Genomic DNA, 49,275 nt, shown 5'->3' on the forward strand with positions numbered 1-49,275 from the left:
TGGTCTCCGAGGCCGATCTGCTGTGCAAGGAGGAGTTCAAGGACCAGTTCCACCGGGAGGGCTACCGGCAGCCGCTGCGCACCCGCCTGCGTCACCGCCTCAGCCAGGACAGGGGCACCGTACGGGACAAGGCCCGCGGTGAGACGGCCGCCGGGCTGATGACCGCCCCGGCCGTCACCATCCGCCCGCAGTCGGCGGTGGTGTACGCGATGCGGCTGATGGACGAGCACGGCGTCAAGCGTCTGCCGGTGGTCGACGAGGACGGCAGGCTGGAGGGCATCGTCAGCCGCCATGACCTGCTCAAGATCTTCCTGCGGTCCGACGCGGCGATCGCCGAGGAGATCGAGAAAGACGTCCTGGACCGTTCGCTGTGGGTGGACACCTCCCAGGTGAAGGTCGAGGTGCACCGGGGCGTGGCGACGCTGAGCGGCCGCATCGAGCGGCACAGCGAGGCGCAGATCGCCGCGCGCATGGCGCTGCGGGTCAACGGCGTGATCGACGTCGCCGACGAGATCCGGTGGAACGTGGACGACGTCCCGTCCCAGGTGGGCCGGTGAGGACGATGCGAGCCGTACGACTGACCACCTGGCAGCACGAACCGGAGATCCTCGACATCCCGGTGCCCGAGCCCGGGCCCGGGCAGGTACTGGTCAAGGTGGCGGGGGCCGGGGTCTGCCACTCCGACCTGCACGTCATGGACTGGCCGGAGGGTGCTCTGCCGTACGAGCTGCCCTTCACGCTCGGCCACGAGACCGCCGGATGGATCGAGCAGACCGGTCCGGGCGTGGAGGGCTGGAGCGCCGGTGAGGCGGTGGCCGTGTACGGGCCCTGGGGCTGCGGGCGGTGCCACCGCTGCGCCCAGGGCATGGAGAACTACTGCGAGCGGGCGCCGGAGATCAGGGCCGCCGGAGGCGGGCTCGGCCGGGACGGCGGGATGGCCGAGTACATGCTCCTCCCCTCACCCCGGTTCCTCGTCCCGCTGGGCGATCTCGATCCGCGTACCGCCGCTCCGCTCACCGACGCCGGTCTGACCTCCTATCACGCGATCAAGCGTTCCCTGCACCGGCTGACCCCCGGCAGCACGGCGCTGGTCACCGGGATCGGCGGCCTCGGGCACGTCGCGGTGGAGCTGCTCAAGGCGCTCAGCCCGGCCACCGTGGTCGCGGTCGACACCGCTCCCGGCAAGCTCGACCTCGCCAAGCGACTCGGCGCCGACCACGCGCTGCCCGGCGACCAGGACACCGCCTCCCAGGTCCGCGACCTGACCTCCGGCCGCGGTGCGGAGCTCGTGCTGGACTTCGTGGGCGGCCGGCAGACCCTCGCCCTGGCCGCCGCCTGCGCCTCCGTCCTCGGCGAGGTGGCCATCGTGGGCCTGGCCGGCGGCGAACTCCCGGTGGGCATGGGCCGGCTGCCCTTCGAATGCTCCGTCAGCGTGCCGTACTGGGGGTCACGCCCCGAGCTGATGGAGGTCATCGCCCTGGCCCGGCAGCGCCGCATCACCCCGCACGTCGAGACCTTCCCCTTGGAGCAGGCCCTGGAGGTCTACCGGAGACTGCGCGAGGGAGAGCTCACCGGCCGGGCCGTGCTCCTGCCGCACGCCGCCTGAGCGGGGCGGCGCGCGCCGTGACGGCGAGGTAGACCGGGATCCCGGCGAGGAGCAGGGCGGTCCCCTGGTAGACGGCGCCGTATCCGGAGCCGAGGACCATCCAGAAGGAGAAGGCGAAAGCGGTGGCCGCGACCGAGGCCGACTCCACGCCGAGGTGGCTGAACAGCAGCAGCGCGGCCGCCGCGCTAGCTCCCGTCGGTCGCGTTGAACGGGCCGAAGTTCTCGGCTTCCAGGAAGAACAGCCCGAAGACCGCGACCAGCAGCAGGGGCACGAACTTCAAGATCGTGGTCACCAGCGCCGCGGCCCCGGTGCTGCGCACGCCGGCCAGATTGATCACCGCCGCGGCGGCCATGGCCGCCACCCCCACCGCGAGGGTGAGCGCCGCGTCGTGCCTGATCGGGACGAGCACGTCGACGTAGCCGAGCCAGCCGACCACGAGCGCGGCGTTGCCGGCCCAGGCGGTGATCCAGTACGCCCAGGCGTTGAGGAATCCGGGCAGCTCGCCGAAGGCGGCACGGGCGTAGACGTACGGCCCGCCGGTCTGCGGCTCCCGTACCGCCAGCCGCCCGAAGACCACGGCCAGCGCCAGCGCTCCCGCGCTCACCAGGATGAACGCCACGATGCTGACCGTGCCGTACCGCGCCGCCTGCGCGGGCAGCACGAACACCCCGACCCCGATCACGTTCCCCATGACCAGCGCCGTCGCCTGCGTCAGACCCAGTCGTCCCGCCACGCCACCCCCCGATGACCTTCACCGGAAGGCTGTCACAGAGTGTGACGACATGCGGGGAACACGACCGGAGGCGTTCACCGTCGGAAGTCTTCGTCGTCGCCGGTCGGCCGGCTTCAGGATGTCGCCGACCACACGAAGGAGTCGCGGATCACGCGCAGTTCCCGTTGCAGCTGGTCCACGGTTTCGCCGGTGCCGCGGACCCACTCGGCGACGTCACCGGGTCCGGTGCCCCCGCCCTCCTGGACGGGCGACGCCGAGAGCCGGGCCACCGCGCGCTGCAGCGTCTCGACGATCCGGACGAGCCGCCTGTGGTCCTTCTGCTGCTGGGCGAAGCTCGCGAGCCTGGCCGCGATCGCTGACATCTCACTGGCCGGCGCGCTCGCGCTGGCGTCCCCGAGGGTGCGCACCTCGGCCGTGACGCGGCGGAGTTCCTTGCGGAGCTTGCCGACGTCGCGGTAGCCCTCGGTCAGCGCGGAGTTGTAGTTGCGCGTCGCGTGCAGGCTGTAGATGTACTCGTCGAGGTTGGGCTGCCGGGTGAGCGGCTCGGCGGCCGGGGATCTGAGGTAGAGGATCAGGTCACTGGGCAACAGGCCGAGCTGGGGCCAGAGGTTCTCGAAGGCGCTGTCGTCCCCGGTCCGATAGTGGCCCAGGGCGTCGATGAAGACGTCGGATTCGGCGAGGACGACGTCGTACATCTCCTCCCATTCTCTGCGGAACTCCAGAGTCTGCAACGCCAGCACGGTGTCCTGGTCCAGCTTGGGGCGGATCATGGTCTGCAGCGTGTAGGCGTTGATGAAGCGCTTCACCTCGCGCGGGTTGATGCGGCCCTCCACCGCGATGTATCCCAGATAGCGTCTGACGCGGTTCTTCAGGTCGCCGAGCTGGGCCTCGCCCAGGTCGGCGGTCGCGTAGATCGACCTCATCAGGTCGTCGAGCTGGACGGCCGTCATGGGCGGCAGGGCGTAGGGCACCTGGAATATCTTCTTGACGTACTCGAGCTCGGTACGGTCGACCGCGCCCGGCCCGTTCGCGCCCGGCCGGGTGTGGGCGGGGAACTTCTCCTGAACGGCCCGCTCGACGACGTCCTGGTCCACCCCCACGACGAAGACGAACCCCGGCAGGTCGAAGAAGAGCTTCATCGACTCGATCAGATCGAGCGCGTTGGCGGGAAGACAGCGGTCGAGATCGTCGACGAAGACGACGATCCGGGCGAACTCCGCGGCCTGCACCTCGTCGAAGGCGGCCGACAACTGGCTGAAGGCGGCGAAGTACATCGACTGCGGGCTGTCGGCGGGATCGGACTCGGCGGCTCCCATCGCCTGCAGGGCCTTGTCGACGTCGAAGGTCACCTTGGCCACCGAGCCCAATCCGACCTGGGCGCTGAGGCCGGTGGCGAACGCCCGAACCACCGTACCGATCTTCCGGGCGATGCCGCGTGCGCGTTCGGCCGCCTCCGGCCGGCGCTGCGCCGCCCTGGCCCAGGTGATCAGCGCGCTTCTGACCGTGTCCAGCAGGGGCACGATCAGATGGGGCTCCTTCTCATAACGCCAGGCGTTGAACTGGACGATCACCAGCTGGTCGGATGCCAGTTCGTCGGCGATCGCGTTCATCAGTGTGGTCTTGCCGCTGCCCCAGCTGCCGAAGATGCCGATGGCGAAACGGGGCTCGCTCGTCCGGATGATCGTGGCCAGGGCCGCGGCGATGGCGGGAAACCCGAGTTCGGGCTGCTTGGCGGGCGTGTCGAGCAGGATGCGGGGCGCGGTCCGGTCTGCTGTGGTCGTCATGGCATGATCCCCTTGTCCTCACGTTGCCCTCCCCGCCGCAGGGTTCGCACCGGTGGAAACGGATCGCGACGACGCGGCGCAGGGCACCCTCCGGCTCGATCCCATGAGGGTAGCCAGCCGGGATGCCGCCCGCCTCGGGAGACGACCCGGGGGCATCCCCAGGTCGATGCCGCATGAGCACGTGTGGCTCACGTGTCCACTGACATCGGCCGTGAACGAGGGCGTAGTTGGACGTGTTTCCCGTGCGCCGGGCGCGATGTACTTCCTCGGGGACCAGGGGGCCCACGACATATGAGGAGACACGTGAATCTCAGCATTACCCGCAGGACCAGCGTCCGTTCTCTCGTCACGGGGGCGCTGCTGGCCATCTCGGCGGCGGCGATCGCCACCCCGCCCGCGCAGGCGCAGATGCTCACCAACGTGACGGCGATCGGCGGGAAGCTGTCGGTCAACTCCGGCAACGTCGGCGACCGCATCACCATCAACGTGGAGGGCGGCGCCCTGGTGGTGCGGAACTTCACCGACACCATCAAGGCGGGGAGCTTCACCTGCACCAACGTGGATGTCAGGACCGTCCGGTGCAACAGCTCGGGGATCACCAACATCCTGGTGAACTCGCAGGGCGGCGCCGACACGGTGACCAACAACACCGCGCTGACGTCCAGGGTGTTCCTCGGCCCCGGCGGCGACATCTTCGAAGGCGGTTCGGCCCGGGACTTCGTCAACGGCGACGGGGACAACGACCTGATCGACGGCAACGGCGGCAGCGACATCCTCATCGGTGACGAGGGTGGCTTCGACCAGGTCTTCGGCGGTGCGGGCACCGACTTCTGCAACGCCGAGGCGGAGAACTCCTGCGAGAGCGACGCGTAGGAGACCTGAGGAGGTCTCACCGGCCCGGTGCCCGCGGCGTGCTGCCGTGGGCACCGGGCACAGGGCTCATCGCCGAGAGGCGGGGAAGACGGCGATCAGCACCTCCCCGGCCGCCTCAGCCCGGACCAGGTCCGGGGCATGCCCGGGCCCTCGGCCGGCTGGCCGCCTGCTCACCTGTCGGCGCCGGTTCCCACGGGCCGCTCCCCCGTCCCGGGCGCGGCGGCGCGAGCGCCGGCCCGCTCGGTGAGCATGGCGGCCAGGCGCTCGCGCTGCCGGGGTGTGAGCCGTCCGAGCCGCTGACGCAGTCCCGGGCGGGTCAGGACCTCGTCGGCGCCGATGAGGCTCTCCACCCGGTCGGCCGCGGTGCGCACGGCGACGTCGGAGGCCGTCTCGGCGGCCAGCGGCGCGGCCCGCTCGCGGTAGCCGGTGTCCTGCAACGCCTCGGTCAGCAGGTCGGCGGCCCGCTTGTCGTCCCAGCGCGAGACGGGCAACCAGCGGCACAGGCCGGCGCGCTCCATGCGTTCGGCGTTGTCCGGGCGGTCGACCCCGTGCGCCAGCATCACCTGCGGGGTCGCCGACGCCAGCGCCCGCCCGAGCGTGCCCATGCCACCGTGGTGCACGACCGCGCTCACGTACGGCATGAGCGCGGCGAACGGCGCCGAGGGCAGCCACCGGACCCCCTCGGGCAGCGGGTCGGGGACCAGCGACCGGTGCCGGGTGACCAGCAGGGCGGGCCGGCCGGCCCGGTGGCAGGCGCGGGCCGCCACTTCGTAGAAGGGCCGGTGGAGCACCAGGCCGGTGCCGCCGGTGATCAGCACGGGCGGCTCGGGCCAGTCCGGCGGCACCGTGTCCCGCACGGCGTCCCCCACGGCGTCCCGCGCTGTGTCGCCCGCTGTGTCGCCCGCTGTGTCACCGAGGATGAACCCGCACTTGACGACGTCGTCCGGCGTCGGATCCCCGGCCGCGTCGAACCAGCCGGGCCATCCGCCGAGCTGCACCCGGGCGTTGTTCAGGTACGCCGTCCAGTCGCGGACGGGCTCCAGGCCGAATCCGCGGAAGAGGTCGTCGAACCCGGCCCCCAGGACGTGCCGGTAGACCTGGTGGGTGACCGGCAGGGTGACGTACTGGCAGGGCGCCATCGCCTGCGTGGCGACCGGCACGCCGTACAGTTCGGCGGCGATCAGCGCGGCGATGCCCGAGGTGTGCCGGGCGAGCACCACGGTCTCCCCCGGACGGTACCGCTGCCTGATCATCTCCACCTCGTCGCGGAGCTGGTCGAACAGTTTGTTGCGCCGGTAGAGCTCCAGCACCCCCTCGGGATCGCGGAGCGGGTCGAGCATGAACCGCCCGGTGTCGTCCAGATGCCGGTCGTAGGCCTCGTCGGTGTCGATGGGCACGTGCCGCAGGCCAGCGGCGGCGACGCGGTCGGCGAACCACGCGTGGGTCATCACGCTGACGTCGTGGCCCCGCCCCGCCAGCTCCCGGCCGACCCGGATGAGCGGCAGCACGTCACCGTTGGTGCCGTGGGTGCTCACCAGAACGGTCGCCACGGCGGATCAGCTCTCCCCGCGCACGAGCAGGGCCTCGATCTCCTCGTCGGAGAGCCCCTCCAGTTCCTCGAGCAGTTCCTCCAGCTCCGCGTTCCCGGCCTGGGCCACCTGCTGCTCCTCGATGACGCGCGCGATCTCGGCCACGGTGAACGTGGTGGTGTAGAGGGTTTCGAAGGGCAGCTCGACGCCGTACTCGGCCCTGACCCGGGCCATGAACTGCACGAGCCGCAGCGAGTGCCCGCCGAGCTCGAAGAAGCCGTCGTCGACGGACGCGGGCGGGATGTCGAGGATCTCCGCCCACCAGCGCATGACGGCCGCCTCCACGGCCGTCGCCGCGACGGCGACCGCGGCGGAGACCGGAGCGGGAGCCGCCGTCCGCAGGGCCCGCAGGACGGCGTCCACGTCGGTCAGCCGGGTGGCGATCCCCTCGACCCGCTCCCAGTCCGCCCGGGGAGCGGCTTCGGAGGCGGGCGCGGCGGCCCGGGTCCCGGAACCGGGCGCGGCGGTCTCGGCGGGAACGTGCACGACGGCCGCCGCCGCGTCCGCGTCCAGGACGTGCCAGCGGAGGTCGCCGTCGGCCGGGGCCGCGGCGCCGGGCAACCCGGCGAGGAAGTCACGGGCCGGCTGGTTCCTGGCGGTGACCCGGTGAGCCAGGGCGACCCGTGCCAGCCCGCGCTCGCCTGCCAGCGCGCCCAGGTGCGCCAGCATGCGGTGCTCCACCCCGCGCCCGAGCGCCCGGCAGCTGAGGAGGAAGGCGTCGGCCCGCAGGGTGTCGCCGTCGGTGCGCGCGGCCGTCAGGCCGACCAGTCCGTAGTCGCCGAACCGGTCGCGTACCTCGACGACGTGCAGTTCCCCGGCGGGGTGCCGTTCCGCCGAGAGGTTGAACTGGTTGGTGCGCCGGGCCAGCTGGGAGACGCGCTCGGCGTGCTCGGGGCCCGCCGGGGTGATGGTGACGCTCAGGTCGAGCGTGGCGAAGAAGTCGGTCAGCGACATCTCACGCATGGCCTGGTCACGCCGGTACTGCTCCCGGTAGTACCGGCCGCGCGCGCGGTCGGCGTCCGTCACCGCGGTGTGGTCCAGCGGCCAGCAGTGGCGCAGGAAGCGGGCCGCCTCGGCCGGGTCGGCGGGCAGCCTCAGCGTCAGCGCCTCCGGGCAGCCGGCGCGGACCTCCGCGCACTCCACCGGGCTGTCGTCCAGGAAGACGAACGAGTCCAGGCCGAGGTTCAGCTCGGCGGCGAGCGAGCGCAGGGCCCGCGACTTGGCGTCCCATCCGATCCGGGTCGCGGTGATCTGGTCCGGGCCGATCGGGAGTCCGGGGTGCCGGGCGAAGACCTCGCGCACGTCCTTCTCGTCGTTCTTGCTGGCCAGGCAGAGCAGCCGGCCGGCGGCGACCTGGCGGGAGAGCTCGTGCCACACCCGCAACCGGTCGGGACCGATCGTCACACCGTCCGGGCCGTCCTCGCCGACGACGCCGTCCCAGAGGGTGCCGTCGCAGTCGGCCACGATCACCTTGGGGCGCGCGGCGATCATCGCGTGCAGGCGCCGGGCGAGCGCGGTCGCCAGCGCGGCGAAGTACGGCTCGGTGTAGGGGACGTTGCCGATCCGGTCGGCGAACGCGTCGTGGACCTCCTCCACCTCGTACGGCTCCGCCGAGGTGAGGACCTGCACACCGGGGTCGCCCACGCACGCCTCCTGGAGCACGGCGGCCAGCCGGGCGTGCGCGTCGCTCCCGGCCTCCGGGGACGGCGGGCAGATCATCAGCAGGTGCGGGGTGCCCGAGGCCTTCGCCGAGGTCCGCACCGCCGCGGCGAGGTCGGCCGCGACCGCGTCCACCCGGTCGAGCCCTCCGTCGTCCACCCCGTCGGACCTGCTGCCGGACCCGCTGCCGGCGGTCAGATCCTGCGCGCGGACCAGTACGGCGACGGCGTCGGCCCGGCCGAGCACGCCGCCCGGGTCCAGCAGCGAGGGGAAGACCTGGCCGTAGGGGGCGAAGTCGACGTCGCCGCCGATGCCGAGCTCGGCCAGCCAGAAGCGCAGGACGCCGGCGAGGGGTTCGGCCGTGAAGGTGGCCGCGACCCCCAGGCGGAAAGCGCGGAAAGCGTTGTCGTTCACGACGGTATCCCTTGGATCAGTCGGATACGGCGGATCAGTCGGACATCGCGACGAGGACACGCCGGGAACCGGTGTACGGCCGGCGCCCGTGGCCGACCAGCACGTTGTCGATGAGCAGCAGGTCGCCCTCCCGCCACTCGACGTCCACCGCGTTCTCCAGACCGCGGTCGCGGGCCTGGATGACGTACGCGTCGGGAATCGGGCTGCCGTCGGGGAAGGTCACCGACTGCGGCAGCTCCTCCGGGGGCATGAGCTCGGCGAGTTCGGCCGCGGCCTCGTCGCCCAGCGAGGCGGGGTGCCACTGGTCGGCCTGGTTGAACCACACCTCGGCCCCGGTGACCGGGTGCCGGGTGGTGGCCGGCCTGGTCTGGGAGATCCGGATCCCGCCGCCGGGACGCCACTGCCAGTCAGCGCCGGAGCGGTCGAGGAAGTCCGCCACCCGGTCGCGGTCGCCGGTCTCGAACGTCTCCTGCCAGCTCTTGCCGAGTCCCCGGCCGCCGTGCAGGTTCTGGGTGTAGCGCACTCCCTTGGAGAACGCCTCCCGGACCTCGGGGTCGAGCGAGTGGAGCCAGCGCACGCCGTCGACGACCGGCGTGGCCCCTCCGGACTCGGCCGCCTTCTGGCAGAAGAACAGCAGGCGCGAGGGCCACGAAGTGGAGTAGGACAGCTCGTTGTGCATCGAGATGGTGTACTCGGCCGGGTACTCCGTCGAGGTGTAGACGTTGCCGGCGAGCTTGGTGCGCGGCGAGTTGCCGTGGACGTAGGCCAGGCGGTTGGGCAGCAGCAGGTCCATCACGCGGTCGAGGCCGTCCTCGGTGACGCGGAACCCCCTGATGACGAGGGCCTTGTTCCGGATGAGCAGCGCGCCCACGTCGGGAATCGCTTTCAGCCGCTCCACCAGGGCGTCGACGGTCGCGTCCGCGCTCTCGGGGGTTATCTCAAAGGGCTCCCACACGTCTTCCATCAGTTTCCTCACTTCTCCGTGGCGATCAGAAGCCGCATGGAAAAGGCAATGCAGCGGTTACCGCAGAGAATGGAAACACGGGAACGGCTTATGCGCAACGGCACCCTTCTCGAAATCTATTTCAAGTCTCACCGATCTAGTCCGAGTCAATTTGCCTGACTTTCCCGGTAGACGTGTGCGATCGCCTGCGCTGCCGTTACTCTCCCGAGAGATCGGCCTAGAGCAGCCCCTTTCCGAGGTGGCCGGTACCGACGCGGGAGACCCTTGAACTAGCGAGGCCAGAAGTGTACTGTGGTAAAGGAATTTGCTGTGGGAGCGCTCCCACGGCAGCGTCGCCGGAGACTGGGACATCATTCCCAGCAATTCATCCCGGGCTCGGAGAAAGCATTTTCACGCGCTCGCTCGACTGTGCCGTAAATCAAGTCGAGGGAGATAAAACGCCATGACGATCACGCCCGCGACCAATCACGACAATCGGATAGCGTCGCTTTCCCCTCGCCGCCGTGAGGCGCTGCGCCGGCTTCTCGCCGACCGGCGGCCCGTCCCCGAACCGATCACCAGGACTCCCCGCGGCGCCGGGCCGGTGGCGTGCTCCGCCGAGCAGCGGCAGATGTGGCTCGGCGCCAAGTTCGGCGAAGGCGCGCCCGCGCCCAACGCCACCATCGGGCTGCGGCTGGCCGGTGACCTCGACGTGGGCGCGCTGACCGCCGCCCTGGACGCCCTGGCCGGACGCCACGAGATCCTGCGCACCGTCTACGCGGGCGACGACGAGCCCCGCCAGATCGTCCTGCCCCCGGGACCGGCCCCGCTCACCGTGGCCGACCTGACGGACCAGCCCGCCGCCGAGCGGGAGCAGCGCGCCCGGGAGCTCACCGCGGCCGCCGCGGTGGAGCGGTTCGACCTCGCCGGCGGCCCGGTCTGGCGTGCGACGCTCGTCCGCCTCGCCGACGACCTGCACGTCCTGCTGATCGCCTTCCACCACATCGCGTGCGACGGCTGGTCCGTCGGCGTCCTCCTCGAGGAGCTGACCACCGCCTACACCGCCGCCCGCCAGGGCCGGCCCGTCGAGTTCGCCCCGCTGCCGATCCAGTACGCCGACTACGCCGCCTGGTCCGGCCGGGAGCTCACCCCGGAGGTGCGGGCCTCGCGGCTGGCCTACTGGCGCGAGCGGCTCGACGGCGCGGCCGGGGCCGAACTGCCCGTGGCCAGGGAGCCCGGCCCCCTGTCCACGACCGAGGAGCCGGGCCCCGTCCGGCCGGGCAAGCGCAGCGGTTCGCATCTGTTCACCCTGCCCGGTGCGGTGGTCGACGCCCTCAAGGAGGCCGGCGGGCCGGGCACCACGCCGTTCGTGGCCCTGCTCACGGTCTTCTCGATGCTGCTGTCCCGCTACACCGGCCAGTCCGACCTGACCGTCGCCTCCGTCAACGGAGGACGCCGCCGCGTCGAACTGGAACCCGTCGTCGGCTGTTTCGTCACCCCTGTCCCGCTCCGCACGGACCTGTCCGGCGACCCGGCCTTCCGCGAGGCCGCCCAGAGGGTACGGCGCGGCCTCGGCGAGGCCCTGGCCCACCAGCTGCCCTTCGCCGAGCTCATGGAGGCGCTCAGCGACCGCGACGCGCGCCGCTTCTCGCTGTCGTCCGTGGGCTTCTCGCTGCGGGCCTTCCGCGACCAGCGCGGCAGGTGGCCGGGGCTGGAGGCGTCGGTCTGGGAGCACGAGGTCGACGACTTCACCTACGACCTGGCGTTGATGGTCCACCTCGGCGAGACCGAGGAGCCCAAACTCTATCTGACCTACCAGAAGGACCGCTTCGACGAGGAGACGGCGGCCCTGCTGGCCGGGCACTACCGGACCCTCGCCGAGCAGATCGCGGCCGCCCCGGACACGCCGCCGGCCGACCTGGAGCTGCTCACCCCCCGGGAGCGGGAGCTGGCCCTGGGCGCGTGGAACGACTCCGCCCGCCCCTACCCCTCGCAGGCCCTGCCGGAGCTGCTGGAGCGGCACGCCGGCAGTGACGCGACAGCGGTCGTCTCCGAGGGGCGCCGGACGACCTTCGCCGAGCTGCATGCCCGCGCCAACCAGGTCGCCCACCTGCTGCGGGACCGCGGCATCGGCCCCGAGGACACCGTGGGCGTGCTGCTCGATCGCGGCCCCGAGCTCATCGCGTGCCTGCTGGGCGTGTGGAAGGCCGGGGCGGCCTACCTGCCGATGGATCCGAAGTTCCCGGCCCGGCGGATCGCCGACATGTTGTCGATCGCCACGGCGCCGATGGTGCTGACCTCGGCCGAGCACGCCCACCTGTTCGAGACCGCCCCCGGCGGCCCCGAGATCGTCGACGTCCGCGGCGGCGAGATCGACGCACGCCCCGGCACCCCGGTGGCGGTGCCGTACGACCTGGAGCGGCTGGCATACGTGATCTTCACCTCGGGTTCGACCGGCCGCCCCAAGGGCGTGCAGGTCACCCACCGAGGGCTGGTCAACCACGTGTGGTGGGCGGTGGAGGAGCTGGCCGGCGCGGGAGAGGGCGGCGCCCCCCTGTTCGGCTCGGTCGCCTTCGACCTGGTGGTGCCCAACCTGTGGGCCCCGCTCGTGGTGGGCCGGCCGGTCACCGTACTGCCGCAGGACTTCGACATGGGCAGTCTCGGAACGCTGCTGGCGGAGGGCGGGCCGTACGCCTTCATCAAGCTCACCCCCGGCCATCTGGAGATCCTGGGGCACCAGATCGACGCCCGGCAGGCCGAGACGCTCGCCGGGAAGATCGTGGTCGCCGGCGAGGCGCTGCCCGGGCCGATGGCCAACCGGTGGCTGGAGATCCTCGGCCCCGGCAGGCTGATCAACGAGTACGGCCCGACCGAGGCCTCCGTCGGCACATGCGTCTACCCGGTCCGGGACCGCCAGCTCGTGGAGGTCGTGCCCATCGGCCGGCCGCTGCCCAACATGCGGATGTACGTCCTGGACGCCAACCGCCGGTTGCAGCCGGCGGGCGTGCCCGGCGAGCTGTACGTCGGCGGCGTCGGCGTCACCCGCGGCTACATCAACCGGCCGGACCTGACCGGGGAGCGCTTCCTCGATGATCCGTTCTGCGAGGGCGGCCGGATGTACCGCACCGGTGACCGGGTCGCCTGGCTGCGCGACGGGAACGTGGCCTTCCTGGGCCGTTTCGACGACCAGGTCAAGATCCGCGGCTACCGGATCGAGCTGGACGAGGTCAGGGCGGCCGTCGCCGACCACCCCGGGGTGCGGGACGCGGTCGTGACGGTGCACGCCTTCACCGCCGAGGACAGGCGGCTGGTCGCCTACTACGTCCCGGCGGGCCCGGTCGACGACCTGTCCGCGCACTGCGAGGCGCGGCTGCCCGAGTACATGGTCCCCTCGGTCTTCGTCCCGCTGGAGGGCATCCCGCTCAACCAGAACGGCAAGGTGGACCGCGAGGCGCTGCCCGAGCCGGCGGTGGTCGTCGGCGACGACCTGGCCGAACCGGTCACCGGGACCGAGATCCTGGTGGCGGGGGTCTGGAAGGAGGTCCTCGGCGTCGAGAACCTCTCGATCGACCACGACTTCAACGCGCTGGGCGGCCACTCGCTGCTGCTCATCCGCATGGTCGCCAGGCTGCGCAAGGTCATGCCCGCCGACGGCTACCAGGTGACCGTCCTGGACGCGATCGAGCACCGCACCGTGCGCGAGCTGGCGGCCTTCCTCGACGGCGCGGGCGCCGAGCAGGGGGCCGGGGCCGGCGGCGGCCCGCGGGCCCTGCTCCTGGAGCTCACCAAACCCGTCAGGACGCCCCGGCTCTCCCTGGTCTGCATCCCCTACGGCGGGGCCAGCGCGATGGTCTACCAGCCGCTGGCGGACGCGCTACCGGCCGGCCACTCGCTCTTCGCCGCCTCCCTGCCGGGCCACGAACTCGGCGTCGAGGAGGACGTGCTGCCCTTCCACGAGGCGGCCCGGCGCCTGGCCGAGGAGATCATGGCCAGGGTCGGGGGGCCGGTGGCGCTGTACGGCCACTGCGTGGGCAGCGCGCTGACGGCCGAGACCGCCCGGCGGCTGGAGGCGGCCGGGCGCCGCGTCGAGGCCGTCTACATGGGCGGCAGCTTCCCCTTCGCCACCCCCCGCAAGGGCGTCAACGGCCTGATCGGCCGGGTGCTGCGCAGCGAGCGGCTGGACAACAACACCTCGCACGCCAACTGGCTGCGCGCGATGGGCGCCGACCTGCAGGACCTCGAACCCGAGCAGGTCGACCACATCATCACCACCATGCGCGTGGACGCCCGCGCCGGTGAGGAGTACTTCAGCGACCTGGTCGAGGACGACGCCCCGTCGCTGCGCGCGCCCGTGGTGTCCGTCGTCGGGGACCGCGACGCGCTGACCGAGTACTACCAGGAGCGCTACCGCGACTGGCACGCGGTCTCCGCGACCACCGGATTGGTCGTCATGGCCGAGGCGGGCCACTACTTCCTGCGCTACCGCGCCCGGGAGCTGGCGCAGATCCTCACCACCACGCACACCGCCTTCGACCGGCCCGAGGAGTGGCATCCGGCCGACACCGCGGGCACGGCCGACACCGCCGGCGCAGACACAGGCACCGTCGGCGCAGACGCAGGCACCGCCGACGGCACGGACGGCACGGTCACCTGGTGGCGCCAGGCGCTGTCCACCGACCGGCTCGCGCCGGCCGACGGGCCGCAGCCGAGCCTGGGCCGGTTCTTCACCGTGGCCACCGGCCAGATCGTCTCGATGGTCGGCGCGGTGATGACGGAGTTCGCCGTCCCCATCTGGGTCTACCGGGAGACCGGCTCCCTGATGCAGTTCGGCCTGTTCGCCATCATCGCCCTGGTGCCCGGCCTGATCTTCGCCCCGCTGATCGGCGCCCTCGTCGACCGCCACGACCGGCGCCGGGCCCTGCTCGCCGGCGACGGCGTCTCCCTCGCCGTGCAGGCCGCGATGCTGGCGCTGGTGCTCACCGGCGGACTGACCGTCCCCGTGCTCTGCGGCCTGCTGGTCGTCCTGTCGGTCTCGGTCACCCTGCAACGGGTGGCCTGGCAGTCGGCGGGACCGCAGCTGGCGCCCAAGCACTATCTGCACCACGTCGGCGGCGTCGTCCAGCTGGGCAACTCCGTCGCCCAGCTGATGGTCCCGCTCTTCTCGGTCGCCCTGCTCTCCCTCATCGGCCTGACCGGGATCCTGACCGCCAACGTGATCTGCTACGTGATCGCCCTCGGCGTGACCCTGCTGGTGCGCTTCCCCGCCACGATGGCCTGGCGGCGCAGGGAGACGGTGGGCGCCGAGATCCGCAACGGGTTCCGCTATCTGCTGCGCCGCCGCGGCCTGCGGGCGATGGCGCTGACCATGTTCGTGGTGAACTTCTTCCTGCTCACCGCCTTCGCCATGTTCGCGCCGCTGGCCCTGTCGGTGGGCGGGCTGGCCGACACCGGGCGGGTGGCGCTGGTGGCCGGCGTCGGCGCGGTCGCCGGCGGCCTGGTGATCGCGGTGTGGGGCGGGCCGCGCCGGCGGCGGATGTTCGGGATGCTCTCGGCCGCGGGCGTGCTCGGCCTGTTCTGCGCCCTGGCCGGGCTGCGCCCCTCGCTCGTGCTGATCATGGCCGGAGCCTTCGGCATGTCGTTCATGATGTCGATCAGCGACGGCATCTGGCTGACGATCATCCACTCGAAGGTCCCGCAGCGCTACCACGCCCGGGTGATCTCGATCAACCGGATGCTCGCCATGTCCACCCAGCCGCTCGGCATCGTGGTGAACTCCTGGCTGGTGGCGTCGGTCTTCGAGCCGCTGATGCGGGAGGGCGGCCCGCTCGCCGGGACGCTCGGCCCGATCATCGGGACCGGCGAGGAGCGCGGCATCGGCCTGCTCTACCTGGTGTGCGGCCTGGCCATCGCGCTCACGATCACGATCGCGCTGCGCCACCCGGCCCTGGCGAGGTTCGACCGGGAGACCCCGGACGCCGAGGCCGACGACCTCATCGGCCTGGAGGTCCTCCGCGAACGCCGGCGGCCGGTCACCGGCGCCGGGCGCCGGCAGTCGCCGGAACGGGTGTGACGATGCGCGGTGTCCCGGCCCGCGGAGTCCTACCGCCGTCCGGAACGGCCGGGCCGGGCCACCGCGGGCTGGGCCACCGCGGGCGGGCGCCGCTCCGGGCGCAGGCCGAACAGGAAGCGGGTCGGGGCGGTACGGCGGACCAGGAGGTCGTACGCCGCGAAGATCAGCACCAGGGAGACCGTGCCGATCACCGAGAACTTCACGGCGATCGAGGCCTCCCAGGCGATCACGACGAACGCGACCGCGACGACGACCGGCTGGTGCAGGACGTACAGCGGCAGCACGGCCTCGGACAGGTAGGCGTACCAGCGGCGGGGCCCGCGCCCCCGCGGGGTGGCCGCCGACCGGCCGCGGCGGTCCAGGAAGCCGAGTATCGCGATCAGCCAGCACCATCCGGTCACCCCGAACAGGGCGCGGCCGGCGACGGCCTGCGGGGTCAGGTCGGTGAAGGGGTCGCCGCCCGCGGTCATCAGCAGCGGCCCGCCGACCAGGAAGAGCACCACGCCGGAAATCGCGATCAGGCGCAGGTCCCGGCGCAGCGCGGCCCTGAACCGCTCGTCACCGGCGAAGGCGAACCCGGACAGGAAGAACAACAGGTACGCCGCCCGGTGCCAGCCCGCGAACTGCTCCTCCAGCCCGGCCAGCGCGCACACCGCCGCCAGCGGCACGGCCGGCAGCAGGATGGCGCCCGGCCGGCGCTCGGCTAAGGCGGCGGCGCGGTCGCCGAGCCGCGGCCCCCAGGAGCCGCCCCAGCGCACCAGCGGGGTCAGGATGAGGGAGAAGGTCAGCAGCAACAGCAGGAACCACAGGTGGCCGAACTCGAAGTGCCGCCCCTCGAAGATGAACGGGAAGTCGCGCCATTTGAACCCGTCCAGGTCGAAGAAGCGCGGCAGGAACTCCAGGTAGGACTCGTGGAAGGCGGGGTCGGAGCGCTGCCGCAACCACTCCGGCACGGGCACCAGCACGACGGTCCCGAACGCCAGCGGCACCCCGAGGCGGCGCAGGCGCTCGGCGGCGTACTCCCCGGCGCCCCGCCTGCGCAGCGAGTGCCGGGCTCCCAGGCCCGCCAGGAAGAACAGCAGCGGCATCGCCCACAACACGCCGAGGGCCGAGACGACCAGCGTGACCGGGGTGGTCTCGGCGTTCTTCACGTAGAAGTCGTCCCGGGCGTCGAAGACCAGCGCCGTGTGGAAGAACACCAGCCCGACGACCACCAGGACCCGAATGGAGTCCAGCTCTGTGCGCCGCTCGGACGTCACCACGGGTGAGGGCGGCATGGTTCGTGGCATGGATCAGGGTCCTTCCCCGCTCGCGTCCCGTCTTCTCCGGATGGCGCCCGCCGTGACGACCGCCAGGATGAGCGCGGGCGGGAGCATGCCCTTCGGCCAGAAGTCCGCAGGGCACGCCTGGGCCACGCTCACCGCCACCCAGACCGCGACGTTGACCGCGAAGACGACCGCCCAGCCGGTCCACACGAGCTTCAGCCAGCGCGGGAGTCCGGCCGGGGACGGGCTCTGCGGGCTCCGCCGGCGATTCTCGGGCAGGTCGGCGACCAGGTCGGCCAGCTCGCCCTGGGTCACCGAGCGGTAGGCCAGGCCCACGCGCTCGTCGAACTCCCCGAGGTTGAGGCAGCCCTCCTCCACGGCCAGTTGCAGGCGCTCGGCGGCGGCGTCGCGGTCTCGGTCGGATGCGCGTACGTCGCGGTTGTGCATGTCGGCCTCCCTGGCGACGGAGGGGTCAGGGCTGGGTGTGCTCGGCGAGGAAGGCCGCGATGTCGGCCTTCTCCGCGTCGGTGGTGCTCCGGGCCGCGCACCGCCGCTCGGCCATGGCCCGCAGGTACGGCCGCGCCGCCGCCACGTCGATGTCCTGCAGGAACGCCGCCAGCGTGGCGGCCTTGCACTCCTCCAGAGACGGCCCGGCCGGGGCGGTGGCCAGGATCAGCCAGGTGGAGGCGACGTCGGCGCCCGCCGCGCCGCGGGCCGCGTCGGCCCAGTCGACGACCCTCGGGCCGTCCGCGGTCAGAAGCACGTTGCCCGGGTGGAGGTCCAGGTGGAGCAGGCGGTTGCCGGGGCAGCCGGGGGCGGCCTGGAGCCAGCCGGGGGCGCGTACCTCGGCGAGGTCGCGCAGCAGGGTCACCAGGAGGCGGATCCGGCGGGGCGCGTCCCCGGGCGCGCGGGCCATCTCCGCCATGAGGCTCGGCCCCTCCACCCGCTCCATGAGGATGTCGGGACCCTCGACGTCGAAGACCTCGGGGGCGGGGAACCCGTGGCGGCGGGCGTGGCGCATCGCGGCGGCCTCGCGTTCGAGGTTGCGGCCGTCGCGGGAGCGCCGGACGACCCGGCCGGGCCCGGCCTCGAGGATCTCGCAGTCGCGCCCGGCGGCTATCAACGAACCAGCGTGCATGCCGGTCAGATTAGGAAGTAAAGCCCCGGGCGGAAATGCCGCGCCACTGGCGGGTTTTTACGGCAACTACCTGCCATCGGGCGCCCCGTCAATTCCCGCTGTCATCCGTCCAAGATGGCTTCAACCGCACTAGCCCGCTTACTCCACAACATCGGGGAGGTGACACGTTGCTGGTGGCAACCGATCTCGTCAAGCGGTACGGCGATGTCCGGGCCCTTGACGGATTCACTCTGAGCGTGGCGGCCGGTGAGATCGTCGGACTCCTGGGACACAACGGCGCGGGGAAGACGACCTTCGTCGAGATCGTGTCCCACCTGACCCGCCCCGACAGCGGGCAGGTGACCATCGACGGCAGAACCCCGTCCGCCGCCCGCGGCGAGGTCGGCGTGGCGCCCCAGCATCTGGCGCTGTACCCCTCCATCACCGTACGGGAGCACCTGGAGCTGTACGGCAGGCTCGCCGGGCTGCGGCGGGCGGCGCTGCGCGAGGCCATCGAGGAGCTGTCCGTCGTCCTGCGGCTCACCGAGATCATGGACAGGAGGGCGGGCAAGCTCTCCGGCGGCCAGCAGCGGCGCACGCAGGCCGCCAGCGCCCTCGTCCACCGCCCCCGCCTCCTGCTGCTCGACGAGCCCACGGCCGGCGCCGACCTGGAGACCCGCCAGGCCATGCTGGATGTGGTCAAGCAGCGCGCGGGAGAGGGCGCGGCCGTCGTCTACACCACCCACTACCTGCCCGAGCTGACCGAGCTCCGGGCCACGATCGCGGTCGCGCGCAGCGGCCGGGTGATCGTCAGGGGGGCCTGCGACGAGCTGCTGCGTGACCTGCCGGGCGAGGTACGCGTGACGCTGGACGACGAGGAGGAGATCGCGGTCTCCACCTCCGACCCGGCGGCGGCCCTGATCGACCTGCTGGGCCGGGTGAACCGCCCGGTCACCTCGGTCGACGTGCGCAACCCGTCCCTGGACGACCTCTACCGATCCCTGGCGGTCACCCATGCTTCTTGACACCGCCCCGCGCCGCCCCGGCGTGTTCGACGCGCTGCACCGCATCGGCGCGCTGGCCCGGCACAACCTGATCATCCGGTTGCGTGACCCCGGTCAGATGATCAGCTACGTCGCCATGCCCATGGTGCTCATGCTGGTGCTCAAGCCCCTGTACGTACGGGCCCTCGACCAGGGCGCCACCCAGATCGCCACCGGGCTGATGGTGATGTTCTCGGTGTTCGCGATCTCCATGGCGGGCAACGCGATCCTGTCGGAGCGCACCTGGCGCACCTGGGACCGGCTCCGCGTGAGCCGGGCCCCGGCGTTCGAGCTGCTGATCGGCAAGACGCTGCCGCTGTTCGGGGTGATGATCGCGCAGCAGGTGATCCTGATCGTCTACGGCTGCCTGGCCATCGGCCTGCCGGTGCCGCCGTCGCCCGCGCTGGTGCTGCTGGCCATCGTGATCTGGGCGTTCACGCTGCTGTCGCTCGGCGCGGCGCTGGCCACGCTGGTGCGCAGCCACGGCGAGCTCAGCGTGATCACCGACGTGGGCGCGCTCACCCTCAGCTCGCTGGGCGGGGCCCTGGTGCCGCTGAGCATCATGCCCGGCTGGGCGCAGACGGCCGCGCACGCCTCCCCCGGCTACTACGCACTGGACATGATGCAGGCCGCGGTGCGCGGGGACGTGGCCGGCATCCTGCCGTCCGCCGCCGTACTGCTGGCGCTGGGCCTGGCGGCGGGCGCCTTCGCCGCCCGCAGGCTGGCGCGCGGCTGGAGCCGTGGCGGGCTGCTGTGACAGCAACCTCAGTGAAGAAGGGCATGTTGATGGATCAGCACCATTCACCCGGCGACGCCGATATCGCGATCATCGGCATGGCCGGTCGGTTCCCGGGTGCGACCGACATCGAGACGTTCTGGCGCAACATCAGCACCGGCGTGGAGTCGTTCACTGAGTTCTCCGACGACGACCTGCTGGCCGCGGGAGTGTCGCCGGCGACCTTCCAGCAGCCGAACTACGTGCGGATGCGGCCGATCCTGGACGACATCCGCGGCTTCGACGCCGCGTTCTTCGGCTACAACCCGCGCGAGGCCACACTCGCCGACCCGCAGCAGCGCATCTTCCTGGAGTGCGTGTGGGAGGTCCTGGAGTCCTCCGGGTACGCCGTCCCCGAGGGCCGGGGCAGCGTGGGCGTGTTCGCCGGGATGAACATCAGCGGCTACCTGCTGACCCGGCTCATGGCCTTCCAGATGGGCATCGACACCAGCGCCCTCATGATCGGCAACGACAAGGACGCGCTGGCCACGAACGTCGCCTTCCGCTTCGACCTGGACGGCCCCGCGCTGTCGGTGCAGACGTTCTGCTCGACCTCGCTGGTGGCGGTTCACCTGGCCGGTGAGAGCCTGCGGCGCGGCGAGTGCCGGATGGCGCTGGCCGGCGGCGTGTCGGTGCGCATCCCCGACCGCACCGGCTACCTGTGGGAGGAGGGCGGCCAGGAGTCGCCCGACGGCCACGTGCGCACGTTCGACGCCGAGGGCCGGGGCAGCATGTTCGGCGACGGCGCGGCGGTGGTGCTGCTCAAGCGGCTCAAGGACGCCGTGGCCGACCGGGACACCGTGCACGCCGTGATCCGCGCCTCGGCCGTCAACAACGACGGCGCGATGAAGTTCAGCTATCTGGCGCCGAGCATCGACGGGCAGCGCCGCTGCGTGTCGGCGGCCCTGGCCCGGGCCGGCGTGAGCCCCGACGACGTCTCCTACGTCGAGGCGCACGGCACCGCCACCGAGGTCGGCGACCCGATGGAGGTGGCCGCGCTGACCCGCGCGTTCGGCGCCACGGAGCGCAAGCAGTACTGCGTGCTCGGCTCGATCAAGCCGAACGTGGGCCACCTGGACCGGGCCTCCGGCGTGACCGGCCTGATCAAGGTCGTCCAGTCGCTGCGCAACGAGCTGATCCCCGGCACGCTGCACTACCGCTCCCCCAACCCCGAGATCGACTTCGACAACAGCCCCTTCCGCGTCACCGCCGAGCCCACCCCGTGGCCGCGCACACCGGACAAGCCGCGCATCGCGGGCATCAGCTCGCTGGGCATGGGCGGCACCAACGCGCACGCCATCGTCACCGAGGCCCCGCTCCCCGCGCCGCGCGGCACGCGCTCGCGCCGCTGGCAGATCCTGCCGGTCTCGGCCCGCTCGCAGGCCGCCGCCGAGCAGTCGTGCGCGCGGCTGGCCGCCCATCTGGCGAAGTCCCCGGACGACCTGGGCGACGTGGCGTACACGCTGCAGGCCGGGCGGAAGCTGTACGGGCACCGCAGGGTCGTGATCGCCGACTCGCCGGAGGCCGCGGCGGCCCGGCTGACCGACCCGGCGGCCACGCTGGGACGCGCGGACTCGACCGTCGGGCGCAAGGCCGGCTTCCTCGTCGCGGGGGTCGGCGAGCAGTACCCCGGCATGGTGGCCGCCCTCTACGCCGAGGAGCCGGCGTTCCGCGCGGACGTGGACGAGTGCCTGGCCCTGCTGGAGCTGACCGCGCCGGACCAGCTGTCCGACATCTTCGTGCCCGCCCAGCGGACCGGGGACGACGTCAACGCCCTGGCCAGGCTGCTCGGCCGGACCGAGGCGGGCGCGCCGCGCTCCACCACCGAGTCGCACCTGGTGCAGCCCGCGGTGTTCGTGGCCGAGTACGCGCTGGCGCGGCAGCTCATCCGCTGGGGCGTCGAGCCCGAGATCATGATCGGCTACAGCCTCGGCGAGTACGTGTGCGCCTGCCTGGCGGGCGTGCTGTCCCTGCAGGACGCGCTGCGGCTGGTGGCCTACCGGGCCAAGCTCATCACCTCGCAGCCCGAGGGCGCGATGCTGGCGGTGTCGGCCGACGAGCGCCGGCTGGCCGCCGTCCTGGGCCAGGTGTTCACCGAGGAACTGGACGTGGCCGTGCGCACCGGCTCGCAGGTCGTGCTCGCCGGGCCCGTCGAGGCGGTCGAACGGGCCGCCGCGCTGCTGCTCGAATCCAAGATCGGGCACCGGCGGCTGGAGACCACGCACGCCTTCCACTCCCGGATGCTCGCCCCGCTGGCCGGCGAGCTGACGTCCTGGATCGCCGACAACATCACGCTGAACCCGCCGCGGCTGCCGTACCTGAGCAACGTGACCGGCGAGCCGGCCACCGCCGAGACCGTGACCGACCCGGGCTACTGGGCCCGCCACATGTGCGAGACCGTCGAGTTCGGCAAGGGGCTCGGCCACGTGCTCGGGCAGGCCGACCTGGCGCTCGTCGAGATCGGTCCCGGGCAGTCGCTCGGCGCGCTGACCCGCGGGCACCCCTCCTGCGACCGCAACCAGTGGCCGCTCATCATGACCACGCTCCCCGCCGCCGGCGACACCCAGGACGCCGTCGCCGCGGTGGCGACCGCGGTCGGGAGGCTGTGGCTGACCGGGGTGCCGGTCGACTGGGCCGCGCTGCACGAGGACGACGACTGGGCGCCCGGCCGGGTGCCGCTGCCGACCTACCCGTTCGAGCGGCAGGACTACTGGCTGGAGATCGACCAGAGCGCGTTCAGCGGCGGCGGGGCCGCCGCCTACGACGAGAGCGACCCGACCAGCATCGCCAAGGCGTACCCGCGCCTGCCCGACACCCGCTGGATCCACGCGCCCGTCTGGAAGCAGACCACCGTCCGGCCCGCCCAGGAGGAGGAGGCCGGCCGCTGGCTGGTCTACACCGACGAGGGCCGCGCGGCCGAGCTGGCCGCGCCGCTGCTCGCGCACCTCGCCGCGACCGGCGGGGACGTGGTCCTGGTACGGCCCGGCGAGCGGTTCTCCAGCGACGACGACGGCCTGCGGGTGCGTCCCGGCTCGGCCGAGGACGCCCTGGCGGCGCTGCGCGAGCTGGCCGGACGCCGCTGGGAGCCCGAGCGCGTGGTGCACCTGTGGTCGGTGCAGGACGCCCCGATCGAGGAGACCCTGCAGCGCGGCCTGTACACGCTGGTCGGCCTGGCCCGCGCGGCCGGCGACATGGGCCTGCCCGGCTGGCAGCTCGACATCGTCACCCAGGGCGGCCAGCGGGTGCACCCGGGCGACCGCGTCCACGCCGGGCTCGGCACCCTGCTCGGCCCGGCCCGGCTGATCCCCGTCGAGTACCCGAAGGTCAGGACCCGCGTCATCGACGTCGACGCCGGGGCGGAGGCCCTGCTCGCCGAGCTGCGCGCCGAACCGTCGGACCAGGTGGTCGGGCTGCGCGGCGGGCAGCGGTGGATCCCCGACTACGAGGTGCTGGACACCTCCGTGATCGCCGCCAGGCCCCCGGCCGCCCGGGTCGAGAAGGGCGGCGTCTATCTGGTGACCGGCGGCCTGGGCGGCATCGGCCTGGCCATGGCCGAGCGGCTGGCCGAGCACTACCGGGCGCGGCTGGTGCTGCTGGGACGGACGCCGGTCCCGCCGCGCGAGCAGTGGCCCGCGATCCTGGCCTCCGACTCCACCGCCGCCGAGGTGCGCAGGCGGCTGGAGGGGCTGCGCCGCCTGGAGGCGGCCGGCGCGGAGGTCCTCACCGTCGCCGGGGACGTCTCCAGGCCCGAGGACGCCCGCCGCGCCGTGGCCGCCGCCCTCGAGCGCTTCGGCACGCTGAACGGCGTGCTGCACTGCGCCGGCGTGCCCGCCGTCGGGCTCATGCAGTTCAAGACCGTCGCCGACATGGAACGGGTGCTCGCGCCCAAGGTCATGGGCACGCTCGCGCTGGCCGAGGCGCTGCGCGGCACGCAGGCGGACTTCCTGGCGCTGTACTCCTCCACCACCTCGGCCACCGGCGGCGGCGCCGGCCAGGTGGACTACTGCGCCGCCAACGCCTTCCTCGACTCCTTCGCGCTCAGCGACCCCCTGCCCGGCGTGACGGTCACCTCCGTCGACTGGTGCGAGTGGACGTGGAACGGCTGGACCGAGGGCCTGGAGAACTACGACGAGGGCTCCAAGCAGTACTTCGCCTGGTACCGGGAGAACTTCGGCCTCACCTTCGACCAGGGATGGGAGACCCTGCTGCGGGCCCTCGCCAGCGGTGAGCGGCACGTCGTGGCCTCCACGCAGGACTTCGCGCCGCTGGTGGCGATGAGCCGCAGGTCCTCGATCGAGAGCCACCAGGCGACGGTGAAGAAGATCAGGGACGCGTTCGGCCGGCACCCGCGTCCCGACCTGTCCACCGCGTACGTCGAACCGCAGACCCCGGCCGAGGAGACCATCGCCGGGGTGTGGGCGGAGGCCCTGGGCCTGGAGCAGGTCGGCGTGCACGACAACTTCTTCGAGCTGGGCGGCAACTCGCTGCTCGGCATGGAGATCATCGCCGAGGTCAGGAAGGCGCTGGAGCTGTCCTACCTGCCGCCGCACATCCTCTACCAGGCGCCCACGATCGCCTCGCTCGCCGAGGCGGCCCAGGCCGGCCAGGACGCGGACGAGCAGCCGAGCGAGGCCAAAGACCGGCAGCGGTCCCGAATCGCCCAGCGACGCAACATGCTCAGGAGCGGAAGGACGTCATGACCACCGGAACCGACTACGACTCTGCGGTCGCGTTGATCGGCATGTCCGGGCGCTTCCCCGGCGCCAGGAACGTGACCGAACTGTGGAGCAACCTGCTCTCGGGGATCAAGGGCCTGCGCGCCATCACCGAGGAGGAGCTGCGGGAGGCCGGCGTCGACCCGGGCGTCCTCGCCGACCCCCGGTACGTGCGCGTCGGCGGCCCCCTGCACGACCTCGACCGTTTCGACGCCACCGTGTTCGGGATCAACCCGCGCGAGGCCGAGACCATGGACCCGCAGCACCGGCTGTTCCTGGAGTGCTCGTGGGAGGCCCTCGAAGGGGCCGGATACTGCCCGACCGACGTGCCCGGCCAGGTCGCCGTCTTCGGCGGGTGCGGCTTCCCCGACTACATCGTGCAGAACCTCCAGAACCTCGGCTCGCAGCCGGGCGGGATGCTGCTCATGGCCGTGGGCAACGAGCGCGACTCGCTGGCCTCGCTGGTGTCGTACAAGCTGGGGCTGCGCGGGCCCTCGGTGTCGGTGCAGACGTTCTGCTCGACGTCGCTGGTCGCGGTGCATCTGGCCTGCCAGAGCCTGCTCACCTACGAGTGCGACATCGCGGTGGCGGGCGGCGCGTTCACCCCGCTCCCCCAGCCGGCGGGCTACCTGTACGAGCAGGGCGGCATCATGTCGCCCGAGGGCCGGGTGCGCAGCTTCGACGCCGAGGCGGGCGGCACCGTGATGGGCAGCGGGGCCGGGGTCGTGGCGCTCAAGCGCATGACGGACGCGCTCGCGGACGGTGACATCATCCACGCGGTCATCCTGGGCTCGGCGGCCAACAACGACGGCCGCCTGCGCGCCGGGTACACCGCGCCCGGCGTGGACGGCCAGGCCGAGGTGATCGAGTCGGCGCTCGGCGTGGCCGGGGTCAAGCCCGACACCGTCGGGTACGTCGAGTGCCACGCCACCGGCACCATGCTGGGCGACTCGATCGAGCTGGCCGCCATGAACCGGGTCTTCTCCCAGCCGCGCGAGACGCCGTGCGTGCTGGGCTCGCTCAAGCCGAGCCTGGGCCACCTGGACCGGGCCTCCGGCGTGACCGGGCTGATGCGGGCGGCCATGACGCTCAAGCACGAGCTGCTGCCGGGCACGCCCGGCTACGAGACCCCGAACCCCGCGCTGGCCACCGCGCACGACCGGTTCACGGTGCTGACCGAGGACCGGCCGTGGACGGCGGGGCCGCACCCGCGGCGAGCCGGGGTCAGCTCGTTCGGGCTGGGCGGCACCAACGCGCACGTGGTCATGGAGGAGGCGCCGCACCGGCCCTCCCGTCCCGCCCGCCCCGGACCGCACCTGCTGGTGTTCTCGGCCAACGACGACCAGGCGCTGCGTGAGGTGACCGAACGGCTCCACCGCCACCTGGCCGACGACCGCGGCGACGACCTCGCCGACGTGGCCTTCACGCTCCAGGTCTCCCGCGGCGGCTTCGCTCTGCGCCGCGCCGTCGTCGTCCACGACCGCGACGACGCGGTGGCCGCCCTGGACGACCCGTCCCGCTGGATCGACGGGAAAACCCAGCGCCGCAATCCCAAGGTCCGCCTCACCGCCCCCTCGCACGCCCCGGAAACGTGGTGGAGCGAACTGCACTCCGCGGTCGAGACGCTGCTGCGGCACGCCGCCGCACCCGCCGGTTCGTCCCGCGAGTCGGCGCTCGGCGCGCTCGCCGACGGGCTGGGGGCCATCGGCGTCCGCGTGGTGCGGGACGACGACGGGCAGGCCGAGGAGGTCGTGGTCGCGCCCGGGGAAGGCGGCACCGCGGCCGAGTGGCTGCTGGGGGTCGTGGCACGGTTGTGGATGGCCGGCAGCGTGATCGACTGGGCGGCGCTGCACGACGGGCAGGGCCGGCGGGTCGAGCTGCCCACCTACCCGTTCCAGCGGCGCAGGTTCTGGGTGAAGGGCAACCCCGCGCAGGCGCAGGCGGCGGCCGGTCAGGGCAAGACGTTCGACCGGTCGCGCTGGACCCATCTGCCGGCGTGGAGGCGGCACCCGCTGCCGGTGTCCGATCTGGACGAGCGGCTGCGCGAGGCCGGCCCGTGGCTGGTGTTCGCCGCCGACGACCGCGGCGAGGCCCTGGTCGACCGGCTCGTCCGGGCCGGCGCCGACGTGACCGCCGTACGCGCCGGCGACCGGTTCGAGCAGGAGGAGACCGGCGACTTCACCGTCCGCGTGGACAGGGCCGACGACGTGGCGGAGCTGATGTACTCGCTGGTGGCCATGCCGAGGGCGATCGTGCACGCGTTCAGCCTGGCCTCCGCCGAGCAGGACCCAGGCGCCGACCCCGTGGCGCACTTCGCCCGGGAGCAGCACCGCGGCTTCTACTCGGCGATGGCGCTCTCCCGCGAGCTGGTCGACAACACCGGGTCCGCGCCGCGCGCCGAGCTGGTGCTGCTCACCCCGCAGGCGGTCAGCGTGGCGGGCGACGACCTGCGGCACCCCGAGCACGCCACCCTGGCCGCGCTCACCCCCAGCCTCCAGCAGGAGAACCCGCGGCTGCGCTGCCGCCACGTCGACGTGGACGCCGCCGGCGACGCCGCCGTCCTGGCCGAGCAGGTGCTGGCCGCCGCGGTCGCCGGGCACGAGGGCCCGGTGGCGGTGCGTGCGGGCGAGACGTGGCTGCGCACGTACGAGCCGTATCCGATCGAGGAGCCGGCCCCGGAGCGGCAGCAGGTGCGCGACGGTGACACCGTGCTCATCACCGGCGGCCTCGGCGACGTCGGCCTGGTCCTGGCCCGGCACTTCGCCGACGCCTACGGCTGCCGCCTGGTGCTCACCGCGCGCTCCCCGCTGCCGCCGCGCGAGGAATGGGACACCTATCTGGCCGCGCCCCCGCCCGGCGGCGAGCGCGCGGCCCGGCACATCCGCAACATCCGCGACCTGGAGAGCCGGGGTGCGACCGTGCTCGCGCTGTCGGCGGACGTGGCCGACGAAGAGCAGATGCGGGCCGTCGTCGCCGCGGCGCTCAAGCGGTTCGGCGCGATCGACGTGGTGGTGCACGGCGCGGGCGTGCAGGACGGGGCCTACTTCAACTTCGCGCACCTGATGGACCGGCAGCAGTGCGAGGCGCACTTCGCGGCCAAGGTGACCGGGTTCCACGTGCTGCAGAAGGTGCTCGGCGAACAGTGCCCGGACCGGCGGATCACCCTGTCGTCGATCGCTTCGGTGCTCGGCGGGATGACCCTGGGACCGTACGCGTCGGCCAACGCCGCCCTGGACGCCTACGTCCGCGTGGCGCGCACGGCCGGCCGGGGACGCTGGGTCACCGTGGACTGGGACACCTGGAACATCGACCCCGACCGTGTGGCCGGCCACAGCGAGGCCGTCGCCGACTACACGATGACCCCGGCCGAGGGCGTGGACGTCCTGGAGCGGGCGCTGTCGGCGGCCGACCGGGTCGGGCACCTGGTGATCTCCACCGGGTCGCTGGACTCCCGGATCGCGCAGTGGGTCACCGGCGACCTCCACGGTGGCGACGACGACTTCGACGACCGCGAACGGCATCCGCGCCCGGAGCTGAACAACCCGTACGTGGAGCCGCGCGAGGGCACCGAGGCCACGCTGGCCGACATCTGGTCGCGCGTGCTCGGCATCGACCCCATCGGCGCCCTGGACAACTTCTTCGAACTGGGCGGCCACTCGCTGCTGGCGATCGAGCTGACCACCAGGATCCGCAGGACGCTCAGCGCGTCGGTGCCGGTGACCGGCCTGCTGGAGTGCCCCACGGTCCGCCAGCTCGCCGAACTGCTCGACGCCCGTGACGAGGAGGACTGAGCACCCGATGAAGCAGCCCGAGTACCTGCGGACCGTGCAGGGCTTCGCCCGGCGTGAACTGCTGGGCAAGGACGCGTACTTGGACTCGCTGGCCGAGGCCCCGCTCCCGCTCTACCGGCGCTTCGCCGACACCGGCCTGGCGAACTGGTGGATGCCCAAGGAGTTCGGCGGCCTCGGCATGGGCCTGGAGGAAGGCGTCCACATCGCGGCCGAGCTGGCGTACTCGGACGCCGGGGCCGCGTTCACGCTCTTCATCCCCGTGCTGACCACGAGCATGGTCCAGTGGTACGGCGGCGAGGAGCTCAAGGAGCATTACCTCAAGCCGCTCGTGGCCGGCAACGGGTTCGCCGCGACGCTGGGCAGCGAGCACGCCGCCGGCAGCGAACTGGCCAGGATCACCACGACCGCGCGCCGCGAGGGCGAGGCGGTCGTGCTCGACGGCCGCAAGGCGTTCTCCACCAACACCGACTTCGCCGACTTCCTCGTCGTGATCGCGCGGGCCCAGGACGACCCGTCGGGCTACCTGGCCGTCCTGGTGCCGCGCGACACGCCGGGGATCACCGTGGACAAGCGATGGGACGTGATCGGGCTGCGCTCGTCGGCCACGTACCAGGTGTCGCTGTCGGAGGTACGGGTGCCCGCGGGGAACGTGCTGCGGGGCAACGGCCTGCGCCTGCTGGAGGTAGGTCTGAACGCCAGCCGCATCCTCATCGCCGCCACCGCCCTGGGCATCGCCCGGCGCGTGCGGGACGTGTGCATGGAGTACGCCAAGACCAAGTCGGTCAAGGGGGCGCCGCTGACCGCCAACGCCGTGTTCGCCGCGCGGCTGGGGCAGTTCGAGATGCAGATCGAGGTGATGGCCAACCAGTGCCTGGCGGCGGCGCGGGCCTACGACGAGATCGCGGCCCGCCCCGACGCGGGCGAGGAGTTCCTGCGCGCGGGCACGCTGAAGCAGGCGCTGACGACGAAGATGTTCTGCGGGCAGACGGGGTGGCAGATCGCCTCGGCCGCCTCGGAGATGTTCGGCGGGCTCGGCTACACGCACGACGCGGTCGTCGGCAAGCTGCTGCGTGACATGCGGTACGTCTCGATCGTCGAGGGCGGCGACGACGTGCTGCGGGACCTGGTGTTCAGTCGGTACGTGGTGCCGGTGTCGAAGAGATCGTGACCACCGCGGCGGCGTAGCCGGGGGCGACGTCGAGCCAGCGGACCGGACCGCCGAGGGAGCGCGACCGTTCACAGGTCGCGCTCCCTTCGTGTCCTCCTTCGTGTCCTCCTCCGTGTCCTCCTCCGTGTCCTCCGTCGTGGACGAGCACGTCGCCGAGCCGGGCCAGGCCGCCGCCGGTGGCCTTGACGAACGCCTCCTTGGCGGTCCACAGGCGGAAGTACCCGGCCAGGGCGGCGCCGGGGGCGGCGCGCAGGCGGGCCGACTCCTCCGGACGGTAGAAGCGCTCGGCCATGGCCAGGGGGTCGAGGTCGGCGCGGAGGCGTTCGACGTCCACGCCCACGCGCCACCCCTGGGGGGCGACGGCGATCAGGGCCCACTCCTCGGAGTGCGACAGGTTGAAGTCGGGCGCGGGCCGGCCCCCGCCGAGATCGAGGCGGGGGCGGCCCGAGGGGTCCTTCGCGAAGCCGACCCGGTCGGCGGGCACGCCGCAGAGACCGCCCAGCACGGAGCGCAGGGCGGCGTGCGCGACGACGTACCGGCGGCGGTCGACGGCGCGGGCGAAGGCGCGCGCCCTGTCCCGTTCGCCCTCGGACAGCCACCCCCACCACACCGCCCGCTCGGCCCGGTCCAGAGACACCTTCCACACCCGCACCCCGGACGGCCACGACCACGCGTCCCCGGCCCGCGGGTCCGTGGTCGTGGCCGGTTTCACACCCATGGGCGGAGGGTCTCCGCGACGATCGCGTGGGTGCGGGCCGCCTGCTCGAAGACGGCGAAGTGGCCGCCGTCGAACGGGTACGGGGCGAAGCGGGCGCTGGTCAGCGCGCGCCACCCCGCTGTCTTGTCCGGGGAGACGCGCGGGTCCGCCGAGCTCGTCAGCAGCGAGATCGGCAGGTCCAGCGGCGGCTCGTCCCGGTAGACGTAGGTCTCCTTCACGGTGAAGTCGGCCTGCACCGCGGGAAGGATCATCGCCAGCGCCTCCGGGTCGGCCAGCAGCCACTCGGGGGTGCCGCCGAGCGACCGCAGCAGCGCCGCCACCTCCTGCCTGTTCATCTTCCCCACCGGCGGCCCGTCCTCGTAGGTGAGGTGGGGGGCGTCGGAGCCGGAGACGAACAGGTGCACGGGAGCCGGCCCGCCCCGCCGCCGGATCTCGCGGACCAGCTCGAACGCGACGATCGCGCCGAGGCTGTGGCCGTACAGGGCGTACCGGCGACCGGCCGCGGACGCCTCGACGTCCGCGAGCACGGCGTCGGCCAGGTCCGAGACCAGGGGCTCCATGCGCAGGTAGGGCGGCTCCCGGTGCCGGGACTCGCGGCCGGGCAGCTGGACGGGCTGCACGGCCACGCCGGGCAGCTTGCGCTGCCAGGCCCGGAACGCGGAGGCGGCGCCGCCGGCGTGGGGCAGGCAGTACAACGGCAGGGCGCCGGGCTCCGCGCCGGTGAGGGCGCGGAACGGCAGCCACTGCGACAGCACGTCCTCGGTGATCGTGACACTCATGTCCCGATCTCCAGACGGACGTACGGCGGCGGCGGCTGAACGGCGCCGAGATCGGCCTGCAGCACCACGTGCGCCCCGTTGCGCTGGACCTCGCGGAACCCGGCGAACGCGTACGTCACCTGCATCATCCGATTGCGCCCGGTCTCCACGAAGTCGGCCCGCACCGCCACCCCGGCCTCGGCGGCCAGCCGCAGGATGTGGTTGAGCAGCACCATGCCCACGCCCCGGGACATGACCCGGCACGACATCAGCAGCATGCGCAGCCACCACACGTCCTGCCCCTTCTCGACCAGGGCGAGACCGATCTTGCCGTAGCCGCCGAACCTGTCGGTCAGCGACGCGACCAGGAGCAGGTGGTCGGGGGACTCCCGCAGGGCGTCCAGCTCGTCGTAGGAGTAGGTGCGCCCGGTGGAGTTGAGCTGGTTGGTGCGCACGGTCAGCTCCTCGGCCCGCTGCAGGTCCTCCCGGTGGGCCGGGGAGATGGTGAACGACATCTCCAGGCTCGCCAGGAACTCCTCGTTGGTGCCGACGAAGCCCTCCTCCAGCTCGTCCCTGGCGAGCTGGCTGCGGTACATCTCGCGCCGCCGCGCCGACTCGTCGGTCACGAACCGGGGCCGGAACTCGGGCCTGGCCAGGGCCTCCTCCAGGTCGGTCACGTCCACGCAGATCATGTCGGGCAGCTCGTGGGCCACCTCGGCGCGCTCGAACTCCTGGTCGTCCACGAACGCGAAGGCGTCGATCCCGAGGTTGAGCGCCTTGGCGATGTTCTTGATCGAGTCGGACTTGGCGTTCCAGTTGATCTGCGGGTAGAGGAACAGGTCCGCCAGGCCCAGCTCGGTCAGCTTGGCCAGGGCCGCCTCGCGGTCGTTCTTGGAGGCGATCGAGTGCAGGACGCCCTTGCGGTCCAGCTCGCGGATGCGCTCGACGACGGCGGGGCGCACGGTGACGTCGCCGTCCTCCAGCAGCACGCCGTTCCACAAGGTGTTGTCCAGATCCCACACGACGCACTTGACGCGGCCCCGCCGGGGCTTCTCCGGCGCCACGAAGACGCCGGAGTCCTGGTGTTCGGTGGTCACGCTCATCTGGTCATCTCCCGCTCCGCCTGCCCTGCGATGGTGATGCGCTGGATCTCGTTGCTGCCCTCGATGATCTCCATGACCTTGGCGTCCCGGTACAGCCGCGCCACCGGGTAGTCGGGGCTGCAGCCGTTGGCGCCGTGGATCTGCACGGCCTCGGCGGCGTGCCGGACCGCGGCGGTCGAGGCGAAGTACTTCGCGATCCAGGTCGCCATGATCGTGCCGGCGTCCCCGGCGTCCTTCAGCCGGCCTGCCTCGGCCAGCAGCAGCCGGGCCGCGCGGGCGTCGGTGACCATGTCGGAGAGCTTGGCCTGGATCAGCGGCAGCTCCGACAGGGGCCGTCCGCCCACCTGGCGGTAGGCGGCGTAGGAGGCCGACGCCTCCAGGCACGCCTGGATGATGCCGACGGACCCGGCCGCCACGCTGTAGCGGCCGAGATCGAGGGTGCCGGTCAGCACCATGCCGGCCGTGAAGCCGCTGCTCGGCCCGAGCAGCGCGTCGGGGCCGAGCACGACGTCGTCGAAGGAGATCTCGGCCAGCATGGAGGCGCGGGTGCCGAGCATGTCCTCGATCGGCGTGACCCGCACCCCCGGCGCGTTCCTCGGCACGAGGAAGGCGCCGATGCTGGCGGCGGTGCGGGCGAACACCAGGAACAGGTCCGCCCGCTGCCCGCCGGTCGTCCACTTCTTGACGCCGTTGATCACCCAGCCGCCGCCGCCCTCGACGGCGGTGGTCGAGATGCCGGAGGTGTCGCTGCCGGCGCCCGGCTCGGACAGGCAGAACGCCCCCAGCGTCCGGCCGGCGGCCAGCTCGGGGGCCCACCGGGCGTGCTGTTCCGGCGTGCCCCAGCGCTGCACGGTCCAGGCGACCATGGTGTGCACGGTCAGCAGGCTGCGCAGCGAGGAGCAGCCGCGGCCCACCTCCTCGTGCACCTCGCCGAGCGTGACCAGGTCCATCCCGGCCCCGCCCGACTCGAGCGGCAGGAACGGCGCCCACAGACCCGCCGTGGCCACGTGCCGCAGCAGGTCCTCGGGGACGCGGCCGATCCTGTCGTACTCATCCGCGTACGGCACCACGTGCGTGTCGACGAACGCCCGCGCCGAGCGCCGGTCGACGACCTGGACGGGTGCCGGTGCGACGAGCGTCACGCGGCGGCCACGGTCGGTGAGAGGCGGGCCACGAGCCCGGCCATCGCGGTGGCGCTGCGGAAGTTGTCGATCTGCAGTTCCTCGTTGGGGATGGTGACGTCGAAGGTCTTCTCGACGTACATCACCAGCTCCATCGCGAACAGCGAGTTGACGAAGCCGAGCGCGAAGATGTCCTGCGCCGCGTCGATCTCGGCCTGCGGGTACCGGCCGCGGACGAAGTCCAGGATCTGCTCCTGGGCGGTGGGGTGCGACATCGATGACTCCATTCAGTTCGTTGCGTAGGTGTAGAAGCCGCGGCCGGACTTGCGTCCGTGCAGGCCGGCGTCGGTCATCTGCTTGAGCAGCGGGCAGGGTCGGTACTTGCTGTCGGCGTAGTGCTCGTAGAGCACCTCGACGCTGTAGAGGATCGTGTCCACGCCGATCAGGTCGGCGGTCTCCAGCGGCCCCATCGGGTGGCCGAAGCAGCTGCGGAAGACCTCGTCGACCGACTCGGCGTCGGCCACGCCCTCGTGTACGAGGTAGGCGGCCTCGTTGACGGTGAGCATCAGGACCCGGTTGGAGATGAACCCGCAGGAGTCCTTGACCTCCACGGACTTCTTGCCCATGGCCGACAGCAGGTCGCGGGTGCGCCGTACCGTCTCCTCGGAGGTGTGCACCCCGGGGATGAGCTCCACGGCCGGCTTGGCGGGCACCGGGTTCATGAAGTGCACGCCGACCACCTTGTCGGGCCGCGTGGTGGCGGAGCCGACCTTGGTGATGGGGATGGCGGAGGTGTTGACCACGAAGACGGTGTCGGGGCCGCAGACGGCGTCGAGCGTCTCGTACACCTGCCGCTTGGTGTCCCAGTCCTCGGTGACGTTCTCGATGACGAGGTCGCACTTGGCCGCCCCCTCCGCGCCGACGGCGGTGGTGATCCTGGCCAGCACCTCGTCGACGTCGAGGGCGGGGCCGCCCATGAGGCGGCTCATCCTGGTGTTGCGGGCGATGGTCGCCAGCGCGTCGCCGAGGATCTTCTCGTCCCTGTCGACCAGCACCACGTCGTGGCCGGTCTGGGCGAGGTTCTGGGCGACGCCGACGCCCATGACACCGGCGCCGATCACTCCGATCAGGCTCATGTGCGCTCCGTTCGGCTCATGGTGGACCTTGCCTCTCATGTGTGGGTTTCCTGAGGTTGGCGCGCGCGCCTCCGGGCGGCGGAGGCCTCCAGGCCCGAGCGGCGCAGCTGGGCGCGCACGTGGCTGCCGCCGTCGGCGTCGGCCTGCGCGGGCGCCGTACCCGAGGCCAGCGCCTCGACGGTCCGGCTGAGCGCGGCCACGGTGGGGGCCTCGTAGAGGATGTGCGGGGGCAGCTCGTCCAGCTCGAAGGCCCGGCGTACGGCGGCCACGATGGCCACGCCGAGCAGCGAGTTGCCGCCGAGCTCGAAGAAGTTGTCCAGGGCGCCCACCCGTTCCAGCCGCAGCGACTCCCGCCAGATCGCGGCCACCTTCTCCTCGGCGGGACCGGACGGTTCCTGGTAGGAGGTGACCAGCTCGGGCCTGGGGTGCAGGTCGCCGCCGCCCATCTCGGGCGAGGTGACGGCCTCTAGCGTGAAACGGGAGCTGCCGCGCACGAGGGTGGGGTAGTCCTGGGTGGAGACCACGACGCGCGGCTCGCCGCAGGCCAGGGCGCGCCGGAGCGAGCGCCAGCCGTCCGCGAAGCCGATGCCGACCCTGGCCCGGTTCCGGCGGAAGAAGTCGCGCAGTTCCTCCTCGTAGCCGGCCAGACCGGCCTCCCAGGCGTTCCACGTCCACTCGCCCCAGTCGACGGCGACGACGCGGCGGCCGGTGGCGGCCAGCTTGCAGGCGTAGCCGTCGAGGAAGGCGTTGGCGGCGCAGTAGTCCACCTGGCCGGGGCCACCGCCGGTGGCGGAGGTGATGGAGGAGAACAAGACCAGGAAGTCCAGCTCGATCTCGTCCGGCTCGCCGATGCGCAGCGCCTCGGCCAGGGCCAGGGTTCCGGCGATCTTGGGGGCGAGGACGGCGTCCAGTTCCTCGGGCCGTTTGAACTGCATGAGCCCCATGCCGGGGACGCCCGCGGCGTGCAGCACGCCGTGGAGCGCGCCGAAGCGGGTCAGTGCCGCGTCCACGGCGCGGCGCACGTCGGCGGCGTCCGCCACGTCGCCGACGACGATCTCGACCTCGGCGCCCAGATCCGTCAGTTCGCGGACCCGGGCGGCGCGCCGTTCCGCGGTCTCGTCGTGGTCGCCGTCCGCCGGCGGCAGGCCGGTCCTGGCCAGGAGGACCAGCTTGGCGCGGTGCTCGCGGGCCAGATGCTCGGCCAGGCCGAGCGCGATGCCGCCGAGGCCGCCCGTGATCAGGTAGACGCCCTCGTCGCGGAAGGGCGCCTCCCGCGGGTCGGCGGGCAGCTGCTCGTAGTCCGGGAGCCAGCGGCGGCCGTTCCGCAGGGCGACCGTGCGGTCGGACTGCGGGCGGGCCAGCTCGGCGGCCAGCGCGGCCAGGTCCCCGGACTCGGGCGCGCCGGGCAGGTCGATCAGGCGGGTGGTCACCCCGGGGTACTCCAGGGGGATCACCAGGCAGGGACCGGTGAGGGTGGCGCCCTCGGGGTGGGTGACCTCCTCACCGATGACCTGCTGGGTGCCGGAGACCGCGACGTCCAGGGACCAGGCGGCGATGCCCGCCTCTCCTGCGGCCCGGGCCAGGGCGACGAGGGTGTGCAGGCCGTGGGCCGTGGTGTCCTCGCCCGGCTCCAGGGCCCACAGGTGCAGGACGCGGTCCAGCGGCCGGCCGGCGGCCTTGAGGTCGCGGAGCAGGGCGCGCAGGTCGGCGACGTCGCCCGGCCTGACGGTGTGGCCGCCGTCCGGGGTGGTCGTGTAGGCCTCGCCGGGGCGGACCAGGGTGACGGTGGCGCCGGTGGCCCTGAGGTTCTCGGCGACGGTGTCGGCCAGGTCCCCGCGGGTGAGGACCAGCCAGGAGCCGGGGCCCTCCGCCGCGGGGGCGGGGGGCGCCGTCTGGCGCCAGACGGGCAGGTGGAGCCAGCGGTCCTCCGGGAGCCTGGGCAGGCTCGTGATGGCCTCGAAGATGTCCTCCGGCTCGGCCGCCGCCTCGATCGCGGTCCGGCGCGGGGGCAGGGGCTCGATCCAGTGGCGCTGCCGCTGGAAGGGATAGGTGGGCAGCGGGATCCGGCCCGGGACGGCCTCCGCGGTCCACGGAGCGGCCTCCCCCGCCTGAGCGGCAGAGCTCCGGGTGTCCGCCGGTTTCCTGCCGTGGTAGGCGTCCCAGTCGACGGTGACGCCGCACAGCCAGAGGCGGGCCAGGCAGTCGGCCAGCGCGAGGTCGCCCGGCCTGGTGTCGCCCGCGGCGGGCAGCGTGTGGGTGATCAGCGGCCAGCGCTCGGGCGGGCAGCCCGCGCCGCGGACAAGCGCGCCGAGCGACTGCCCCGGGCCGATCTCCACGACGGCCAGCCCGGGGTCGGCCAGCACCTCGCCGACGCCGTCGGCGAACCGGACGGTCGCGCACATGTGCCGCGCCCAGTAGCCGGGGTCGCACACGAGCGCGGCGTCGGCGACCTCGCCGGTCACGTTCGAGATGTACGGCAGGCGCGGCGCGTTCAGCCGCACGTTGTCCGCCACCCACCTGGTCAGCTCCTCGCTCAGCGGCTCCAGCATCCGCGAGTGGAAGGCGTGGGTGGTCTCCAGCGGGCGGCACGGCACCTCGGCCGCGCGCAGGTCGGCGGCCAGCCGCGTGACCGCCTCGCCGGGCCCGGCGACCACCGTGACCTGCGGGCCGTTGACGGCGGCGACGTCCAGGCCGCGCTCGTCCAGCCGGAATCGGCGGCGCAGCCGGTCGGCCGGGAGCGACACGGCGAGCATGCCCCCCGCGGGGAGGCCGGCGATGAGCCCGGCCCGGTGGACGACCAGGGCCAGGGCGTCCTCCAGCGACAGCACGCCCGCCAGGGTGGCGGCGACGTACTCGCCGAGGCTGTAGCCGAGCATGAGGCGTGGGGTGAGACCCCAGGAGATGAGGGTGCGGGCCAGGGCGTACTCGACGGCGAACAGCGCGGGCTGGGCGACCTCGGTGCGTTCGAGCGCGGCGGCCCGGCCGCCGGTCGTGCCGCCGTGGTCGCCACGGTCGCCGCGGTCGCCGCGGCCGAGCAGGGCGGCCAGGTCCGCGCCGCCGCCCCGCTCGCCCGTGAGCAGGTCGGCCAGTTCCGGCAGGTCGTCGCCGAGCAGCGCCAGGCACTCGTCGAAGGCCGCACGGAAGGCCGGTTCGTGGCGGTACAGGTCGCCGGCCAGGCCGGGGTACTGCTCGCCGACGCCGTCGAAGAGGAAGGCGACCTGGCGGTCCTGGACGGTCTCGACCCGGCCCAGCAGGCCGGTCCGCTCGCCGAGCGCCTTCGCCGCCGCCGCGACGTCGTCGGCGACCAGGGCGCGGCGGTGCTCGAACGTCTTGCGCCCGGCCTGCAGCGTGTAGGCCACGTCGGCCAGCCGCGCGCCCGGCCCGGCGGCCAGGTGGCGGCCGAGCCGGTCGCAGGCCTGCTCCACGGCCTCGCTGCTGCGCGCCGAGACGGGCAGGACGTGGTGGCGGTGCGCGGCCGGCTCGGCGTCCCGCCTGACCGGGGGCTGCTCGACGACCATGTGGACGTTCGTGCCGCCCATGCCGAGCGAGTTGAGCCCGGCGATGCGGGGGCGGTCGCCGCGGGTGCGCCAGGGGGACAGCTCGGTGTTGACGTAGAACGGGCCGTCCTCGAAGTCGATCTCGGGGTTGGGGGTCGTGTAGTGGAGGCTGGGCGGGATCACGCCCTCCCGCAGCGCCAGCGACGTCTTGATCAGCCCGCTGGCCCCGGCCGCCCGGTCCAGGTGCCCCACGTTGGTCTTCACCGAGCCGATCGGGCAGTAGCCCTTCTCGCCCGTGGCGCCGAAGGCGCGGGCCAGCGCGGCCACCTCGATCGGGTCGCCCAGCTCGGTCGCGGTCCCGTGCGCCTCGACGTAGCTGATGTCGTCCCCGGTGACGCCCGCGTCGGCCATCGCGTCGGCGATCACCCTGGCCTGGCCCACGATGCTGGGAGCGGTGTAGCCCACCTTGAGCGCGCCGTCGTTGTTCATGGCCGAGCCGCGGATCACGGCCCAGACGTGGTCGCCGTCGCGGATGGCGTCCGGCAGCCGCTTGAGCAGCACCACCGCCGCGCCGTCGCCGAACATGCTGCCCTTGGCCTGCGCGTCGAACGTGCGCACGTGGCCGTCGGGCGACTCCTGGCCGCCGGGGCCGTACAGGTGGCCGACCCGGTCCGGGACGCGGATCGAGACGCCGCCCGCCAGGGCCAGCTCGCACTCGCCGTTGCGCAGGCTCTGCACGGCCAGGTGCGCGGCCACCAGCGAGGTGGAGCAGAACGTCTGGACGGCGACGCTGGGGCCGTACAGGTCGAACAGGTAGGAGACGACGGTGGTCAGGGCGTCCTTGTCGTTGCCCATGATGACCTCGAAGTCGGTGAACTCCCGCTGGTCGCTCTCCAGCAGCCGGGCGCTCTGGCGGAGCAGGTAGGTGCTGATGTTGGCGCCGCCGAACACGCCGACCCGGCCGCGGTGCCCGGGGGCGGCGTACCCGGCCTGCTCCAGCGCCTCCCAGCACACCTCCAGGAAGGCCCGCTGCTGCGGGTCGGTGATCGCGGCCATGCGCGGGCTCATGCCGAAGAACGCCGCGTCGAAGCCGGTCACATCGCCGAGCACGGGGCGGGCGGGCACGTACGCCGGATCCCTGACCAGGTCGGGGGCCACCCCGGAGGCCAGCAGCTCCTCCTCGGTGAAGAAGCTGATGGACTCCACGCCGTCGCGCAGGTTCCGCCAGAACGCCTCCACGTCGGGGGCGCCGGGGAAACGGCCCGCCATGCCGACGATCGCGATCCTGCGGTCCTCGTCCGCGTCGGCGGCCGGGGCCCGCTCCACGACCCGCGCGGCCACGGGCGCGGGCTCCGAGCGTTCGCCGAGGACGGCGGCCAGGGTGTGCACGGTGGGCGCCTCGAACAGCGTCACGGTGGGCACCGCGACGCCGAAGCGCCGCTTCACCAGCGCCAGCATCTGCAGCGCCACCAGCGAGTTGCCGCCGAGGTCGAAGAAGTTGTCCCGGGTGCCGACCGGCTCCACGCCGAGCACCTCGGACCAGAGACCGGCCAGGTCGCGCTCGGCCTGCGTGAGGGGCGGGGTGTACGGCTGGGGAAGCTCGGGACGCGGAAACCTGTCCGCGCGGACCGGGACCGTCGCGGTCACCTTCCTCGGCAGCCGCTCGTCCAGGCCGCCAGCGGCCACCACCAGGGCGGGGCGCGGGGCGGCGAGCAACCGGTCGAAGGCCGCCAGCGCCTCGGCGGCCGACATGGAGTGCGCGGCCATCGACGCGCCCAGGCCGCCCTCGATCTTGCCGAGCGTGACCGACCAGGTGTCCCAGCCGGCGGCGACCCAGGTGGGGTTGCGGTACGCGAGCGCGGTGAGGGCGGCGTTGGCGGCGGCGTACGAGCCGAACGTGATGCCGCCGAGCAGGGCCGAGGTGGAGGAGAACAGGACGCAGAAGCCGGGGGGCTCCCGGAGGCCGGCCAGCACCCGCTCCAGGACCAGGGCGCCGGTCACCTTGGCGGCGAAGTGCCGCTCCAGGGCGGCGGCGTCGAGGTCGCGCAGCGGGCGGAAGGTGTCCGGCGAGGTCTCGGCGGCCATGTGGACGACGCCTCCCAGGGGGTGGCGTCCGTTCCCGGTGACCTCGGCGATCATGGTGCGCATGGCGTCGGCGTCGGTCACGTCCACCCGCGGGGTGAGCACCTCGGCGCCGAGGTCGCGCAGGCGGGCGACCGCCCGGTGGCGGGGGTGGTCGGGGTCGGCGGGGAGGCCGCGGCGGCCGGTGAGCACGATCCGGCCGGCTCCGGCCCTGATCAGGTGCTCCGCCACGAGCAGGCCGACGTCGCCCAGGCCGCCGGTGATGAGGTAGGTACGGCCCGCGGTGATGACGGGAGGGGCGCTCGCCGGCCCGGGCTCCGGTCCGGTCTCCGGGGCGGTCTCCGGGGCGGTGTAGGCGCGGGTGAGGCGGACGCCGGCGCGGTGGGCGACGAACGTGTCGGCGCCGCCGTGGTGGATCTCGGCGGCGAGCGCCCGGGCCGCCTCCTCCGGGGTCGCCTCGGGGGCGAGGTCGAAGGCGGTGCAGTCGAGGGTGAGGTACTCCTGGTTGGCGACCATGGGCAGGGTGGCCGCGGCGGCCTGGGCGGGGTCCGGGGTCTCGCCGTCGGCCACCGCCTGCCCGCCCCGGGTCGCGACCAGGACGCGGGTGCCGTCACCGCCCTCCTCACCCCAGGCGTGCAGCAGCCGGGCCAGCGGGAGGACGGCGTCGCGCCCGTCCGCACGCCGGTCGCCGGGCCCGCGGTCGAGCGGGCGCAGGTCCACCACGACGGCGGCGTCACCGAGCCGCCGGGCCAGCGCCGCGTGGTCCTGCGCCGACTCCGGGTCGATGACGTGGTCACCGGCCGGCGTCCCGGTTGAGGATCCGCCCGTCAGCACGGTCACGACCTCGCTCCCGGCGGCCCGGAGCGCGCGGCCCACCGCCTCCGCGGTCTCGCCCCGCTCGGCCAGCAGCACGCACTTCCCGGCCCGGGTGCCGGCGGACGACGCCACGAGCGGCGCCGGCGTCCAGGTGGGGGCGAGAACGCGCACATGCGCGGGGGGCTGCTCCGCGACGCCCGTGACCTGTGCGGAGGGCCGGTCGGCGACGGCCGCGGGCTGCGCGGAGGGGTCACCCGCGACGGTCTGGGCCCGCGCGGAGGGATCGCCCGCGGCGGGTGCGGGGGCGTCCACCCAGTAGCGGTCGCGCTGGAAGGGATAGGTGGGCAGGCCGACCTTCGCCACGGGACGGTCCCGGCGCAGGCCGGGCCAGTCGAGCGGGACGCCCGCCAGCCACAGCCGGCCCGCCGCCTCCGCGAGGACCTCCGGGGCCGGGCGGGGGTCGTCCGCGCCGGGCAGGGTGGGCACGATGAGGGGCCAGCGATCGCGGTCGCAGTCGCGGTGGCCGCGGGCCATCGCGCCCAGCGACTGCCCGGGCCCGATCTCCAGCAGCGCGGCGTCGGCGTCGTGGCCGAGCAGGGTCGCCAGCACCCCGTCGAACTGGACCGGCGCGCACATGTGCTCGGCCCAGTACGCTGGGTCCGTCGCCTGCCCGGCCGTGACGAGCTCCCCCGTGACGTTGGAGGCGTACGGCACCCGCGGCTCCCGGAGCGGGACGTTGGCCGCGATCCACGCGGTGAGCCGCTCCCTGACCGGCTCCATCATGCGCGAGTGGAACGCGTGCGTCGTGTCGAGGGGACGGCACGGCACCCCGTCCGCCTCCAGCAGCCTGCGGGCGGCGCGCATGGCCGCCGGCTCGCCGGACAGCACGGTGAGCCGCGGCCCGCTGACCGCGCCCACGTCGACTCCCGTGATCCCGGCCCGCCGCAGGCGGTCCACGAGGTCGGGGGCGGGCAGCGGGACCGCGCTCATCGCGCCCTCGGGCAGTTCGCCGATGAGGCGGGCCCGGTGGACGACGAGGGCGAGGGCGTCCGGCAGGGGCAGCACGCCGGCCAGGGTGGCGGCGACGTACTCGCCCAGGCTGTACCCGGCCAGCGCCGCGGGCCGGACGCCCCACGAGAGCATGAGCCTGGCCAGGGCGTACTCGACCGCGAACAGCGCGGGCTGCAGCAGCTCGGTCGGGGTCGCGCCGGAGGAGGCCGCGCGGCCGAGGAGGCGGCCGAGCGCGCCGCCGTCGCCGTCGCGGCGCGGGCCGAGCATCTCGGCGAGCGGGTCCGCGCCGTCCATGAGCCCGCGCAGCACGGCCCGGCACTCCTCCAGCACGTCGCGGAAGACCGGCTCGGTGCGGTGCAGGTCGGCCGCCATGCCCGGGTACTGCTCGCCGGTACCGGCGATGAGGAAGGCCACGGGCCGGTCGTCGCGGTTCTCGGAGCGGCCCATGACGGCGGCCGGATCGCGCAGCGCGGCGGCTGCCTCCTCCGTGGAGGAGGCGACGAGCATGCGGCGGTGGGCGAACACCCGGCGGCCGGTCTGGAGGGTGTGGGCCACGTCGGCCGGCCGGTGCCCGCGTCCGTCCCCGGCCAGGTGGTCGGCCAGGCGGGCGGTCATGGCGTCGGCGGCCTCGGCCGTGCGGGCGGACCAGACCAGCAGCTCCGGGCGGGGCGGTTCCTCGGCCCTGGGCACCGGCGGCGCCTCCTCCAGCACGACGTGCGCGTTGGTGCCGCCGATGCCGAACGCGCTCACCCCGGCCCGCCGGGCCCGGCCGGCCTCGCGCGGCCAGGGGCGCAGGGCGGTGACCACGTCCAGCCCGGCCTCGCCGCCGGCGAGCTGCGGGTTCGGCTCCGACAGGTTGAGCGTGGGCGGGATCTCGTCGTGGCAGAGCGCCAGCGCGGCCTTGATCAGGTTCGTGACCCCGGCGGCCCGGTCGAGGTGGCCCACGTTCGTCTTGACGGACCCGACCAGCAGCGACTGACCGCGGAACACCTGCTGGAGCGCGGCCAGCTCGGCGGCGTCGCCGAGCGCGGTGCCGGTGCCGTGCGCCTCCACGTAGTCGATGTCGGCGGGCGTGAGGCCGGCGGCGGCCAGCGCCTCGGCCATGACGGCGGCCTGGCCCTGCACGCCCGGTGCGGTGAACCCGACCTTGCGCCCGGCGTCGTTGTTGACCGCCCAGCCGCGGATGACGGCGTAGATCCGGTCGCCGTCGGCGAGCGCGTCCTCCAGACGCCGCAGCGCGACCACGCCGACGCCGCTGCCCAGCGGCGCGCCGAGCCCGCCGGCGTCGAACGCGCGGCACTCGCCGTCGGGCGGCGCGATGCCGCCCGGCTGGTACAGGTAACCCACCCGGTGCGGCACGTTGACCGCGACGCCGCCGGCCAGCGCCAGGTCGCACTCGAACCCGGCCAGGCTCGTGGCCGCCGCGCACACCGCGACGAGCGAGGTCGAGCAGTAGCTCTGCACGCCGTACGCCGGCCCGGACAGGCCGAGCGCGTGGGCGACCCGCGTGGTGAGGGAGTCTTTGTCGTTGGCCAGGCCGAGCGCCAGGTCGCCCATGACCGCGCCGACGCCGCCGGGGATGAGGTTGTTCTGCATGTACGAGCTGTGCGCGCACCCGCCGAACACCCCGATCGCGCCCTCGAACCTCCCGGGGTCGCAGCCCGCGTCCTCCAGCGCCGCCCAGCTGTGCTCCAGGAACAGCCGGTGCTGCGGGTCGAGGATCTGCGCCTCCTTGGGGCCGAAGCCGAAGAACGCCGCGTCGAACAGCTCCACGCCGTCGATGACCGGGGCCGCCTTGACGTACGCGGGGTCGGAGAGCACGTCCTCGGGCACCCCGGCGGCGCGCAGCTCGTCGTCGGTGAAACGGGTGATCCCGGACTCCCCGGCCCGGATGACCGACCAGAGCTCGGCGACGTCGGACGCGCCGGGGAAGCGGCCGGACATCCCGACGATCGCGATGTCGGTGCCCGGGCTTTCGATGTCGTCGTTCACGTCTCGCGTCCTCTTCTCCGTTGCTCGGACGGTGGTCATTTCCGGGGGCCGGACCTCGCCCGGCGGCGCCGCTGTCCCCGTGCCGAACCGGCGGTGAGCGCCTGCTGGGCGGCGGTGCCGTCGTCGTGCAGGGCCGCGGCGAACTCGGCCACGGTCGGGTGCTCGAACAGCACCGCGGGCGGGACGGGGCGGCCGAGCTGCTTCTCCACGGCCATCACCATCGCCATGCCGAGCAGCGAGTTGCCGCCGAGGTCGAAGAACGGGTCGTGGACGCCGACCCGGTCGATGCCGAGGTAGGCCCCCCACAGCTCGGCGATCTCGGCCTCGGCGTCGGTCCTGGGCGGCGCGTAGTCGGCGCGGAGCTGCGGGCGCGGGAAACGCTCCCCCTGGGGCACGACGGCCGCGGATCCGACCAGGTCGTCCAGGTCGAGCATGGACGTCCAGGCTTTCAGCACCTCGCGCAGCGGCTGCCGGACGGCCATGACGCCGCCGTGGCCGCCGGCCAGGATGCGGTCCAGGAACGCGCAGCCGGCCTCGTCGGGGAAGCCGTACCGCGCGCGGTAGTCGGCCACCCGGTCGGCCAGGCCGCCGCCCGCGGTCGTCTTGAGGCCTTCCGACTGCCACACGTCGTGCTGCCAGGGTCCCCAGGCCACCGAGACGACGCGGGTGGAGGCGGCGGTGGCGGCCAGCGCCTGGCCGTACGCGTCCAGGACGGTGTTGGCGGCGCAGTAGTCGGCCTCGCCGACGCCGCCGAACGCGGTGACGGCCGAGGAGTAGAGCACCAGGACCTCGGGGCGGTCCTCGGCGGGGGTGCCGGGGCCGACCAGCTCGGCCAGCGGGCCCATGGCCAGCACCTTGGGGGCCAGCACGCGCCGCGCCTCGTCGGTGGTACGGCGCCGCACCATCCCGCCCGCCGGGAGCCCGGCGGCGTGGATCACGCCGTGGAGGCGGCCGAAGTGCTCGCGTGCGCGCCGCAGGGCCTCCCGCAACTGCCCGGGCACCCCGGTGTCGGCGGTGAGAAGCAGCACCTCGACGCCCTGGGCCTCGAGCTCGGCGACGTCCCGCAGCGTCCTGGCCGCCCTGTCCCGGTCACGGGCCGTCCCCGCCGCATCGTCCCGGCCGCCCTGGGGCGTGCCGTGGCGGGACTCCCCCGTCGCCTTCTCCTCGTCGAGCGGGGCTCCGGCGCGGGACAGCGGGGTGCGGCCGACCAGGGCCAGACGGCGGACGCCCGCGCGGGCCAGGTGCCGGGCCAGGGCCATGCCGAGGCCGCGGGTGCCGCCGGTGATGAGGTACGCACCGTCCGCACGCCAGGGCTGCGGCACTTGCGGCCGGTCGGGGACCTGGACCCAGTGGCGGATCCAGCGGCGGCCGCGGCGCCAGCCGGTCAGGGGGTCGGCCGCCTCGGGGGAGCCGTCCTCCTGCGGTGGCGTGAGGAGCTCGCGGGCGAGCTGGGCGGCCACGGCCGTGGCGGAGGAGCCCTCCTCCGCGTCCAGGTCGACACCGCTCCAGGTCAGGCCGGCGTACTCGTGACGGGCGGCCCGGCCGAGCCCGTGGGCGAGTGCCTGGTGGGGGGCCGGCACGTCGCCGCCGAGGATCTCGGTGGCGCCCCGGCTCACGGTGAGCAGGCGTCCCGGCCGCTCGCCCAGCGCGTGCAGCGCCAGCATGAGGCTGTCGAAGCCGTGCCCGACGGCTTCCCGCAGTTCCTCGTCGCCGGGCAGTCCAGGGGCGGCGGCCAGGCTCCACAGGTGGGCCACGTGCACGGGACCGGGGGGAAGCCCGGCGAACGCCTCCGCGTACTGCCCGGGCACGGCCGGGTCGACGGTGAGGCGGCGGCCCTCGCGGCGCGGCCCCTCCCCCGCCACCACCTCCACCACCGGGGTCCCGGAGGCGGCGGCCAGGTCGGCGAGCGCCGATCCCACGCCCTCGGGGTCGGCGAAGACGACGAGCGGGCCGGGGAGCGCGAGCGCGGTGGGGAGCGCGCCGGCGGCCGGGTCGCGCCGCCACGCGGGCGCGAAGGCGTAGTCGCCGATCCCGGCGTCCTCCGGCCGTCCCTCCTCGGAGGGCTGAGGGGCCGTCCGGTACCGCTGGGTGTGCCCGGCGGCGGGCTCCGGCCAGAAACGGGTGCGCTGGAACGGGTAGGCCGGCAGGTTCAGCACCCGGCCGCCACCCGGGTGGACGCGTTCCCAGTCCACATCGGCGCCCAGCTCCCACAGCGCGCCGCAGGTGCCCAGCAGGTCGGCGTGGGCGTCGCGCGGCCCGGTGGTCGTCCAGTACGGCGGCAGCGTCCCGAGCACGGCGGCCGCACCGCCGGTCATGCTCTGGCGCACCAGGCCGCCGAGGGTCTGGCCGGGGCCCAGCTCGACGAACGCGGTCACCTCCTGCTCCAGGCAGTGGCGCACGCCGTCGGCGAAGCGGACCGTGCCGGTGAGCTGGTCCGCCCAGTAGGAGGTGCCGATGGCCTGCTCGTCGGTGAGCGGGCGGCCGGTCAGGTTGGACACGACGGTGACGGCGGGGGCGTTGCGCCTGACCGTCTCCAGCACCGCGACCAGCTTCTCCCTGGCCGGTTGGAGCAGCGAGGAGTGGAAGGCGTGGACCGAGCGCAGCGGGCGGCAGGCCAGGCCCCGGCCGGTCAGCACGGCGGCCGCCTGCTCGATCTCCGCGGACGGGCCGCTGAGCACGGTCATGGACGGGCCGTTGAGCGCGGCCACGTCCACCTCCACCCCGGCGGTGGTCAGGGCGGCGCGGACGGGTGCCTCGGGGGCGGCCACCGCGACCATGCGGCCGGCGGGGGTCGCGCCGATGAGGTGTGCCCGTTCGATCACGACGCGCAGGGCGTCCTCCAGGGAGAACACCCCGGCCAGGCAGGCGGCGACGTACTCGCCGAGGCTGTAGCCGATGAGCAGGTCGGGGGTGATGCCCCAGTGGCGGAGCAGGCGGGCCAGCGCGTACTCGACCGTGAAGAGGAAGGGGTGCGCCACCGGGGCGTGGCCGAGCGGGTCGTCGGCGCGGTCGTGGTCGGCGTCCCTGCCCAGCATGGCGGCCAGGCCGGTGGACGGGGCCGGGTGCCGGTCGGTCGTGAAGTACGGGCGCAGGTCCACACCCGAGTGGCGTTCCACCAGGTCGGCGCACTCGTCCACGGTGGCGGCGTAGACGGGTTCACCGGCGTACAGTTCGCGGCCGAGGCCGGCGTAGTGGTCGCCCACGCCGGGAAGCAGGAAGGCTGTGCGGGCGGAGCCGGTGACCCGGTGCCCGCCGCCGTCGTCGGCGAGGGCGCGGAGTCTGCGTACGGCGTCGCCGAGGTCGGCGCAGACGAGGGCGCGGCGGTGGTCGAGCCCGGCGCGGCCGGTCTGCAGCGTGTGGGCGAAGTCGCCGAGCGCCGTGCCGGGCCGCTCCTCCAGCCAGCCGGCCAGCCGGCCCGCCTGCTCCCGCAACGCCGCCGCGCTGCCCGCCGACACCGGCACCACCCAGGACCGCTCCCCCGCAGGATCGGGAGCCGGCGGAGCCGGCGGGGCCGGCGGGGCCGGCGGGGCCTCCAGGATGACGTGGGCGTTGCTGCCCGACAGGCCGAAGGAGCTGACGCCGGCCAGGGCGGGGGTGTCGCGGTGCGGCAGCGGGGTGGTGGCCGTCACCGGCTGGACGGTGCCGTCCTCGGGGAGCGCGGCGGCCGGGGTCGTGAGGTTGAGGCTGGGCGGGATCAGGCCGTTCTCCAGCATCAGGATCGTCTTGATGACGCCCGCGACGCCGGCGCCCGCCTGGGTGTGGCCGATGTTGGTCTTGACGGCGCCCACGCGCAGCGGGCGGCCCGGGTCGCGCCTGCCGAACACGTCGTGCAGGGCCGACACCTCGATGGCGTCCCCCAGCTGGGTGCCGGAGCCGTGCGCCTCCACGTAGTCGATGTCGTCGGGGTTCACCCGGGCCGCCGCCAGGGCGCGGGTGATGACGTCGACCTGGGCCCGCCGGCTGGGCGCGGTGAGGCCGTTGCTGCGGCCGTCCTGGTTGACCGCCGATCCGCGCAGGACGGCCCGGATCCGCCGCCCGTTGGCGATCGCCTTCGACAGCGGTTCGAGGACGACCATGCCGCCGCCCTCGCCCATGACGTACCCGTCGGCCCGCTCGTCGAAGGTCTTGCACCGCCCGTCGGAGCACATCATCAGACCGGCGCAGGCCTGGAGGTAGAGCGTGGGGTGCAGGATGAGCGAGGCGCCCCCGGCCAGGGCCAGGTCGCACTCGCCCCGGCGCAGGCTCTCGGCGGCCAGGTGGATGGCGATCAGCGAGGAGGAGCAGGCGGTGTCCACGGTGAGGGTGGGCCCCATCAGGTCGAGCTGGTAGGCGATGCGCCCGGCCGCCACGCTCGCCACCGCCCCCTGCCCCAGGTACGGGTCGGAGACGACCTCGTCGCCCTGGAGTTCGAGCTGGAGTCTGCCGTACTGGAGCGTGTCCATGAAGCCGACCATCACGGCGGTACGGCTGCCGGCCAGGCGGGACGGCGCGAGCCCGGAGTTCTCCAGGCCCTCCCAGGCCAGTTCGAGCAGCAGGCGCTGGTGCGGGTCCATGCGCAGCGCCTCGCGCGGGGACAGGCCGAAGAACTCGGCGTCCCAGCCGGTCACGTCGTCCAGGAACGCGCCGTACCTGGTGTACATGGTGCCGGGCACGCCCGGGGCCGGGTTGTAGTACGCCTCGACGTCCCAGCGCGAGGGCGGCACCTCGCGCACCGCGTCGTCGCCCCGCCGCAGCAGGTCCCAGAAGTCCTCCACGGTGGCGCCGCCGGGGTAGCGGCAGGCCATGCCGACGACGGCGATGGGCTCGTGGCGGCCTTCCTCCAGCTCGGTGAGGCGCTGGCGGGTCTGGGCCAAGTCGACGGTCACGCGCTTGAGGTAGGCGCGGAGCTTTTCCTCGGTCCCCATCGGGAGAGCCTTTCCGGTCGCGGTCGTGGTCACAGTTCGTTGTCGATGAGGGCGAAGATCTCCTCGTCGGAGGCTGAGTCGATCTTGGCCATCACGCCGCCGTCGGCGGCCGGGGCCGAGCCGAGCTTGACGAGCGCGCTCTGCAGGATCGGCACGAGACGGTCGCGGATGGACTCGGCCTCCCCGTTGGCGTCCGCGAGCGCCTGGTCGATCCTGGCCAGGGCGTCGCGGAGCGTGTCCTCGGGCGCGGCCTTGGGCGGGGCCAGGGCGGTGAGCAGGTGCTGGGCGAGCGTGGTGACGGTGGGATGGTCGAAGACGAGCGTGGCGGGCAGGCGCAGGCCGGTGTCGGCGTTGAGCCGGTTGCGCAGCTCGACGGCGGTCAGGGAGTCGAAGCCCAGCTCGTTGAAAGGGCGGCTCACATCGACGCTGCCGGCGCTGCCGTGCGCGAGCACCGCGGCGACGTGGCCCTGCACGGTGTCGACGAGCAGGCGCAGCGCGTCGGGCTGGGGCAGGGCGGCGACGCGGTCGGAGAGAGCGGTCTCGCCCGCGTGCCCCGCCGGGGACACCGCCTGCCGGGGCAGGCTGACCAGG

At 73.5% G+C, this 49,275-nt stretch carries 27 protein-coding genes (1 of these 27 only partly in view); 9 read left to right on the forward strand and 18 right to left on the reverse strand.

The window, feature by feature from the left end; translation table 11 throughout:
* Positions 1–557: the 3' portion of a CBS domain-containing protein gene (locus Psi01_RS29075; protein ID WP_204067305.1), read on the forward strand. The gene continues 145 nt to the left of window position 1, outside the view; the window shows 557 of its 702 coding nt (coding positions 146–702); its start codon lies off the left edge, out of view; its stop codon occupies positions 555–557.
* A 5-nt stretch (positions 558–562) separates the two neighbouring features.
* Positions 563–1,606 (forward strand): NAD(P)-dependent alcohol dehydrogenase, encoded by a 1,044-nt coding sequence (locus Psi01_RS29080; protein WP_204067348.1) that lies wholly within the window; start codon positions 563–565, stop codon positions 1,604–1,606.
* Here the strand turns inward: Psi01_RS29080 and Psi01_RS29085 are convergent.
* The 3 genes from Psi01_RS29085 to Psi01_RS29095 all read right to left on the reverse strand — a co-directional run bounded on the left by Psi01_RS29085 (position 1,569) and on the right by Psi01_RS29095 (position 4,124).
* On the reverse strand, positions 1,569–1,754 hold the full coding sequence (locus Psi01_RS29085) for a hypothetical protein (RefSeq protein ID WP_204067306.1): 186 nt from the start codon (positions 1,752–1,754) through the stop codon (positions 1,569–1,571). The genes Psi01_RS29080 and Psi01_RS29085 overlap by 38 nt on opposite strands.
* 37 nt (positions 1,755–1,791) lie before the next feature.
* Positions 1,792–2,340 carry an amino acid permease gene (locus tag Psi01_RS29090; protein ID WP_204067307.1) on the reverse strand — a complete coding sequence of 183 codons (549 nt, stop codon included), beginning with the start codon at positions 2,338–2,340 and terminating at the stop codon, positions 1,792–1,794.
* Positions 2,341–2,453: 113 nt separating this feature from the next.
* On the reverse strand, positions 2,454–4,124 hold the full coding sequence (locus Psi01_RS29095) for a KAP family P-loop NTPase fold protein (protein ID WP_204067308.1): 1,671 nt from the start codon (positions 4,122–4,124) through the stop codon (positions 2,454–2,456).
* Between the two features lie 303 nt (positions 4,125–4,427).
* On the opposite strand from Psi01_RS29095, the gene Psi01_RS29100 reads away from it, so the two are divergent.
* A complete protein-coding gene (locus Psi01_RS29100) occupies positions 4,428–4,997 on the forward strand; it encodes a hypothetical protein (protein WP_204067309.1) in 570 nt (189 codons plus the stop codon).
* 170 nt (positions 4,998–5,167) lie between these two features.
* Here Psi01_RS29100 and Psi01_RS29105 read toward each other — a convergent pair whose 3' ends face one another.
* The 3 genes from Psi01_RS29105 to Psi01_RS29115 are packed head-to-tail and all read right to left on the reverse strand — an operon-like array spanning position 5,168 to position 9,623.
* Positions 5,168–6,547 carry a glycosyltransferase gene (locus tag Psi01_RS29105; protein ID WP_204067310.1) on the reverse strand — a complete coding sequence of 460 codons (1,380 nt, stop codon included), beginning with the start codon at positions 6,545–6,547 and terminating at the stop codon, positions 5,168–5,170.
* Positions 6,548–6,553: 6 nt separating this feature from the next.
* Positions 6,554–8,659, reverse strand: a complete 2,106-nt coding sequence (locus Psi01_RS29110; protein WP_204067311.1) for an HAD-IIIC family phosphatase — start codon at positions 8,657–8,659, stop codon at positions 6,554–6,556.
* A gap of 34 nt (positions 8,660–8,693) precedes the next feature.
* Entirely contained in the window at positions 8,694–9,623 is a 930-nt protein-coding gene (locus Psi01_RS29115) for a TauD/TfdA family dioxygenase (protein ID WP_204067312.1), read from the reverse strand.
* A gap of 442 nt (positions 9,624–10,065) precedes the next feature.
* Between Psi01_RS29115 and Psi01_RS29120 the strand changes: the two genes are divergently transcribed.
* Complete coding sequence (locus tag Psi01_RS29120; protein ID WP_204067313.1) at positions 10,066–15,672, forward strand: non-ribosomal peptide synthetase/MFS transporter; 5,607 nt, start codon at positions 10,066–10,068, stop codon at positions 15,670–15,672.
* A 29-nt stretch (positions 15,673–15,701) separates the two neighbouring features.
* Here the strand turns inward: Psi01_RS29120 and Psi01_RS29125 are convergent, their stop codons facing one another.
* Genes Psi01_RS29125 through Psi01_RS29135 form a run of 3 tightly spaced genes read right to left on the reverse strand, consistent with a single transcriptional unit; the run spans position 15,702 to position 18,075 of the window.
* Positions 15,702–16,961: an acyltransferase family protein gene (locus Psi01_RS29125; RefSeq protein WP_239128120.1), complete on the reverse strand. Its 1,260-nt coding sequence runs from the start codon at positions 16,959–16,961 to the stop codon at positions 15,702–15,704.
* A 3-nt stretch (positions 16,962–16,964) separates the two neighbouring features.
* On the reverse strand, positions 16,965–17,384 hold the full coding sequence (locus Psi01_RS29130; protein ID WP_204067314.1) for a DUF1707 SHOCT-like domain-containing protein: 420 nt from the start codon (positions 17,382–17,384) through the stop codon (positions 16,965–16,967).
* A gap of 25 nt (positions 17,385–17,409) precedes the next feature.
* Entirely contained in the window at positions 17,410–18,075 is a 666-nt protein-coding gene (locus tag Psi01_RS29135; protein WP_204067315.1) for a phosphotransferase, read from the reverse strand.
* A 173-nt stretch (positions 18,076–18,248) separates the two neighbouring features.
* Between Psi01_RS29135 and Psi01_RS29140 the strand changes: the two genes are divergently transcribed.
* The 5 genes from Psi01_RS29140 to Psi01_RS29160 are packed head-to-tail and all read left to right on the forward strand — an operon-like array spanning position 18,249 to position 29,546.
* Complete coding sequence (locus Psi01_RS29140; protein ID WP_239128121.1) at positions 18,249–19,079, forward strand: ABC transporter ATP-binding protein; 831 nt, start codon at positions 18,249–18,251, stop codon at positions 19,077–19,079.
* Positions 19,069–19,854 (forward strand): ABC transporter permease, encoded by a 786-nt coding sequence (locus tag Psi01_RS29145; protein WP_204067317.1) that lies wholly within the window; start codon positions 19,069–19,071, stop codon positions 19,852–19,854. Before Psi01_RS29140 ends, Psi01_RS29145 begins: the two co-directional genes overlap by 11 nt.
* A gap of 29 nt (positions 19,855–19,883) precedes the next feature.
* A complete protein-coding gene (locus Psi01_RS29150) occupies positions 19,884–24,572 on the forward strand; it encodes a type I polyketide synthase (protein WP_204067318.1) in 4,689 nt (1,562 codons plus the stop codon).
* The gene (locus Psi01_RS29155) at positions 24,569–28,378 is read left to right on the forward strand and encodes an SDR family NAD(P)-dependent oxidoreductase (RefSeq protein ID WP_204067319.1); all 3,810 of its coding nucleotides are present in this window, start codon (positions 24,569–24,571) and stop codon (positions 28,376–28,378) included. The genes Psi01_RS29150 and Psi01_RS29155 overlap by 4 nt, the downstream gene beginning before the upstream one ends.
* Positions 28,379–28,385: 7 nt before the next feature.
* The gene (locus Psi01_RS29160; protein ID WP_204067320.1) at positions 28,386–29,546 is read left to right on the forward strand and encodes an acyl-CoA dehydrogenase family protein; all 1,161 of its coding nucleotides are present in this window, start codon (positions 28,386–28,388) and stop codon (positions 29,544–29,546) included.
* Here the strand turns inward: Psi01_RS29160 and Psi01_RS29165 are convergent.
* The 9 genes from Psi01_RS29165 to Psi01_RS29205 form a co-directional block, all read right to left on the reverse strand.
* Complete coding sequence (locus Psi01_RS29165; RefSeq protein WP_204067321.1) at positions 29,509–30,264, reverse strand: 4'-phosphopantetheinyl transferase family protein; 756 nt, start codon at positions 30,262–30,264, stop codon at positions 29,509–29,511. The two genes, Psi01_RS29160 and Psi01_RS29165, sit on opposite strands and share 38 nt — an antisense overlap.
* Entirely contained in the window at positions 30,255–31,043 is a 789-nt protein-coding gene (locus tag Psi01_RS29170; RefSeq protein WP_204067322.1) for a thioesterase II family protein, read from the reverse strand. Before Psi01_RS29170 ends, Psi01_RS29165 begins: the two co-directional genes overlap by 10 nt.
* Positions 31,040–32,125 carry an HAD-IIIC family phosphatase gene (locus Psi01_RS29175; protein ID WP_204067323.1) on the reverse strand — a complete coding sequence of 362 codons (1,086 nt, stop codon included), beginning with the start codon at positions 32,123–32,125 and terminating at the stop codon, positions 31,040–31,042. Before Psi01_RS29175 ends, Psi01_RS29170 begins: the two co-directional genes overlap by 4 nt.
* Complete coding sequence (locus Psi01_RS29180) at positions 32,122–33,267, reverse strand: acyl-CoA dehydrogenase family protein (protein WP_204067324.1); 1,146 nt, start codon at positions 33,265–33,267, stop codon at positions 32,122–32,124. The genes Psi01_RS29175 and Psi01_RS29180 overlap by 4 nt, the downstream gene beginning before the upstream one ends.
* Positions 33,264–33,521, reverse strand: coding sequence for an acyl carrier protein (locus tag Psi01_RS29185; RefSeq protein WP_204067325.1), 258 nt, complete (start codon positions 33,519–33,521; stop codon positions 33,264–33,266). Before Psi01_RS29185 ends, Psi01_RS29180 begins: the two co-directional genes overlap by 4 nt.
* A gap of 12 nt (positions 33,522–33,533) precedes the next feature.
* The gene (locus Psi01_RS29190; RefSeq protein ID WP_204067326.1) at positions 33,534–34,382 is read right to left on the reverse strand and encodes a 3-hydroxyacyl-CoA dehydrogenase family protein; all 849 of its coding nucleotides are present in this window, start codon (positions 34,380–34,382) and stop codon (positions 33,534–33,536) included.
* Between the two features lie 35 nt (positions 34,383–34,417).
* Positions 34,418–43,780, reverse strand: coding sequence for a type I polyketide synthase (locus tag Psi01_RS29195; RefSeq protein ID WP_204067327.1), 9,363 nt, complete (start codon positions 43,778–43,780; stop codon positions 34,418–34,420).
* Positions 43,781–43,815: 35 nt separating this feature from the next.
* Positions 43,816–48,684, reverse strand: a complete 4,869-nt coding sequence (locus tag Psi01_RS29200) for a type I polyketide synthase (protein ID WP_204067328.1) — start codon at positions 48,682–48,684, stop codon at positions 43,816–43,818.
* Between the two features lie 29 nt (positions 48,685–48,713).
* A partial coding sequence (locus Psi01_RS29205) for a phosphopantetheine-binding protein (protein WP_239128122.1) occupies positions 48,714–49,275 on the reverse strand: 562 nt, incomplete at its 5' end.

Source organism: Paraplanobispora siamensis (genome assembly GCF_016863175.1).
GTDB lineage: Bacteria > Actinomycetota > Actinomycetes > Streptosporangiales > Streptosporangiaceae > Planobispora > Planobispora siamensis.

Excerpts from the sequence above, each read along its gene's own strand:
- Psi01_RS29130 (WP_204067314.1), bottom strand. The coding sequence starts at position 17,384 with ATGCACAACCGCGACGTACGCGCATCCGACCGAGACCGCGACGCCGCC.
- Psi01_RS29190 (WP_204067326.1), bottom strand. The coding sequence starts at position 34,382 with ATGAGCCTGATCGGAGTGATCGGCGCCGGTGTCATGGGCGTCGGCGTC.
- Psi01_RS29125 (WP_239128120.1), bottom strand. The coding sequence starts at position 16,961 with ATGCCACGAACCATGCCGCCCTCACCCGTGGTGACGTCCGAGCGGCGC.
- Psi01_RS29080 (WP_204067348.1), top strand. The coding sequence starts at position 563 with ATGCGAGCCGTACGACTGACCACCTGGCAGCACGAACCGGAGATCCTC.
- Psi01_RS29170 (WP_204067322.1), bottom strand. The coding sequence starts at position 31,043 with ATGAGTGTCACGATCACCGAGGACGTGCTGTCGCAGTGGCTGCCGTTC.
- Psi01_RS29160 (WP_204067320.1), top strand. The coding sequence starts at position 28,386 with ATGAAGCAGCCCGAGTACCTGCGGACCGTGCAGGGCTTCGCCCGGCGT.
- Psi01_RS29185 (WP_204067325.1), bottom strand. The coding sequence starts at position 33,521 with ATGTCGCACCCCACCGCCCAGGAGCAGATCCTGGACTTCGTCCGCGGC.
- Psi01_RS29145 (WP_204067317.1), top strand. The coding sequence starts at position 19,069 with ATGCTTCTTGACACCGCCCCGCGCCGCCCCGGCGTGTTCGACGCGCTG.
- Psi01_RS29135 (WP_204067315.1), bottom strand. The coding sequence starts at position 18,075 with ATGCACGCTGGTTCGTTGATAGCCGCCGGGCGCGACTGCGAGATCCTC.
- Psi01_RS29200 (WP_204067328.1), bottom strand. The coding sequence starts at position 48,684 with ATGGGGACCGAGGAAAAGCTCCGCGCCTACCTCAAGCGCGTGACCGTC.
- Psi01_RS29175 (WP_204067323.1), bottom strand. The coding sequence starts at position 32,125 with ATGAGCGTGACCACCGAACACCAGGACTCCGGCGTCTTCGTGGCGCCG.
- Psi01_RS29115 (WP_204067312.1), bottom strand. The coding sequence starts at position 9,623 with ATGGAAGACGTGTGGGAGCCCTTTGAGATAACCCCCGAGAGCGCGGAC.
- Psi01_RS29150 (WP_204067318.1), top strand. The coding sequence starts at position 19,884 with ATGGATCAGCACCATTCACCCGGCGACGCCGATATCGCGATCATCGGC.
- Psi01_RS29165 (WP_204067321.1), bottom strand. The coding sequence starts at position 30,264 with ATGGGTGTGAAACCGGCCACGACCACGGACCCGCGGGCCGGGGACGCG.
- Psi01_RS29155 (WP_204067319.1), top strand. The coding sequence starts at position 24,569 with ATGACCACCGGAACCGACTACGACTCTGCGGTCGCGTTGATCGGCATG.
- Psi01_RS29120 (WP_204067313.1), top strand. The coding sequence starts at position 10,066 with ATGACGATCACGCCCGCGACCAATCACGACAATCGGATAGCGTCGCTT.
- Psi01_RS29095 (WP_204067308.1), bottom strand. The coding sequence starts at position 4,124 with ATGACGACCACAGCAGACCGGACCGCGCCCCGCATCCTGCTCGACACG.